We start from the raw sequence: 57,671 nt of genomic DNA on the forward strand, positions 1-57,671 counted from the left end.
ATCAAAACTCTTATTTTGGCGGTCTGGACGAGACTCGAACTCGCGACCCCATGCGTGACAGGCATGTATTCTAACCAACTGAACTACCAAACCAAAATGTATGATTTGTTTATTTAAAGAGTAACGAATCAAAACTCTTATTTTGGCGGTCTGGACGAGACTCGAACTCGCGACCCCATGCGTGACAGGCATGTATTCTAACCAACTGAACTACCAAACCAAAATGTGTGATTTGTTTATTTAAAGAGTAACAGATCAAAACTCTTATTTTGGCGGTCTGGACGAGACTCGAACTCGCGACCCCATGCGTGACAGGCATGTATTCTAACCAACTGAACTACCAAACCAAAATGTGTAATTTGTTTATTTAAAGAGTAACAGATCAAAACTCTTATTTTGGCGGTCTGGACGAGACTCGAACTCGCGACCCCATGCGTGACAGGCATGTATTCTAACCAACTGAACTACCAAACCAAAATGTATGATTTGTTTATTTAAAGAGTAACGAATCAAAACTCTTATTTTGGCGGTCTGGACGAGACTCGAACTCGCGACCCCATGCGTGACAGGCATGTATTCTAACCAACTGAACTACCAAACCAAAATGCTACAGAAATATTTATTTTAGTCGGCTCGTTAGCCTGACCTTTCCCTGAATGCGATGCAAAGATAATGCAACTTTTTTTACTTGCAATAGAGCAATCACTTTTTTTCTAATAAAAAATTAAAGAAAGCTACTAACCATGCTGTTTTGAGCATGTTACGAGGACTCAAATATTCTGTGTTTTTTTCAATTAATCCTTTAACTTAAAGAAACTGAAATTAACGCTACCATAGCTTCTCATATCATGGAATAATGGATGCTGAGAAAAATCGTTTCTTGATGAATGTTCCACAATAACAATACCATCCTCATTTAGAATGTTTTGTTTTAAAATAGCATCAGGAATTGTGTCAATTGTATCTAAATCGAATGGAGGATCTGCAAAAATGAGGTCGAACTTTTTGTTGCAACCTTTTAGATATTTAAAAATATCAGCTCTTAATGCATGAATTTGTGTAAATCCTAAATCGTTGATTGTTTTTTTTATGAAAGCGCAGTGTTTGAAATTTAATTCTACACAAACCACTTGTTCGGCACCCCTGGATGCAAACTCGTAACTGATACTCCCCGTGCCACCGAATAGATCGAGAACGTTTAAGTCTTCAAAATCGATTGTGTTGTTTAGAACATTAAAAAGGTTCTCTTTTGCAAAATCGGTTGTAGGACGAGCTTTAAAGCTCTTATCCGGAGATATCCTTCTACCTTTATGACTACCACTAATTATTCGCACAGACTTGTATTTAAAAGTTTGGTAAATTGATTGTATTCTGAATTCGAAACGATATGTTTTAAGAACATTTCGTTGGGGATATTATCAAGAACAATATCCTTAATATAGCGTTTTAGTATTTGATACGCTTTACTTGTTTCATCTATTTTCCCTGAAAGATGAAGTTGACTGTATTCTGTATTTAATTTCTGTTGTTTATAGATATTCAGAATAAAATAAACCATGTCAGTCTCATCCTTGAAGGAAAAACTATTGGCAAAGTGTTTTTGTCCGTTATCTGGAATAAAGGCATCGAAAAAATGATTGTAAATCTGAACGAATACCTTTGGATGTTTACCATCTATGCTTTGATTTAAAACTTTATGGTAGAAACTCAAAGTTTGATGCGATATTTCAGCTCCAGGAAACTGAGATTCTATAAAATCGGGCAGAGTCGAAGGTAAGGCATATACAATATAGGCATTCATTTCTTCGACCTCGTTCCAGTTTAAGATTTCAGCTTTTAAGAGAGGGTGGCATAATTGAAAGCTATCAATTGCCAGAACATCAGAAAAAAGCCATGAGGGAATAAGACAGGCTTTTTTTGTCAACCAAATAACCGAAACATGATTGTAGGTCAGGTTGAGATAGTCACAATTACGTATACCATCTTTTAATACATCAATAGAACTATTATCCGTTTCTGAATTTAGCTTTTTTGATTGGAAAAGTGCCAAACATTTATTTTCTGAGCTAAGGATAGAAAAAGAAAATCCATCCAGACAAAGCTGGATGGATAGTTTATATCTTGACGTATTATCCTTTTCAAATGTTGAGTCAACAAATAATAATTCGTCCATAATATCTTTTGAGGATTATTCCCAGTTTCCTGCTCCGTTATTAGCTTCTTCAAGAGAACCTACTTTAAGTCCAGGATATTTGTTAATACGAATACGGTTACCGTTTTCTTCTTTTAACTCATCTAAGTACTCATCACGAAGATCAGCGAAAATATCCATGTTTGAAACTTTAGCTTCGAAAACCTGAACTGTTACGTTAGAACCAGTAACAACAACACCAGCTGCCATCTTAAATTCGCTCTGCTCTTGTGTAAAAGGAACGTATCTTAAGTTTTCAATAGCATAATTATTGTTGAAGATTGTCTCTAGAGCTGAAACCATGATCGTATCACGAGTGATAAACCCTTTAACTACTGCTTCTCTTTCAGTCATACCTGCTTCAATTTGCTCATCAGTTAATGAACCAATTGACTTAATCATAGGCATTGAGTCAGTTTTGATAAATGAGATTAAAGTATCAAAGCTGCCAGTATATTTTTTATTTACTTCTTTGTAGGCATTTTGCGCTTTACGAATATCTTGTAATTGATTGATGATCTTTTCGTATCGCTCATTTTTAATTTCACCAAATTTAATTGGTTTCATAATACTTTGGTAAGCCAAATATCCAAACGCAACAATTGCAAAGGCAAGTAAAATTTGAAGGACTGGTTTTAATTTCATAGTTTATAATTTGTGTTAATTTAGTTATACGGTAGATGCAATAAAATAGACAATAATTAGAGTTTATTCTTATGCTCGTAACATACAAATAGTTTATTAGTTTGTGTAAGTTTGTTTGCAAATTTAAAAAAAAAATCTGTTTGGTTATTTTTATAGCCACTAATTTTATGTGGAAATGTTAAAAAAGCACATTAGTTTATGTATTTGTAAGGAATTAAAGTTCGAACCGACTGCTGATCAGGAGTTTGCTGTGACCGAATTGTCTGATTATTTGACTAGTAGTAAGAATGATCGTATTTTTTTATTGAAAGGATATGCCGGGACAGGAAAAACGACTCTTGTTAGTGCTTTGGTTTCTAGCCTTTCCGAAATGGAGATTAAGACTGTTCTTTTAGCGCCAACAGGTCGAGCCGCAAAGGTGCTGTCCCACTACTGCAAGCAAAGTGCCCACACGATTCATAAAAAGATATATCGTCAAAAATCTCTTACCGATGGCTTTGGAGTATTTGATTTGGATAGAAACCTTTCACGTGACACAATTTTTCTGGTTGATGAAGCATCAATGATTTCAAATTATTCAAATGAAGCTTCTGCTTTTGGGTCTGGTTGTTTATTGGATGATCTTGTTGATTATGTTTCTGCCGGAGTTAATTGTCGCTTGATTTTAATCGGAGATGTTGCTCAGTTACCCCCAATTGGTATTGATGTGAGCCCAGCTTTAGATCCCAAGGAGCTCGAATCTTGCTATAATCTTACGGTTAAAGAAGTTATTTTAACTCAAGTTGTTCGTCAGGCTGAAGAATCTGGTATATTAAAGAATGCAACGGAGTTGCGTCGAATGCTTGATGAGGGGGATAGTGGTTATCCTCAACTCGAGACTGAAAGATTTCCAGATATTGTTCGAATTACTGGAGGAGAGCTTATTGAAGAAATATCTTCGGCTCACGATAAGTACGGTTTAGAAGAAACGATGGTTCTTTGCCGTTCTAATAAACGAGCCAATCAATACAATCAAGGTATTCGTAATAGTATATTATATAGAGAGGACGAAATAACCGTTGGAGACTATTTAATGGTTGTGAAAAATAATTATTTCTGGACAGCAGATGTGAAAGAAATTGATTTTATTGCCAATGGTGATATTGTTGAAATCACCAGGATTGGCAAGCATGTTGAAATTTATGGATTAAGATATGTTGAAGTCAGTCTTCGTTTTCCTGATTACAAAGATCTAGAACTGGATACTATGATCATGCTTGATACACTTAATATTGAAGCAGCTTCTTTGGGGTATGAAGAAAATAAAAAACTTTTTTTTACCATTTCAGAGGATTATGCCGATATTCCTTCAAAGAAAAAGCGATATGAGAAAGTTAGAGATAATAAGTTTTTTAATGCATTGCAGGTGAAGTTTGCTTATGCCATTACATGTCATAAGGCACAAGGGGGGCAGTGGAGTGCCGTTTTTGTTGATCAGGGTTTTATTAACGAGGATATGCTTAATCGAGAATTTTACCGTTGGCTTTATACCGCACTGACGCGAGCAACAGAGAAGCTGTACTTGGTTAATTTTAAAAAGGATTTTTTTTCCAATGAAGAAGTTGATTTATAATTCAATTCCTACCATTAAGATATCATCTGTTTGTTCATTATTCTCCTTCCACTCATCTAGCCAGTTAAAGAAATCAGATTTCTGAAGATTGATAGATTTAGATTGAAGATTAAGTAGTTTATTATAGAATTCTTTTTTCTTCAGACGTTTTGTTTGGCTTCCTCCAAATTGATCCGTAATGCCATCTGAATAAATAAACAATCTATCGCCAGGAACTGTTGTTATTAATTTTGTTTGAAATTCAGAGTGCTCGCTTTCTTTTCCGATTGAAAATCTGTCGGCAGGAACTTCAAATAGAGAAAAATCCTCATTTGTCATTTTTGCTTCAAGTAGTTTCTGATCAACTCTTAATTGTTCAACACCTTTTCGAATTAAAATAAGAGGACGTCTGGCTCCAACATACTCAATTTTGTTTTCTTGTGAAATGATTGAAAGAAAAGCCCCATCCATTCCATCATATTGAGTAAATGTATCACTTGAAGTATTTAAAAGACGACTGAATTTCTGGCTGAGTTTAGAAAAGATTTGGCCAGCTTGAATGCTGCTTCCATTTTCAAAAATCGTATGAAGTTCCATTTGGCCCATCATGGTTAGCATAGCAGCAGGAACACCATGTCCAGTACAATCGAATACACCTATGTTTTTTTGTTGGAAATTCTGGTTTATCCAGTAAAAGTCTCCACTTACAACATGCTTTGGAAGATTGATAATGAAAGATTTTGGAAACATGCGTTTGAAATGTTCAGTATCAGGTAATATTGAACGTTGAATTCTTTGAGCATGAATCATCCCCTGATGAATATCAAAATAGGATTTATATTTTGATATTTCTTGCTTTTGCTGATTCATCTGGAAAGCAATCATTATTTTGGATTGCAATTCAGTAAAGTCAATGGGTTTTTTTACGTAATCAAGAGCACCTTTGGTAAGAGCAGCTTTGATGGTTTCCATCTCGGTTTTAGCTGTTACCATAATTACAGGTATTTCTTTTAAGCGTTCACTCTCCTGTAATTTTTCAAGTACATCCATTCCGTCCATAACTGGCATCATGACATCAAGTAGAATGACATCAGGAAGGTTGACTTCAAGCCATTTTAAAGCCTCTAGTCCACCATCTTTAGAAACAATGTTATAGTCTTTTCTAAAATATGCCTCAATTAATTTGTTATTAATTGGAGAGTCATCGATAGATAGTATGATACGTTTATTATCCATGCAAAAAAGATGTAGGGTAGTTTTTTTATAAACTACCCTAGTTTATTAGTTTAATTTTAAAGAAAGAATAATTCCTTCAATTTTCTTATCCGCTAGAGCCTCAGTTTTATAGAAGTTTTCTCTTTTATCTAGATCTTCACGAACTTCAAAATAAAATTTAATCTTTGGCTCAGTTCCTGATGGGCGAACCGAAATTTTTGAACCATCTTCTAAAAAGAATTGTAAAACATTTGCCGTTGTTTCAAAATCAAGTTCCGTTTCTTCACCACTTATTGGGTTAATCGCTTTTCGAATATTGTAATCTTTAACCAATACAATTGGAGAATTGTTGATGCTTTCTGGGCGATTGAAGCGGAAATCATGCATCATTTTCTCAATTTCCTGTGAGCCACTAAGTCCTTCTCTTACAATATAAATCATTTTTTCTCGAGAAAAGCCATATTCGACATATATTTCTTTTAATATGTCAAATAGGTTTTTCCCTTGATCTTTAGCCCATGCAGCAATTTCAGCCATTATGCTACACGAGGAAACGGCATCTTTATCGCGAGTAAAATCACCAGGCATGTAGCCAAATGACTCCTCTCCGCCACCTATATAGTTCTTGTCAGGATTTTTGCGGATAACATCAGCGATCCATTTGAAACCTGTATAAGCATCAAAACATTCAACGTTGTTTTTGATTGCAACATCTTTGAATAACTCAGTTGTTACAATTGTTTTTACTACATAATCGTTTCCTGTAAGTAAGCCTAATTCTCTTCTTCTTCTAATCAGGTAGTAAGTGAATATTAAGGCGGTTTGATTTCCATTGATAATTTCCCATTCACCTTTATCATTGGTAACAGCAATTCCCAAACGGTCACCATCAGGATCGCAAGCCATAACCAAATCAGCATCTACTTCCTTTGCTTTGTCAATAGCCATTTTTAAGGCCTCTGGTTCTTCAGGGTTTGCTGACCATACGGTTGGGAAGTTGCCATCCACAACATCTTGTTCAGGAATATTAATAATATTCTCGAAACCATAGTTCTTTAATGAATCAGGAACTAGTTTTACTGTAGTGCCATGTAAGGGTGTAAATACAATTTTTAAATCTTTATGATTCTGGATTGATTCAGGTGATAAACACAGGGTCTTAACTGTATCTAGATAGAGTCTATCCATTTCGGCACCCAATACTTCGATCAGATCAGGGTTTCCTTCAAATTTAATTTCATCAACCGTTACAACTTTCACTGCATCAATAATATTTTTGTCATGAGGAGTAACGATTTGAGATCCATCATCCCAATAAGCTTTATAGCCATTGTATTCTTTAGGATTGTGTGATGCGGTAATGATAACACCCGATTTACAGCCAAGTTGACGGATTGCAAAGGACATCTCTGGTGTTGGTCTTAGATCATCGAAGATGTAGGCTTTGATACCATTTGCTGAGAAAATATTAGCGACCGTGTCCGAGAAGAGTTTACTATTGTTTCTACAATCGTATCCGATACATATAGAGATTTCTTCACCGGCAAAACATTGGTTTAAATAATTTGCTAGACCTTGTGTTGCAGCTCCAACAGTATAAACATTCATGCGATTTGTACCTGGTCCCATTTTGCCTCGTAAACCACCTGTTCCAAATTCTAAATCTTTATAGAACGAATCGATCAAATCAGTTTGATCTTCTTTTTCCATTAATTCAGAAATTGATTTTTTTGTGTCTTTGTCGTAATTGCCATTAAGCCATTCGCTGGCTTTGGTGTTTACAATATCTAGTATATCTGATTGATTCATGTTCTTCTTTTAAATATAATTGACTTTCGAGTATTTGTTTATTCCCCCTCAAGAATTAAGTCTCAAAAATATCTCATTTTTTTGGATTAATCAAAGAGTTTCCTTGATTAATGGCATTCATTTCAAGATGTAATGTGTTTTCTGATCTAAATCCCCATTAGTTAGTGTCTTGTGTCTAAGTGAAAATAATCTAGAGGCGCCCATTATAGGGGGATTTAGTATTGAAATAGTAATGTTTCAAGATATTGATGTTTTTATATTGAATTTGATGAAAAATCCTATGTCTTTTGAATTGTGTTTTGGAATATAATGAGTACTTTTGCAGCGATTTATATAATATAATGTCTAATTTACTAGTAAACAAACTATTTAGTATGGTTGAAGAAAACAAAAATGCTGCTATTGAAGCAGAATTTGATTGGGATGCATTCGAAAATGAAGATGCAGGTTTTGCTGCTAATAGAGCAGATTTAGAAGCACAGTACGATAAAACTTTATCTACAGTTGCTGAAAAAGAGGTTATCGATGGTATCGTTATCTCTATGAATAAAAGAGAAGTTGTAATCAATATTGGTTACAAATCTGATGGTATCGTGAGTTTAAATGAATTCCGTTACAATCAAGAATTAACTGTAGGTGATTCAGTTGAGGTTTATGTTGAAAGTCAGGAAGATAAAAAAGGACAATTAGTTCTTTCACACAAAAAAGCACGTGCTCTACGTTCTTGGGATCGTGTTAACTCTGCACTTGAAAACGACGAAATTATTAAAGGTTATATCAAGTGTCGTACCAAAGGTGGTATGATCGTTGACGTATTTGGTATTGAAGCTTTCTTACCAGGTTCTCAAATTGATGTTAAACCTATCCGTGACTACGATATTTACGTAGGAAAAACTATGGAATTCAAAGTTGTGAAAATCAACCACGAATTTAAAAACGTTGTTGTATCTCACAAAGCTCTTATTGAGGCTGAGTTGGAGCAACAGAAGAAAGAAATTATCGCTAAGCTTGAAAAAGGTCAGGTTCTTGAAGGAACAGTTAAAAACATCACTTCTTATGGTGTATTTATCGACTTGGGCGGCGTAGATGGTTTGATCCATATCACTGACCTTTCATGGGGTAGAGTATCTCACCCAAGTGAAATCGTTGAGTTGGATCAGAAATTGAACGTTGTAATTCTTGATTTTGATGACGATAAAAAACGTATCGCTCTAGGTCTTAAGCAACTTACTCCTCATCCATGGGATGCTCTTGACGCTGAAATGAAAGTTGGCGACAGAGTTAATGGTAAAGTAGTTGTTATGGCTGACTATGGTGCATTCGTAGAGATCGCTCCAGGTGTTGAAGGTCTTATCCACGTTTCTGAAATGTCTTGGTCACAGCACTTGAGATCAGCACAAGATTTCATGAAAGTTGGTGATGAAGTACAAGCTCAGATTATCACTTTGGATCGTGAAGAGAGAAAAATGTCTCTTGGTCTTAAGCAATTGAAGCAAGATCCTTGGGAAGGTGTGGAAGCTAAGTACGCTGTAAATTCTAAGCATGCTGCTAAGGTTCGTAACTTCACAAATTTCGGTGTATTTGTTGAGATTGAAGAAGGTGTTGATGGTTTGATTCACATTTCTGATCTTTCTTGGACTAAGAAAGTGAAGCATCCAGCTGAATTCACTCAAATTGGTGCTGAAATTGAAGTTGTAGTTCTAGAAATAGACAAAGACAACAGAAGATTGAGTTTAGGTCACAAGCAATTGGAAGAGAATCCATGGGATGTATTCGAAACAATCTTTGCTACTGACTCAACTCACGAAGGTACAATTGTAGAGATTTTCGAAAAAGGTGCTGTTGTTGCTCTTCCTTACGGTGTTGAAGGATTTGCTACTCCACGTCACCTTGTAAAAGAAGATGGATCACAAGCTAAAGTTGAAGAGAAATTATCTTTCAAAGTGATTGAATTCTCTAAAGCTGCTAAGCGAATCATTCTTTCTCATTCAAGAACTTTTGAAGATGTTAAGCGTGCTGAAGTTTCTGAAAAGAAAAAAACTGAGTCTGCTAGCATGAAAAAAGGAGTGAAGAAGATGAAAGATTCATTAGAAAAAACTACCTTAGGTGATATTTCTGAATTAGCTGCTTTGAAATCTCAACTTGAAAAAGGAGAAAAGTAAGCTTTAAATAATACTTAAAGAGGTTAATATGGACTTTAAGATTGACAAAAAAGACGGATACACTTTAGTTCAGGTATTAAATAGTAGATTGGATACTCATATTGCTCCTGAATTAAAATCGAAATTAGTTTTGATTTTCTCAGAAGGAGAAAAGAATATTCTTTTGAATTTAGATGCTTGCACCTACTGTGATTCATCCGGCTTAAGTGCCATTCTTGTAGCCAATAGGTTATGTAAGAATGCCAACGGAACATTTGTTCTGTATGGCTTACAGCCTGCAGTTGAAAAACTGATTATTATTTCACAATTGGATACAGTGTTAAACGTTTCAGATAATTTGAGCGTTGCTGAGTCTTTTATGAATAATAGTGAGATTGAGAATTAATATTGATCGTAAGTGAAATTTGAATTAACAATCTTAGGGAGCAATTCTGCATTGCCAACCTCAAAAAGATTCCCAACCGCTCAAGTACTCAATGTACTTGAGCGGTTTTCTTTTATGCTCCTAGTCACAAAGGTCTGCGACTTAGCAGCTTTATTGTTTGCAAGTATTTATACTTTTAAGGCTACAAAAAACGATTTAGAAGAATCAGGAGCAAAGCCCCGTGTATGTCTGGTTAAGTATAAAACTTAGTAGGTTTAAAAAGGAAGAGTATGGTGTCTGTGACTCCTCTAAATAGTCTTCTTAATTCCTTTATTTAGGCATTGAAAGATTTATCAGAAGCGATGGAGTTGCGTTTAGTTAAGTAGTTTGAAATGGAGTCATAATGGATATAAAATGTCCTCGCGATGGTGGTGAAAGTTTTAAGCCTACTTTTCCGTAGAGTATTTTCCTATTGTTCCAACTTCTTTTTGATGTTTAGCTCGATAAATATCAAAACGTGATGTTGAATAAGCGAAAGCTTCTTCTAGCTAAGGCCAAATAGAATTTCAGCCTTTATATATCATTTGAATTCAGGAATAAATAATTTAATGTTTTTTTTTATCTAGAATTTATGTTATCATTATTATAGCTTTAATTGAAAGCATGACTCATAATATTTGTGTCTTTAAAATTATCAATCATATGAATTATAGTCGTGTCTGGATTGGCTCCACATCAATTTGGTAGTTTATTGCTGGACTCTCTTTCGATCAGTCTTACTGGAAGAACGATGGTTTCCTGACGATTGCCTGTCTTATTCTGGATAATATCCAAAAGTAATTCTGTGGCTTTTAAACCCACATCGAAACCTGATTGTTCTATGGTGGTAAGAGAAGGGCTTAGGTATTCTGAAAAGGGTTCGTTACTGAATCCTACTACAGCTAAATCTTGGGGAATCCTGATTCCTTTATCTTTTGCATATAGTATAATGCTTAAGGCTGTTGTATCATTGGCAGCGAAAATTGCATCCGGAGGATTAGAGGATTCAAGTAGTTTTTTAGCGCAAGCAAGACCATCTTCTCTGTTGAGTGGACTTTCGATAATTTGGTCTTTATCAATCTGGATGTTGTGCTTGCGCATTGCTTTAAGGTATCCCTGAAGTCGGTTGATGTATAGATTTAGATGTTGCGGGCCACTGATGTGTGCAATACGTTTGCATCCCTTTGATATCAGATGTTCAGCTGCTAAGAAACCACCTTTAAAGTCATCAACCACCACCTTGCTGGTTTCCAATTCATCACAAACTCTATCAAAAAAGACTAAAGGAATATTTTTGTTTGTAAAAGTTTTGTAATGGTCGTAATTGTCAGTGTTTAAGGCGACAGATGAAATGACTCCATCTACTCGCGATGCAAAAAGAGTTTGAACACAATCAGACTCCCTTTCCTTCTGGTCGTTAGATTGACAGATGATCACATTAAAACCCTTTTCTCGAGCAAATTCCTCGATACCCGTAATTGCAGAAGAGAAGAAGTAGCGACTTATACGTGGAATGATAACACCTATAGTATTTGTGCAACTAGTGCGCAAATTTGAGGCCAGCGCATTGGGTTGATAGCCTAGTGTTTTTGCCATATCACGCACAGCTTTCTTAGTTTTGTCACTAATACGTGAATTGTTATTGAGTGCACGAGATACTGTAGAACCTGAAATTCCTAGTGCTTTGGCAATGTCATGTATGGTAATGTTACTCTCTTTCTTCATTATATACGCTTGGTTGAATTTCCAGTACAAAGATGCTAATAATTTTTAGATATGATGATGAAATTGAATAAAAAGCCAATCGATTGCGCAATGTTTAAATCATTCTGAAATAAATATAAGTTTTTGATATAGCTAGGAAACCTGATTTTATTGGAGCTTTGATTGTATAAGGGCATCTTGGGGATATAAAAATAAAAATAAAAAGCAGACAATCGATTGCACAATTCAATTGCATTTTATTTCTTTGTGTCGATCAAGAAGTGAAAATGAATCATTCTTGTAAACTACAGATTATTCAAATTATTCAAATTATTAAAAATAGATAGCTATGAGCCTAAAGTACGAAGAGAGATATGCTACTCATCCATCAGATGCAAAGAATTACGATACGAATCGTTTAAGAGATGAGTATCTGGTGCAGAATATCATGGAAGAAGGAAGTGTTAATTTGACTTATTCACAATACGATAGATTGATTGTAGGGGGTGTGGTACCGACCAATAAGGCTTTAACACTGAAAACAATTGATCCATTAAAAGCTGAATATTTTCTTGAGCGAAGAGAGCTTGGTATCGTTAATGTTGGAGGAAAAGGAAGCGTAAGTGTTGATGGTGAAGTGTATGAGCTAGAATACAAAGAAGCTTTATATGTAGGAAAAGGAAAAAAAGAAATTGTGTTTAATAGTTCAGATGATGCTGCCCCAGCACATTTTTATTTGAATTCAGCACCTGCACATGAGGTATTCCCAACGGTAAAAATTAGCCGTGAAGATGCTATTATCATTGAATTAGGTGAAGCTAAGAATTCGAATCGTAGAACGCTTAATAAACTTATTGTATCTGATACAATTAAAACGAATCAGTTACAAATGGGTATGACAGAATTACATTCAGGTAGTGTTTGGAATACAATGCCAGCACATACACATAGTAGAAGAATGGAAGCTTACTTCTATTTTGAAGTGCCAAGCGATCAGGCTATCTGCCATTTTATGGGAGATCCCAAAGAAACCCGTCATATTTGGATGGCAAATGAAGAAGCTGTTTTCTCTCCAACTTGGTCGATTCATTCGGCAGCAGGAACAAGCAACTATACGTTTATTTGGGGGATGGGTGGTGAGAATTTGGATTATGGGGATATGGATATTTGCCAAACCAATGACTTGCGTTAAGCAATTATTTTTGTGATATAAATAAATTGTAAGTTTTTAAAAGATATAGATATGATTCTTGATTCGTTTAAGTTAGATGGAAAAGTTGCTTTGGTAACAGGTGCAACTCACGGTATTGGAATGGCAATTGCTTCTGCATTAGCTGAAGCCGGTGCACAGATAGTAGTGAATGACATTTCGAAAGAAAACCTTGATAGAGGAATTGCAGATTACGCAAAGAAAGGAATCGATTGTAAAGGCTATATTTTTGACGTCACTGACGAAGCTGGTGTAATTGCTGGAGTTGAGCAGATAGAGAAAGAAGTTGGTCCTATTGGTATTTTGGTGAACAATGCAGGTATCATCAAGCGTGTTCCTATGCAAGACATGGAAGTGAAAGATTATCGTCAGGTAATTGATATCGACTTAGTAGGTCCTTTCATTATGGGAAAATATGTTGGTCGTAAAATGATCGAGCGTCGTGAAGGTAAAATCATTAATATCTGTTCTATGATGAGTGAATTGGGCCGTAACGATGTTTGTGCATACGCATCAGCAAAAGGTGGTTTGAAAATGTTGACAAAGAATATGGCTACAGAGTGGGCTAAGTTTGGTATTCAAACAAATGGTATCGGACCAGGTTATTTTGCAACTTCTCAAACGGAAGCAATCCGTGTTGATGGGCACCCATTCAATGAATTTATTATTAATAGAACTCCAGCAGCTCGTTGGGGTAATCCAGAAGACTTAGCTGGTACAGCTGTGTTTTTGGCATCAAAGGCATCAGATTTTGTTAATGGACATGTGGTTTATGTTGATGGTGGTATTCTAGCTACTATTGGCAAGCCATCAAATGAAGACTAAAAGTTTGTGATTAAAAGGGACGCGCTTATAGCCTTGGGGGGCGTCTCTTTTCTTAATTTACATTGGATTTCAGGGTTTTGTAATCTTGATTATCCTAAATATAGGATGACTTTTTATCTTGATTTATAAAAAAGTAAAAGCATGAAACAATATTATTTAGTTATAGTTGTACTTGTAACCCTTCTACAGGCATGCAGTTCGATTCCAGCTTTAGAGTTGAAGAATGAAATGAACCTTGCTCGAAAAGATGCTCCTGTTGTTTTAAATAGAGTGCTTGTTGCAAAAGCAGTAGGACAGATACCTAGTGATAAGATTCCCGTTGTTATTGATGATGCTGGGAATTATATCCCAAGCCAAGTTGATGATTTAGATGGAGATGGACAATGGGATGAATTGGTGTTCGTATGCGATATGAGTGCGAATGAATTAAAGAGTGTTAATTTGAATTTTCTTGCTCCCGATAAGGTTCCAGCTTTTACGGATAGAACAAATGTTCGTTTAGGAGTAGGATCAATCGATGAAGGTTTTAAAGGAACCGATCAAGCGGTTTCACCTGAAGGCTATACTGGAGTTCCCGTTATATTCCAGGCTGAAAGTGTAAGCTGGGAGAATGATATTATGGCTTTCCGGAATTATTTTGATTGTCGAAATGCTAAAGATTTATTTGGGAAGCTATCGCCAGAGATGGTAATGAATAAAATAGGAACAAAGGAAGTGGGAAGTTATCACCATTTATCTGATTGGGGAATGGATGTTTTACACGTAGGTCCTTCATTAGGAGCTGGCGGTTTAGCTTTATTTCATCAAGATTCATTATACCGTTTAGGGAATGTTAAGTCTTTTGAATTTCAATTGGTATCTCGTGGGCCTGTACGTTCAATCTTTGAATTGAATTTTGACGGTTGGGATGTCGATGGAAAGAAGCTTAAGGCTCAGGAGAAAATCACAGTTTGGGCTGGTAAATATTGGTTCCAAAGTGATGTTACAGTTACTGGTTTAGATAATGAAGCAGAATTAGCCATTGGTATCGTAACCAGTTACCTGAAGGATAGTAAACCTTTCAAAATTGTTGCTAATCGTGAATATACTGCTGTTGCAACCCATGATATACAATCAATGAATAAAGACTATTTGGGAATGGGAATTCTACTTTCTACAGATAGTAAACTGAGAACCGGTGATGCACCTTTGTTGAGTGAAAAAAGAATGAAAGGTTCTCGTTACAATATGCCAGTTGGTGAAACGCATTTTGTGACACAAAAAATCAAAAATAATCAGTCTGCAAGACATTATTTTTTTGCTGCATGGGAAGTTGAAAATAAAGACTGGAGTAAGCAAATAAACTTTGAGAATTTAATGAAATCGCAATCGGAGGAGTTGAGTTCACCCGTAAGAGTAATCGTAAAATAACAACTATTTCAATAAATATAAAGAAAGATAAGCTATGGGTAATAAAGTAGTTACTTTTGGGGAAATTATGTTGCGATTGGCAACACCAGGATATGAAAGATTTTCGCAGGCATCAGAATTTAAAGCCACTTTCGGTGGTGGTGAAGCAAATGTTGCCGTATCATTGGCAAACTATGGTATTGAATCGAATTTTGTGACTCGACTGCCTGAAAATGATATCGCTCGTGCTTGCGAAATGGATCTTAAGAAATATGGCGTAAATACGGATCATATCATATATGGTGGAGATAGATTGGGTATCTATTTTCTGGAAACGGGAGCTGTAAGCCGTGGTTCTAAGGTTGTGTACGATCGTGCTCATTCTGCTATTTCGGAGATTGAATTGGAAATGATTGATTGGGATAAGGTTTTTGAAGGGGTTAATTGGTTTCACTGGACAGGTATTACACCTGCAATTTCTCAGGGAGCCTCTGATGTTTGTTTGGAAGCTATTAAGGCGGCTAATGAAAGAGGTATTACGGTTTCATGTGATTTGAATTACCGCAAGAATTTATGGCAGTATGGTAAGTCGGCAGCAGAAGTTATGCCTGAGTTAGTTGCTGGAACTGACATTATTTTGGGAAATGAAGAAGATGCTGAGAAAGTCCTAGGTGTTAAGCCCGAAGGTGTTGATGTGACTGGTGGTCATGTTGATGCGGATGCTTATCTTTCCGTTTCGAAACAAATTATGGCGCAGTATCCTCGTTGTAAGAAAGTAATTACAACATTAAGAGGTTCTATCAATGCTAATCACAATTCATGGTCAGGTGTTTTATATGATGGGAAAGAGTTGTTTAAGGCAAATAATACCTATCAAATTACAGATATTGTTGACCGTGTTGGTGGTGGTGATTCGTTTATGGGTGGTTTAATTTATGGTCTGTTAACTTGGCCAGAAAAAGACCAACAAGCTTTGAATTTTGCTGTTGCTGCATCTTGTTTGAAACATACCATTTATGGCGATTATAATCAAGTTACAGTAGAAGAGGTTGTTAAATTAATGAATGGTGACGCTTCAGGACGTGTAGCACGATAAATGAATTATAAATGAGGAATTATAAGTTGTGATTTTGTAAAGTAAGCCTGGTTATGACAGGTATTAAGCGTTTATAATTCAGAACTCGTAATTCATAATTGAAAAACTGATGGCAAGATTTTCTAGAATAGAAGTTGCTTTGAAAATGAAAGAGACAGGTATGATACCCGTTTTTTTTCATAAAGATATTGAGATTTGTAAAGAGGTTGTTAAAGCTTGTTACGAAGGTGGAGCTCGTTTGTTTGAGTTTGTAAATCGTGGCGATTATGCGCATCAAATTTTTGATGAATTAAATAAGTGGGCAACCCAAGAATGTCCTGAGATGATTTTGGGCGTTGGATCTGTTATTGATGTGGGAACAACATCTTTATACATCCAATTGGGAACTAATTTTGTGGTTTCTCCAATTTTAAATGCCGAAATGGCTAAGATATGTAACCGACGTAAAGTTGCTTGGTCCCCAGGATGTGGTTCACTTACTGAAATATCATATGCTGAAGAGTTAGGTGCTGAGGTTGTAAAAATATTCCCGGGAGCTCAAGTAGGTGGTCCTGAGTTTGTGAAGGCTGTAAAAGGTCCATTCCCATGGTCATCAATTATGCCAACTGGTGGTGTTAAACCCGATGAGGAGAATTTAAAGTCTTGGTTTGATGCAGGTGTTCATTGTGTAGGAATGGGGTCACAATTGATGGTTAAAAAGTCGGATGGTTCATTTAATTATCCTGCAATTAAAACATCATGTGAAAAAGCTTTAGGAATTATTAAGAAACTAAGATCATAAGAAGCCAGTCTTCTTTTAAAGATTTATATGGAAAAATAATTATGGAAAAACCACAAGGAAATTATCGCTATAGAATATTGGCGATGCTCTTTTTTGCTACGACGATTAACTATATGGATCGTAGTATTATGGGAGTGTTAGGACCAACATTGATGGATCGATTTGATTGGACCAATGCTGATTATGGTTATATTAATATGGCTTTTAAAGCAGCCTATGCCATCGGTATGATTAGTATGGGTGGTTTAATTGATCGTTTTGGGACTAGAATTGGTTATACACTTTCAATAGCTGTATGGAGTATTTTTGGATTATTACATGCTGCTGTTCGTCCAGCATTTGCTTTAGTTGGATTTATCAGTGCTCGTTTTGGATTAGGTATAGGAGAGGCCGGTAATTTTCCAGCAGCTGTTAAAACAGTTGCTGAATGGTTTCCTAAGAAAGATCGCGCCTTTGCAACAGGTATTTTTAATGCAGGATCTAATGTAGGTGCTGTCCTTGCACCAGCTATTATTCCATTAGTGGTTGCTGCAAATGGTGATAATTGGCAATTTGCCTTTATGGTAACAGCTGCTTTTAGTGCTATTTGGGTGGCTCTTTGGCTTAAGATTTACAAGCGTCCAGAAGAACATCCTAAGGTTTCTAAGGAAGAGTTAGCTTATATTCTTCATGATTGTAAGCCATCTGAAGCAGATGCTAAAAAGGAATTTGAGAAATTATCATGGTCACGTGTATTGCCTTTGCGTCAAACCTGGGCTTTCGCGATTGGTAAAATTACAGATGCTGTTTGGTTCTTTTTTATGTTTTGGTCTGGTATTTTCTTCAAACAAAAGTTTGGTTTGGATAGTATCAAAGAACTTGGTGGTGCATTAGTTGTTATTTATATCGTCGCTGACTTTGGTAGTATTGGTGGTGGTTATTTATCTAAAATATTTATAAATAGAGGTTGGACACTTAATGGGGCACGTAAAATATCATTGTTGATTTGTGCGCTTTGTATTGCTCCCGTTTCTTTTGCAGCTTTGACTGATAATGTGTGGATCGCTGTGAGTTTAATCGCTTTGGCTTCTGGCGGACATCAGGCTTGGTCTGCTAATCTATTTACCCTTGTTTCAGATGTGATGCCTAAAAAGGCGATTGCTTCTGTTGTAGGTATCGGAGGTATGGTTGGTGCTATTTCGGGTATGGTTGTCGATTTTGCTTTAGGGCAAGGTTTAGATGCTACGGGTAACTCATTTTACTTTTGGATGTTTCTTGTAGCAGGTTTACTATACTTGATTATATTATTGATTATACATTTAATGTTACCAAAATTGGAACCTTTGAATGAAAACCTTGAATTGGTTAAGTGATTGTAATAGAGAAAATAAGTTTCTTGTAATTGTATTTCATTTTGGTTTTGAAATACAATAGGTTTGGTGTAGGCAAGGTTCCATTATAAATGGAGCTTTGTCTTTTTTTTTATATAAATTTCAACTTAGATTTCGTTTATTTGTAAGTTGCTTAGAATTAATTTATTATCAACAAGATAACTTTTAGATAAGTTTTGCGTTGAGAGTCTGAGGGTTAATCGTATTATTTGTTTTTCGATGAAGAAAATTCTGGTTTTATTTATTTTTCTTATGGAGGTGCTTGTTTGCCAGGCACAAGATATTTATTTCGATCATTTAGATCTTAAAAATGGCCTTTCGCAAATTTCAGTCACAGCACTCGAGCAGGATAGTTTAGGAACTATGTGGATTGGAACTCGTGATGGTCTAAACCGTTATAATGGTTATGAGATTGATGTCTTTCGTCATAATAGGCAGGATACCAGTAGTCTTCTAGGGAACAATATTCGGGACTTGAAAACTGATGCTAATAATAAATTATGGATATTGACTGCGGAAGGTATATCAAATATCAATTTACAGAATGAAGAACTGATTAATTTCCCTAATCAAAATATAAGTTGTTTTCATATTAGCAATAAGAATATTTGGGTAGGAACGAATTTAGGACTCTTCTTTTTAGATGAGGAGAGTCGCAGGTATAAAGCTGCGACCGAAATTTTTCCTCATAGAGTAAAGGTGAATGAGATTTTTGAGGATTCAGAAGGAAATCTTCTTATTGGTACTAGTGATAGAGGTCTTTTCCTTTATAATGCACATTCTAATCAGTTGGATTCGATATTGGATGCAGAAGTCTCTTGCATCCATAAAAGTATGGATGGTCTTTTCTGGCTTGGTACAACCGAAAATGGTGTGTATTGTCTTCAAAAAGATGAGGTTGTAGCTCATTATAGTCAAGATTCAGGCTTAGCTCATAATGTGATTAGAGATATTACAGAGGATAATAATGGGCGAATTTGGATAGGTACGTTTTTGGGACTGAGTATGCTTGATCCTGAAAAGAAAATATTTACCAATTATTTTCAGTCTGATAAAAAGCCTTATGGCTTAAGTCACAATTCCATTTATACCTTATTCTGCGATCAAGAAGGCAGTATCTGGATTGGTAGTTATTTTGGAGGTGTAAATATTTACAACTCTCAAACGAATATTTTCCGATATTTTGTTGCTGAAACTGACCAAAATAAATCAATCAATTATAGAGTTGTTGGTTCTATGATTGAAGATGATGATAAGAATCTTTGGATTGCGACCGAAGGTGGGGGGGTGAATTTTTATGATAGAAAGAATAATAAATTTAAGTATATAACAAAGGGTGAGGGAGACTACAAACTTTCACACAATAATGCAAAAAGTTTGTATCTGGATAAACAAAATCAACTTTGGATAGGGACCCACTTGGGAGGTTTGGATGTTTTGAATACAAAAACGGGACGAATAAGAAAATATATAAAGAATGAAGATGATGTGCATTCCATTCCAAGTAATATTATTTCTGCTATAATTCCTTTTGAAAACAATTTACTATTGGGTACCAATGATGGGGTGGTTTTGTTCAATCCCAATAAAGAAGAATTTACTCCATTTTTTGAGAATAGTGAACTCCGGAAAAAAATAGGCAAAAAGATTTTGGCTTTATTATTGGACAAGAATCAGTGTTTATGGATTGGATCGGAAACTAAAGGTTTAAGCGTTTACGATTTTAAGTCTGGAGAGCTGAAGAACTTTAGGAATAATGTTCACGACTTAAAAAGCATAGGGAGTAATTTTGTATATCAAATTTATCAGGATCATATGCGGAGAATTTGGGTTGCGACTTCAGGAGGAGGTCTTAATCGTTACCACCCAGAAAACGATAGTTTCAGCTCATATACTAGTAGTGATTACGATTTGTCATCTGATTTTATTTATGGAATTGCGGAATCGAGATATGGTTTTCTCTGGATTGCTACAAGTAAAGGCATTAGCCGTTTTGATGTTGAAGAAGAAACTTTTCGAGCTTATGATTATCAGAATGGATTTCCATTGAGTGAAATTAATGAAAGGGGTTTGTATATCACAAGCGATGGAGAAGTATTTGTTGGTGGCATTCATGGTATGGTTTCCTTTTATGAGAAAGAGCTGCAAAATCAGTCAATTAAGCACCCACTTTATTTTACTGAACTTCGCGTAAATAATAGTGAAGTGCATCCCAATGATGAAAGTGGTATTTTGTCTCAAACACTTCCTTTTACCAAATCGATACGCTTAAACTCTAATCACAGTGTTGTTTCTTTCGATTTTACATCCTTTAATTATTTGAAAACAAATAAAACCATGTATTCATATAAACTTGAAGGTTTTGATTCAGATTGGGTGGATGCTGGTTATAGAAGAAGTGTTAATTACACGAACCTAAAATCTGGAACATATATATTCACTGTAAAAGAAAAGTTACGTCAGGGTGAAGACGGTGCTGAAACCAGTATGAAGATTATAATTGATCCACCATATTACAATACGTGGTGGGCTTATCTGATTTATATTTCTATTGTAAGTGGTATTTTATTATACATCAACAGAGTCTTGATTTCTAAGGCATTATTAGAAGATAATCTAAAAAAAGAGCAAAGAGACAAAGAACAAATAAGTGAGATGAATCGTTCTAAATTGCAATTTTTCACCAATATATCTCACGAGTTTCGTACACCACTAACATTAATTTTGGGTCAATTAGAGAGTTTGCTTGAAGAATCTTCAAATATTGCCCCAAAAGTTTATAATAAAATGTTGGTAGCATATAAAAATTCTTACCGATTAAAAAAACTGATTGATGAGCTTCTCGAATTTAGAAAACAAGAGTTAGGTCATATGAAATTAAAGGTTAATGAGCATGACTTTGTTGATTTCTCCAATATGATTTTTGATTCATTTAAAGAATACGCCGAAAGGCGTCATATAAATTACAAGTTGGTCTGCTATCAAGATAAGATCCCTCTTTGGTTCGATGCCAGACAGTTAGAAAAAGTATTCTTTAATTTGTTATCAAATGCTTTCAAATTTACTCCTGATGGAGGTTCTATTTATGTCTTAATTAATCAGGAAAATAAAGAATTGATTATTAAAGTGATTGATTCTGGACAGGGAATGCCTAAGGTATATCTTGAGAAAATTTTCGACCGTTTTTATCAGGTTGATAATATTAGCGAACATAAACAACAGCAGTTGGGATCCGGAATTGGATTAGCTTTAACTAAGGGTATTGTTGATATGCATGGCGGTTGTATTCGTGTAGAAAGTGAGCTTGGAGAAGGGGCATGTTTTGAGGTCAGTTTATTACTGGGTAAAGATCATTTTGAAGAAGAACAAGTGGTTTGGGACAAACAACAGGTTCTTGAAAGTAGTTTACAGACGCCGCTTTTAATCGATAAAATTGACGAATCTGAAAAAGAAGCGATTTATGACTTGCTTCCAAAATCGGCTAGTTTACTAATTGTTGAAGATAATGCCGAAGTTAGAGATATGCTTTGCGCTTCATTTATGGATGAGTATCATATTATTGAAGTAGAGGATGGGCAGATGGGATTAGAGGCAGCTCAGCAATATCAACCAGATTTGATTATAAGTGACGTTATGATGCCTGTAATGACAGGTACTGATATGTGTCAGAAACTAAAATCTGATTTAACAACTTGTCATATTCCGATTATTTTACTTACTGCCAAGGAAGCCATTGAATACAGGCTTGAAGGATTAGAAATTGGGGCCGATGATTATATAACTAAACCCTTTAATATTAAATTGCTTCAAGCGAGATGCCGTAATCTGATAAAGTCCAGAAAGCAATTACAGGAAAGGTTTCAATTGAATCCTGGCTTGGGGATAAAAAGCATTACAACAAATTCGCTCGATGCTGAACTCCTTGAAAAAGCAATTGATATTGTGGAAAGACATCTCGATAACTCCAAGTTTGATGTGAATACATTTGCACAGGAAATGTGCCTGGGACGAACTAATTTGTATGCCAAAATTAAAGGGATTACGGGACAAACACCCAATGAGTTTATTCTAAGCAGCCGATTGAAAAAAGCAGCATTATTGCTTCAAACAGAAATCGGAGTTAGTGTGTCCAATGTTGCTTATTCTGTTGGATTTACAACCCCAAGGTATTTCAGTAAATGTTTTAGTGATCATTTTAAAATCTCTCCTTCTAAATATGCCAAAGGAGAAAGATAAAATTAGATATAAATGCTGGATAATTCCAGCATTTATTGTTTCAGATTCTTCTTATCTCTAACAGACGTATAAGCCCTTATTTAATAGTCCCAATTCACACGGAATATCTCTCTGTTACATCAGAATTTTCTCCTTAAAATCAATACAAATACTACTTATTATCAATGGGTTTGACATAAAAATTTTGACTTGAAGAACACTTTAATATTTTTACACCCAAATTCGTACAATAACATGATGTAATCGTACGAACAAATAGTCTTAGGTGCTAGAATTGTGTCGTTTGAAGAATATTGGATGTTTTTTGTATAAAAGTATCATGTCGACACCTTATTGCTTAGATACATTTACGCAGTCGTTTTCGTAAACGACTTCGATATCTAAAAAAATCTAATACTAATATGATTAAAACCCTAATCTAATGAATCATTCAAACGATTGTAAAAGTAAATGGCGCTTTAAGACCCAGTGGATGGCTATAGCCTTTGCTTGCCTCTCTATTTTCACTTTTTCTTGTGATGAAGAAGAGGCTAATAAAGAGGAGCTGACTCCTGAAGGTCTTCGTTATGCTTTGGTAAGTGAAGTTTATGAAGGAAAAGCAATGGAAACATCTCGTCCTGTTGTTTATTCTACAAGTAATCCGAAATTCGAAATTACTAGTGGTACAGCCGAAGAAGGCGGTACGTATATAGAAGGAGAGTTTCAAGTTATTGACACAACAGGGATTATCACATTAAAGCTCGATAATCAGCTTGTTGCTGGAAAATACTTTCTGGATATAAAAGTAAGTAATGATGCAGGAGAGACTATATTCCCTAAAGCATTTGAACTGGTTGTTTTACCATCAGCAATTGAAAGATTACAGTACAGTCCGTTAAATCAGGTTATTGTGCGTGGTGTTGAAGGACAAAAAACGACTATCCCTGAATTTAAAGGAACTAATCCAGTTACTTTTGCTTTATCTAAAAATTCAGATTTCGTAATTGATACTAAAACTGGTGAAATTTCATTGGCTATAGATTCTCAAATTGATGCAGGAGAATATAGATTATCTGTAGTAGCAACAAATGTGACTGGAGAGCAAACTTTTGAAGAGGTTGTGAGGATAGATGTTCAAACCTTACCCTATGATCTTGTATATTCCACTAACGCATATTTAGGCGTGCAGCAAACACAGGCTAAGCAATCGGTAGAACCCGCGATTAATGGAACAGGACCTGTAACATATTCATTAAAGAATAATTTTAACGCTTTTACGATTGATCCATTAACTGGTGTTGTGTCACTTCCTGAAGCTCATACTTTGGCTATTGATACTTATAACTTAACTGTTGTTGCTACTAATGAACACGGAAGTGTTGATTTTGTCGATGCGCTTTCATTCGAAATTATCGCTATTCAGGCAATTATTGCAACAGATTTGACTTATGTTAATGTAAGTTACAGTGTAAATCAGGCTTTTGCATTTACATCTGATATTCCTACTGTTTCTGGTTCAACTCCAACATATTCACTTCTTGAAAGCTTCGGAGAATTTGGCATTGACCCAGTAACTGGTGTTATTTCATTAACTGAAGGAAATACACTCGCCATCGGGAATTATCCTATGACTGTAGTTGCAAGTAATCTTGCAGGTGATGCGATATTCACAGATGTAATTAGTGTTACAGTAAAAGCAGCCGTTGTGGAATTAATCTTTGAAGATGGATGGGATGAACTGACGCCTGCAGTAGGGGAAACCCGTTTGGGTAATATGATTGAATACAGCGCAAAGGAAGCTCCTAAACAAGCCACGAATAACAAATGGACCCGTGGTTGGGGAAACTGGTCGGTTATTGACCAAGATGGTGTGACTGTGCGTGGAGCAGTTATGATTCCTGAAAAAACGGAGAATGATGATTGGTTGATTGCTAAAGATGTTGATTTGTCCAAGCATGTTGATTCATATCTTAACCTTGATGGATATTCCCGCTATGGATCATCAAATAATAATACGCTAAAGTTACTGGTTTCTGAGAATTATTCGGGAGATGTTAGTACTGCCGTTTGGGAGGAAGTGAGTTTCGAGACTTTCTTTAATTACACAAAGGCTCAAAGCAGAGTAATTGACTTAAGCAAGTTTGATGGCAAAGTAGTTACAATAGCGCTTCGTCACGAAAGTTTCCTTATTGAATCTGATGCAGGTAGTTTGACTAACCTAACACGTACAAGTTATATTTTGAATTTCCAGGTGATGGGAACCCAAAAATAAGCAAGATGAATATTTTAAAAAAACAATATACTAAAAGGATGGTGCCAGTAGTTTTACTGGTATCATTCCTAAGCTTTGGCTCTCTTTCTATTTTTGCAAAGGATAAAAGCAAAGGAAAGACTGTCTTGTTTGAAGATGGTTGGCAAGAGCTAAAACCAGTGGAGGGTAAAAATCAAACCGGAAACTTTACTGCAATTAGTCTACAAGGTGAACCTGAGCAGTCTGACAATAAAAAGTGGACAAGTTCATGGGGAAATTGGACAGTGAATGGAATTGAAGGAGAAATTAAGCGCGGTGTTACAATGGTTCCCAATAAGTTGGAAAATGACGATTGGTTGATTTCTGAGCTGATTGATCTAAATGATTGTAAAAAGCCTGTACTAAATATAGAAGCTTATTCGAAATATGGAACAGATACAGGAAATGACTTAAAACTTCTAATTTCTACCAATTACAATGGAGATTTAGAGTCAGCTGATTGGGATGAGCTTTATTGGGAGTCAATCCATAAACACAATCAAGCTGTGCCTCAAGCTATCGATCTTAAGAAATACCTTGGCGCAAAAGTAGTCATTGCATTTCGATCGATTCATAAAGGTAAGTCTCTGAGTAATTTGACACGAACAACATTCCTCTCTAAAGTATCAGTTATTGCAATGAAAAAATAGTGTTGTCTGTATAAGATGAACCTAACCCTATAGAAATGAATTTCATGAAAAATATAAATAAACTTAGAAAATTAACACACGGAGTACTCTTGCTTGTGTTTATGTTTTCGTCGAGTCTAATTTTTGCCCAAGGCAAAACAATTAGTGGCGTTGTAAATGACGCTTCAGGTATTAGCTTACCTGGTGTAAGTATTCTTGAAAAAGGAACAACTAACGGTACGTCAACAGATATTGATGGTAAATTTAGTTTACAGGTTGGTGTAAAAGCTCAGTTGGTTGTTTCTTTTATTGGTTTTAAATCACAAGTGATAAGTGTTGGCAGTCAAACAAACCTAATCATTGCACTTGAAGAAGATACGCAACAACTGGATCAGGTAGTAGTAGTAGGTTACGGTAAAAAGAATATTAAGGATGTTACCGGTGCCATTGTTTCAGTAAAATCTGACGAATTAGCCAAATCTCCAGTAGCAAATTTCGATCAGGCTTTAGCTGGACGTATGGCTGGTGTACAAGTTATGGCGTCTGATGGAACACCTGGTTCTGGAATGCAAATTGTAATTCGTGGGGGTAACTCGGTAACAGGTGATAATTCACCCTTATATGTTGTTGATGGCATACCTATGGAAAGTTTCGATCCAGGTACTATTAATACAAGTGATATTGAAAGTTTTGATGTGTTAAAGGATGCATCCGCAACAGCAATTTACGGATCTCGTGGAGCAAATGGTGTAGTAATTATTAACACTAAAGGTGGTAAAGAAGGTCCTACACGTATTAATGTAAGAAGTTCTATGGGAATTCAATGGGTTCCTAATCGTGTCGATGTGATGGGAGCCTACGATTTTGTTAAAATGCAAGAAGAAATTGCAACTGGACAAGGTGGTACTTACTTGGAAACATTTAACGAGCATTGGGTTGATCCTGAATTGTATCGTAACACAAAATCTACTAATTGGCAGGATAAAATTTTCCGTGAAGCCATCATTCATAACCATAATGTGAATATGAGTGGAGGTAATGATAAAACAAAACATTATGCTTCTATTGATTTCTTAAACCAGGAAGGTACCATGATTCATACGGGCTATCAAAAGTATAATGGAAGTCTGAAGTTAAATCATAAACTGACTGATAAAATTAAGATTGGTTTTAATGTGAACTACTCTCATATTAAGCAGGAGGGGGAACAAGTTTCAGGAAACAATCGTGTAAGTATCATTAAGGATGCTATTTCTTTCCGACCTGTGAATCCTGTTAATGATGATGGTATGGAAGGTGGAATAGATCCGGATGATAGAAATAATCTGCGTTTTAATCCTGTAAAAACGCTTTCTAATACTGATCGTGTTAAAGAATTGGATGTATTTAGAGCAAATTTAACAGGTGACTTCGAATTAGCTAAAGGATTAAGTCTTCGTATGAATGGTGGCTATGTAACTGACCAGCGTCGTGAGTCCTTGTTTCAAGGGAAAGATACCTACGAAGGAACTTATGGTATTAAAGGAATAAATGGTCGATTGACAGACCGTCGTTATTACATTCTGTCTTCTTCAAATGTCTTAAATTATAAGAAAACGTTTTCAGGTGGGCATAAGTTTGATGCTTTGCTTGGTCATGAAATGTCTTCAAGAACTTATGACTCTTTTGTATCAGCAAATACTTTAATGCCTATCGAGACTTTGGGTGTTGATGGTTTGGAGTTGGGTACTGCTCCTCTTCTACCAACGTCTTATAAGGGGAAAAGTACAATGATTTCTTATTTTTCTCGTTTAGATTATTCTTTCAGAGAAAAGTATTTGTTTGGTGCTACTATGCGTGCCGACGGATCTTCAAGATTTTTAGGCAATAATAAATGGGGATATTTTCCTTCGGTATCTTTCGCATGGCGAATGATTGAAGAGTCATTTATTCAAGATATGAATGTTTTCTCAAACTTAAAGCTAAGAGCTGGTTGGGGTGAGACTGGAAATAATAAAGTTGGTGATTATAGTGCTTTTTCCCAGATGGGTGTAGGTGAGTATAGCGGTTACGAATTTGGTGGCGTTTATCAGAAAGGTGTTGAGCATCAGAATGTAGCAGATAAGGATTTGAAATGGGAAACGACTATTCAGTATAATTTAGGATTAGATGCTGCTTTCTTCGATAACCGTTTGAGTTTAACCTTAGATGTGTATAAGAAGAATACAAAAGATCTTTTGATTAAAGCTGACCTTTCGCCAAGTACTGGCTTTAGAAATGCCTGGAGAAATATTGGTGAAGTTGAGAATAAAGGACTTGAATTTGGTTTTAACTCGCGTAATGTCGAGAATGATAATTTTAAGTGGTCTACTTCATTCAATATCTCGTTTAATAGAAATAAATGTATCGCCTTAAATGATGGTCAGACGGACTTACCTTGGAATGCAGATTATTATTTCAAATATAATGAATATGAGTACCTAACAAGAGTAGGACAGTCAGTAGGACAAATTTACGGTGTCATATCCGATGGTTTATATCAGGTTGAAGACTTTAATTATGTAAATGGAACAGGTTATGTATTGAAAACTGGTGTTCCAAACAATGGAAACAAACAAGTGATTCCTGGTTCAGTTAAGCATAAAGACTTAAATGGCGATGGGACGATAAATGAAAAAGATCGTACCGTAATTGGTAATCCTTTACCAAAACATTTTGGAGGTATCACCAATAATTTCAGTTATAAAGGATTCGATTTATCTGTTTTCTTTCAGTGGTCTTACGGTAATGATGTTTTAAATGCCAATCGTATCGATTTTGAAAATCCTGAGTTGAGAAGCAACTTTAATTACTATGCTTCAGTTTCTGATCGTTATACCCCAAATAATCCAACCAATGATATTCACATTATTCGTGGAGAGAATAATGTCTTAGGAGGCCCAGCGGCAGGAAATATGGTATCGTCAAGTATTGTTGAGGATGGTTCATTTATAAGATTAAAGACGATTAGTTTAGCTTATAATTTTACTAAAAATTTATTGAAAAAGACGATGTTTAAAAAGGCTCGTGTGTATGTGGCTGGTCAGAATTTATTAACATTTACAAATTATAGTGGGTTTGATCCAGAGGTTTCTGTAGGAAAATATGGCGCCTTAACTCCAGGATTGGATTACTCAGCTTACCCTATGAGCTCAACTGTAACATTTGGTGTTGAGTTAGGTTTTTAATTAATGCTATTTGTATATCAATATATAGTATAAAAAACAAGGAGCAAGGTTCAAACCTGAGTCTTACTCCCTAAAAAAGAATAAAATGAAGATAAATATAAGCTGGATGCTTAGCCTTTCAATATTGTTTTTAGGACTAACATCATGTCACGACGAATTAGATCAGGAGCCATACTCCTCAATCAGTCCCGAAACTTTTTATAAAAACGAGGCTGAAGCTCGATTGGCACTTGCTGCTGTTTATAGCGATATTGCAAGTGATGCTTTGTATGGCAGCCTTTTATCTATGAACTTTACTAATGGAACTGATGAGGCTGTTTATAACAGAACCAATGTGAATTGGTCTGTTGCTCTTTATATGAATAATTCAAGTACAGTAAATATTGAGAATGCTTGGATGACTTTGTATAAGGGAATTAATTCTGCTAATTATTTTTTAGCAAGAGTTAAAGATTCTGAAATTGAGGAAGGTATTAAAGCAAAATTATTGGCTGAAGCTCATTTCTTGAGAGCTTTTTATTATTTCGATTTAGTTCGACTATGGGGTGATGTGCCTTTGCGTAAACAGCCTATAACAGAAGGAAGTGCGGCTAATAATATAGCAAAAACGCCAGCATCAGAAGTTTATGAATTTATTATCGAAGATCTAACATTTGCTTATAAGAACTTAGCTAATCCAACAGGTGGTACAGCTCAGTATGGCCATGCATCAAGAACTGCAGCTCATGCTTTATTGGCTCGTGTTTATATGACAATGGCAGGTAAACCACTTGAACATCAAGATGCTTATCAATTAGCTATTAATCATTGTGATTCTGTTATCAATACTGGATATCACCAATTATTACCAAGTTACAAGCAGGTGTTTTTAAATGAGATTGAAGATAAAAATGATGATACTGAAGTCATCTTTGAAATTCAGTTTGGAAACTTACGTCCTCAGGGACTTAGGGAAGATGGTCGAATTGGAAATTTAAATGGAGTTGCCATTGCACTTCCTAAAGCCGATGCAAATGGTAATCTTAACCCATACGCTTATGCTTTTCATTACCCTACAATTACAATGATTGAAAAGTTTGATTCGTCAATTGATAATCGTTACGAATGGAACATTGCCAATTGGAAGGTCGATAACAAAGGAAAAGTGATTATTCTTAAGGACACAAACAAAACCAATTGGTATCCAGGTAAATTCCGTCGTGTTGATAAGGTAGACAATGGCGATGGAACTTTTGGATATAAAATTCTTGAAACCGGAGATATCGATAAGAACTTTACAGGAATTAATTACCCGTACCTGCGTTATTCTGATATTTTGTTGATGAAAGCTGAAGCTTTAAATGAATTGGCTAAGACTGGAGAAGCGATTCTTTATCTTAATATGGTACGTAATCGTGCTGGCTTGGGAGATATCGCTGCCTCATTGGTAGCTACTCAAGATGATTTCTTTAATGAATTGATGGACGAGAGAATGAGAGAGTTTTGTTTCGAAGGTATTCGTAAGCATGATTTGATTCGTTGGGGAAGACTTTTAACTAATATGAAAATTCTTGAACAGGATATGATCAATTATGGAATTGAACGTTCGTCATGGGCTTATCGTCAATGTGATAATGTTGAAGAGAAGCATAATTTACTTCCAATACCATTGAAAGAGGTCACCATTAATCAATTGTTAGATCAGTCAGAACTTTGGAGTGGTTTGGATTAGTTGATATACTATTTCTGAACTCCAATTTACCTTTATAAATCTAAGTGCATTCCTCTCAATTTGTGAGGGGGATGAACTTTTGATTGTCAAATTATGAGAAGAATGTTACAAATTCTAAATAGATCCCTGAGCTTGCTGGCTGTTGGAATGCTACTGATAACAGTGCTTTCCTGTAAAAACACAGTCAAATCGTCTCAGACTGCTCAATCTGTTCTTGAAAAAAGAGAGAATTCAATCTTTCAGGAAAAGCTACAAATCAATATTGAAAACGAATTGAACCTTTGTGAGGATCAATTAAAAAAGTCAGTGGCTTTAAATACCGATTACAATACACATCCTCGTTTAATCGAATCTGGCGATAAGCATTGGAAAATGCCAAAGAATGACGTTTTGGTTTGGACTGTTGGTTTTTATCCTGGTATTCTTTGGCAGATGTATGAAACCACTCAGGATGAATATTGGAAAGAGGAAGCTTTGAAAAGAACCTTGCCTCTAGAGCCCTATAAAGATAACTGTGAGCACCACGATGTGGGATTCATGATGTATTGCTCATATGGACAAGCCTATCGTTTAACTGGGAATAAAGAATATCGTGATATTTTGATTCAATCTGCAAAGTCATTAATATCAAGATATAATCCTAAAGTGGGAACCATAAAGTCATGGTCGAATGAATTACATCCTCAGTGGAAGCAGCACATCACGATTATTGATAATATGTTGAATCTTGAATTGTTGTTTTGGGCTTCGAAAGAGACTGGAGATCCCGTTTATAGAGATATTGCTATTAAGCATGCAGAAACGACTATGAAACATCATTTTAGAAATGATTTTTCATGTTATCATGTGGTAGAATACGACCAGAATACGGGTGTAGTTCGAAACCGAAACACCTCGCAAGGTTTTGCTGACGAGAGTGTTTGGGCAAGGGGGCAAGCTTGGGCTGTATATGGTTACACTATGGTATATCGTGAAACAGGTGATCCCAAATTTTTGAATTTTGTAAAGAAAGTTTCAGAACGTTATATTGCAGGTCTTCCAGCGGATTATATTCCTTACTGGGATTTTAACTTAACTGGTAAAGAGGGAGAGCCTCGTGATGCTTCGGCGGCCGCTGTTGCTGCTTCAGGTTTGGTCGAACTGAGTGCTTTGGTAAAAACAGCCGAACTGAAAAAGCGTTATTGTGCTGCTGCTGATGGAATTATAAATTCATTGGCTTCGTCAGCCTATTCGGCTAAAGGCGTGAATGATGCATTTTTACTTCACAGTACAGGCGCTAAGCCACAAGGACATGAAATTGATGTAGCTTTAGTTTATGCTGACTATTATTATCTTGAGGCTTTATTAAGACGTAAAACGCTAAAGTAAAAATATAATCTGCCTTATGGGTAGTTTAGTTTTCAATAATATTGAGGCTCCTTAAGGTTTGGAAAACTTTAAGGAGCTTTTTTCTTTAGAATGAGAACAGCTAGTAGTCAATTTATTGATTTTACTGCCTTTCTATCGAAAAGGAATTGTTATTTTTAAGCAGTTTTTAAGTTTGAATTTTTTTAATCAAAGCTTCTATAGACAATTACTGTTGAATTACCAAAATGAAGATTATTAAATATATATCCCTTGTTTTCTTATTTTTTGCCTTTTCAGGATCTGGCTTTTCTAATAATGGAACGCTACGATTCCATAAATTGAACACGGTAGATGGTTTGAATTCTAATGTGGTTTATGCATTATTTCAAGACTCTCATGGATTTATATGGATGGGCACCAAAGAAGGAATTAACCGATATGATGGTTATAGCATCCGTTCTTTCTCGTTACCTTTTGAGTCTTATAAAAATATTGCACATCAAAGAATCAATTCTATTTGTGAAGATCAGTTGGGCTATATTTGGCTAGGGACACCCAATGGTATCATCCAAATGGATGCCTTTTCCGGGAAAATGATCCATTATTCTTTGCCATATGAAACCAAAGCTTCTCAATCTCAATATGTCAATTCGATTGTTATATCTAATCAAAATGAAATTTGGGTAGGGACAAGAAATGGCTTGTACCTTTTTAATCAGGAAAATAAAGAATTTAATCAATACGAACATTTCCCTTTTAGTAGCAAATCAATTAATTACTCAAAAGGGGAGCGGGTAATTAATGACCTTTGTTTTGATTCTCAGCAAAATTTATGGATTGCAACGGCGGGTAATGGTTTGACAGTTTTGGATATATCTCTTAAAAAAAAGCGAGTTTTTAAACGATTAAAGGGGCAGAATATAAGTTCGATCAGTTCTAATTATATTGAATCTATTTATAAAGATAGTAGAGGAACTATGTGGTTGGCAACGTCAAACGGCTTAGGTTATTACAATCCTGAAGAAGAAAGTTTCTCGACTTATTGTCATTCTGATAAGATTTCTTATTCTATATTGGATAATAGCGTAACGACGATTGCTGAAGATTTGGATGGACAACTTTGGATTGGAAGCAAAAAAGGACTTGATCGCTTTGATAGAATAAGTGGTGAGTTTTATCATTACCAAAATCATCCTTTGCGTCCCGAAAGTATCTCTAGCAATACAATTTTGTCTTTATTGGCTGATCGATCAGGGAATTTTTGGGTTGGAAGTATGCAGGGGATCAATTATTTTTATACTAAAAATTTACTGTTTGATCTTTATCAGAATATCCCCGATAATAAGAATTCTTTGGTAGATAATACTCTAAGAACTCTTGTTGCTCATCCATCAGGGAAAATTTGGATTGGGAGTCTTAAAGACGGGATTAATAGTTTTGATCCGAAAACACAGAATTTTTTATCCTATCGGATGGAATATGGAACCGAACGATGGAAGAGACACAATGCTATTCGTACTGCATATGTTGATAGGGAGAATAAACTTTTTTTTGGTACCGATGGGGGAGTCCTGCTTTATAATCGTGTGAAAAATTGTTTTGAAAACTTCGATGCACAAGGGAAAATAATTTTCAAGAAGGGTGTTTTTGAAATTATGCAAGACAGCCATGGTTATTATTGGTTTGCTGAAATTGATAAAGGACTTTGGAGATGGCATCCGTCTAAGGGTGAAACTCAGCTTTACAAAAAAGACTCTGTCAGTGGACTGATTAGTACTAATCTAAAAGTGATGCACCAAACTTCTGATGGAGATATTTGGGTTGGAACCCATATGAAAGGCTTATGCAAATTGCCATATGGACAAACTAAATTTATAAGTTATAAGCATTCTGAAAAATCTAGAAGCTTAAGTAATAATAGTGTGTATGCGATTTTCGAAGATTCTAAAAAGAACTTGTGGATAGGGACTGGCAGTGGCTTAAATAAATACAATAAGCTTAATGAGTCATTTGATATTATAGGAGTCAAAGAAGGTCTTGCAGGTAAAGTGGTTCTTAGCATTCAGGAAGATAGCTTAGGACGATTGTGGCTAGGGACTAATAAGGGCTTATCTTGTTTTGATGTAGAAAAACAGCAAGTCGCTAATTTTTATCAGGAAGATGGTTTGCAAGGGAATATCTTTGAATATAAGGTGGCTTGTAAACACTTTGGTGGACAATTGTATTTTGGAGGCAATAATGGACTGAATGCCTTTAATCCTATGGATTTTAAAATGAACACTTATCTACCCAATTTGCAGTTTATTCAAGTCTCTTCTTCTAGAGGGATCGTAAATATAAGTCGTGATTTGTCAGTTTATGATAATGATATTGAGAAGATTAGGATTGATGATTCGGAACGAAATGTTAGTGTTGAACTGACTTCGGATTCTTATGTAGAAGCATATAAAAATACGTATGTATATAGAATATTACCACAAGATTCAACTTGGAAGCCTTTAGACTTATCAAAGCATAAAATAGAACTACCTGCACTAGAGGTTGGAGATCATTCTTTAGCGGTCAAGGTTTCGAATAATCATATGAAGTGGAGTCCTAAAGTTAAAGTTCTACAGATTGAGGTGAGTCGAGATTGGAGTAAAAATAGTGGACTATTGTATGGGCTTCTCATTTCATCCGTTTTGATACTGATTGTTTGGCTAAGGAAGTCACGATTTAGAATGATCCAAACGAAAAAGTACAATACACAACAGCAAGATAAAAAAACGATAAAGAACATTTCTCGTGTGAAAGTTTCAGCTAAAGATGTATCAGAATGGGCTGAGTCCACAAAACAGCTTATGGATTTTATGAGAGAGACATTGCTTTATAGAGATAAGCGCCTTACAAAAGGACAGTTAGCTGTTCAGATTGGATGGACTGAAGTCTATTTATCCAGCACTCTTCGTGAAGGTTTAGAGAGCAATTTCAACGATTTTATAAACTCATTTAGAGTTGAAGATGTCAAGGAGAGGTTAAAAGACCCGCGAAGTAGAGACTTCACTTTGATTGCAATAGCAGAGGAATGTGGCTTTAATTCTAAAACCTCATTTTATAGAACTTTTAAAAAGTTTACTGATTTGACACCTAGTGAGTATCTAGAACAAATAGATCCAGAAGCTTAAATTAAAACCTTTCCCAGTTTGCCTATAAATATTGAAAGCATAAGTTTCAAATAGTGAGTTTGGAACTTATGTTTTGTATTATCGGAGTGTGATTCGTGATTTACTCCTTCAATTCAAAAATATGGTAGTTGTCATAAAAACCTCTGGCTGGAACCATTAGACGTATTGCTGTTTGTCCTGCACCCAGAGGGGCGTCGTTCTCGATATCTTTATATTGAAAGACCAGTTTATCATCAATTCTGAACTCTATTTGATCCTTCCACTTGATCACTTTCATATGATGCTTGCCAATTAGGTCTTTAATGCTGTAGTCTTCTCCCTTTATCACCAAACGACGTCCCGGGCATTTTCGCAAGTTAGCCGTACCACGTTTGGGTGCCAAAAATGAAATGCGGTAATTGTAAATATCGCCTTTGGTGTACTGGGCCGCTAGTCCACAACGTGGTTTTAACGCAGGATCGAAAACATCTTCACCTTTTGTTCCTGTGGCTGAAAACATGATCATGTGTAAAGGATAGGGAATGGGGCTTTGAAAATCAAATTCTATCACGTAGTTTTCAGGTGTAATTGTATTGTTCCAGAACACGAGGTGACCACCACGAAATGTTTTACCTTTTTTATAGATTGGATACAATTCTGGTTCGGCTTTCCTAGCCAAATCATCCACATAATATTGATACCATTTTTTAGTTCCTTCTTCAAATACCAGTTTACCTTTTTTCATTCTGTGATTTACCTTCTTGTGGTAGTGCGAATAAAGTTCCAAACGACCTTTTTTAATTCTGGCTATGCCAGGTCCTTCCATCACCCAATCATCCAATGATGTCTTGTTTTCGAAATCGCATTGGTAAACCAATTGTTTCTGTTTGCCTATTTCGAGGGATTCCTGAGTCCATGCGGTGAATGTCATTAGGCATATATACATAAGCAGTAGGTGTTTTTTCATGCTTTTATGTCAAAGGTGATCTGAAAAAAGGAGTTGATATATGAATAACCAGCTCCTTTTAGTTCATTTATTTAAAATGGCAGTCGAAAATTATCTTTAGTTTCCTTCATCCATTCATTAAGATATTTCCGGTGTCTTCTTAGCTGTTTCTGATATCCCGACTTGTAGGCAAGGTTGTGCATTTCACCCTTATCATTGACCATATCAAACAATTGTTCTTGGAGATCACCTTTGTCATACACCATATATTTAAAGTTTTCGGTCCTGACACATCGTCCTTTTATATCAAATGTTTTTTTTGACTGACAAAATTCAGTTTCAATCACCGTATATTTCCTCCAAGAGTTATCTTCTCTGCCTAAAGCCAAATCCATAAAGGATGCCCCTTTCATATAGACAGGAACTGCAATACCAGCAATATCACACATACTTGGAATCAAGTCAATTCCAGAAGAAACAACTTCTTTATTATTCACTGATCCTCCTTGGGTATGACCTTTCCAACTCACCATTAATGGGACACGTGCTGATTCTTCGTAAAGCACTTGCTTTTGATTCCATCTATGTGCACCATGTCCATCTCCATGATCTGAAGTAAAGATGATAATGGTATTTTCTTCCTGTCCTGATTCTTTCAAAGCATCCAATACCTTCTGGATTCGTGCATCAACAATCTCTATTAATCGGAAGTAAGCCCATCGGTATTGTCGCCACTTATCTTTATTCCATTGAGACGTTGGATAAGTTGATGGGGTATAGGTTTGCATTAGACGAAGTATGTCTGGCTCTAATTCCGGGATTTCAAAGTTTTCAGGTAGATCTGGGCAATCCTTTGGAGCAGGAGGATCTCCAAGGTGATCGTTTAGCATTTCGTCACCACGTGCCCATTGGCAAATATCATGGGGATTCACGAAAGAACTCACAAGCATAAAGGGCTTCTCTCTCTCTTTCATCATAAAGTCACGACAGGCACCATCTACAAGGGCATCAATTCTATTGTCCTTGGCGTATTTGATGTATTCGAATCCATGTGTATTGATATCTTCAGGCAAGGCAGGTAAGTGCCATTTTCCAACGTACCCAGTATCATATCCAGCCTCAGCCATAATCTTACCCATATAAGGATATTGCTTGGTGTCCCACTGGGCTTTCATGTTATTGATGGGTACATTAATTTCGTGTGGATACATACCCGTAAACATCGACGAACGCGAAGGGACGCACAATGGAGTAGGGCAATAGCCCTTTTCGAATTTCATCCCATTCGATGCGATATAATCCATTGCCGGTGTTTTTAAATCTTTATTACCGGTATTGCTCATCGCGTCAGCAAACTGCTGATCAGTCATGATGAATAATATATTTGGGCGCGTGCCTATTAATTCTGGTTTTAGGCTAAAGATGCTTTCCTGTCCCCAAAGCAATTTCGATGCAGCTATCCCCGTTAGGGTTAGACTGCTGTTTTTTAGGAATTTTCTTCTGTCCATATTATTTCTAATATTAGAATGAGAAAAGAAAAGGGGATATTATCGAGTCCCTACTCTTGAGCTCACAGTTATTTTAGACTCCTGCCATAGGATAGGAGTTAAGTTGAGTTTCCGACTTTAATTATAAATAGCTAATAAAAGGGTCATTGGTTCTGATTAGAATTTCACGAAGCTTTTCTGTCAAGTCTTGCTCCAATTCTGAATTCGCACCATAAATATTCTTTGTTTGATAAGGATCATTCTTATCATCGTATAAGAAATTATGCTTTTTACCCTTGTTATCATAGGCTATTACGTATGTATGCGTATGTGTTTTAACCCCACGACGTTTTTCTGTATCATCTTCAGGTTTTGCAAAGAAGTATAGAGCAGCTTCAGGACGGTCAACTTTTTCATCTCTGAAAATACCTGAATAGTCTTTACCTTCTACTTCTTCAGGAATTTGCTTATTTAATCCCATCAAACCTAAAAGGGTTGGCATTACATCTGGCACACTTAAAAGAAGATCATCGCTTCCTGCTTTGATTTTTTCTGGCCAACGGATAATGAAAGGAATGTCGAAAGCCTCACTGAACCATACGTTTTTGTGCATCATCCCCTGGCTTCCTAACATCTCACCATGGTCTGATGTGAAAATTACAATTGTGTTTTTGTCCAGACCTTGTTCTTTTAAAGTCTGTAGTACTTTTCCGATTTGCAGATCAACCCCTTCGCACATGGCAAAGTAATCGGTAGATTGATCAATACGATCGTCTACCCACATGTCGCCAAAACCATGCTGACCCATTTCTGTGTTGTTACTAAACTGAACATTAGCTCGATTTAGGACATCTTTCTCCGTTTTGCCTTCGAAACGCTCTTTGTATTTTTCAGGAACTAGATTGAAAGGGTGGTGAGGTGGATTGATACCCCAGAATAATGCGAATGGTTTCTCATCATCACGGAATTTATCGCCTACATTCTCTAAATATTTTTGTACAACTTCAGCTTCATGTTCAGGCGACCACTGCTCGAAGTATTTAGCTTCATCTTCCTTGGCCTCGTTAATCCAGTAGTGTGGTGTTAGGTGGTTGTCATCGGCTCCGTAAGAATACCAAAAATCGAATCCATGACGGTATTTGCCTGGCTTGCAAAAAGAGTCCCATACTTTGCCCTTGCCATCTTCAGGAGGTTCTGGTCCATCCAAATGCCATTTGCCTACATAGCCTGCATTGTAATTGTTTTGTGAAAGCACATCAGAGAAACAGACATCATCAGGATTTAGAAAGTTGCCATGTGGTGTTCTGCCTGAGTGGCAGTTTGAGAGGACTCCGTTTGATAGAGGGTATTTTCCTGTAAGCAACATACCACGGTAAGGACTACAGAGAGGATGATTACTCACTGCATGGGTAAAAACCACTCCCTCTTTTGATAGTGCATCGATATTTGGTGTGTTCACTGGATCTTGTTTCATAAAACCCATGGCCTGTTTACGGTACTGGTCTGGAAAAATATACAGTAGATTCGGGCGTTTCCCATTTTTCATACAAGACGTAAGAAAACCCTGTGGAATCAAAGTCATTCCAGCAGTAACAGCTGCTGAGCTTTTTAAGAAATTTCTTCGGGATATATTATTTTTAGTCATTTACGGTCGTTTATAATTCCGCGATTTATCGGAGTGTTAGTTGTCGGCTTTGAGCTCCTTAGAATTCATAGCCGACAAACAATAATAAGTTATTAATTACTGTGCTATTAATTCCACTTCTCTACTTAGTCCGTGTTGACATTTGAATTCGAGTATGGTTTCATTTTCATTATTGCTGATCAGCTTGCAATACGCATTGGCCTCTAGGGTCCACTCGCCCTTTAAGCTCACCCAAATAGTAGATTCTTTACTTTCGTTAGCTGTCCAGTCTCTCGAATACACACTTCGTTCTTTACGCTTGCCATTTTCCATCACGACGTCTGCTTCTCCTTCATAAAGGTGAAGATCAGGATCGCAAAGACTCATTATTTTCGAATGCTCTTTATCTTTTATCATGACTAATGCAGGTGCACTTACCGAATTAAGTCCCGATAATTTAACATCAGCATTTGCTTCAAACAGTGCGAAAGCGCTCGTTTTAGTGGCATGATCTCTTACAATATGAGCCTTACTATCTTTTTGTAAAACGGTATAAGCCGCTTTTTTCTTTTTGCTCATTTGCTTAGCAAACTGTACCAGTTCATTGTGATTGCTCTGAACAAGGATCGCATACTCATAGTCTGCTCCATGAGGCGCTTTACCGTGCTTGATAACTGCCGCCGCAAAGTTACCTTGGTTTGGCGTTTCCTTTTTCTGATCCTTTGAATGCTGTAATTGTTTGCCCACTTCAACAGTATAGGCTGCTGGAATGTAGAAACTGTTACCTACATTATCAGTAAGCAGAGTCGCTTTTTTGCCTTGGCTTGCTTTATAAAAAGGGAATTGAATAATTTCATCCTTGTTGAAACTAATACTTTCTGATGCCTCATTCAAGTAATTTTGAAAAAGAGTCGTTTCAGTTTCGTAATCAGAATTTGTATTTTCAATATCGCTACCTAAACAGATGATTCTGTTGTCGAAAAAGAAAACAGATTTGCTTGCACGATGTGAACCATTGTATTTGTCGTGTTCATGCAATTTCATAGCCCAGGCTCCATTTTTTCCTTCAAGGGATATGGCTCCTGCAAAGGCCTCATCTGAAATCAGCATTTCTTCGTACCCTGTTACCAGATCAACATTCAAAATATTCGCTCTAAGTTTTTCGATAGGCAGATGAATGGCGGTTGTTCCAGCAAAACGCCCCCAATCCCATCCGTTTACATTAAATCCTGAAGTGAACACGCTTGGTTTCTCAACTCCTGAAATGATTTGAAGCTGCCCATGTTTCATATAACGACCGTAGTAGTTCGCTCCAATATAATGTTCGGCAGCCCAAAGGTAACGACTGTGTCCTTGTGCTGTAGCTGACCAGTTAGCTCTTCGGTGGATGCCCAAAGCAGCATAATTCATAGTCCAGTTTCCATTGGGATCAGTTTCTGCTTTATAGCCTTGTTTTTGTAATTTATTTACAGCTCCGGTTGTTTTCTTGCCTTCCATTAATCTTAGGTAAGCTGCTGCCATTTCTGCATCAACATTGTCTTTTCCATCAGGCGTTCCCGATAGAGCCATAAACATGTAATGTTGAGCAGATAGTTTTCCTTTTCCATTAGGGTGACGGCCTGACATAGAAGTTGGCCAGGTTTCCTTATTGCAAAATAGGCGTGTTTTTAATAAGGATTCCTTTAGGATTTGATGTCCTTCTTCTGAAATATGAAAAGGTGTTCTGCTGAAAAAGTACAGCATTTTTGTAGCTCCATCATAACCACCATTGGCATAGGCAGGGTAGTTGTTTGCATGATGAAAGACACTTCCATCTACTTTGAAACTGTCTTTAACTCCAGGAGCATAGGCTAATCCATTGTCAAGCCATTTAACGTAGGCTTTTAAATATCTGGCTTTTTCAGGTGAATCTTCCAACATCAGAATACTTGCTAAACGTCCCATAACAGAGGTGTTAAAAGCATCAATACTCATGCCTTTTTCATGAATAGGTGCAAAAACTTCTTTTACTCCTGAGTACCATTCCATGGCTTTTTGAGCTTGATCAGCTCGCTTTGTTCGGATTAATGATTCACGCATTAGAAAGTAAGCCGCGTAGTAAGTTCTCATGCTGTAACCTAGATGATGTAAGGTTCCGTTTGCACTTCCTTCGGCCCATCCTTGATCGATCAAATGATCGGACATATTGAAAAATAGCTCCTCTAATTCCGTTTTGTAATCAGCATTATCAGTTTGATTGTATGCTGAAGCAATTTCGTGCATCAGTTTTGTGTAAGCTGCTAATCCTTTGCCCTTTTTATCGAAGTAGTCCTTGAAATTTTTAGTGTAAGGCTTGTATATTTCTGAGAAACGACAAAACCACATCACTTTTCCAGAGACCTGGTCATCCTGACGTGCAATTTCATACTTGTTGTAAGCATTTTTTAATTTGATAAGTAGGTTCTCATTAACCTTTTGCTTTTTAATAACCTCTTTGCTGTATCTTTTATTGATGGTTTGAATACCCTTTATTTGTTTTTGACTTAAAGCTTCCAGTTTTTCACTTGGTTTGTTTAAGCTCGATTTGTAAAGAATAAGCCAGTGGTTTTTTGTATTAGCATTCACGAAAGGAACCTGATAATCTGGAGTGTTCCATCTGCTGTCAGCAGGAGTACACAGCATAATATGGTCGAAGAAAAGTGTTCCAGTATTCGTTACTGGAGATAGAATTTTCATTTTATTCATTGTTGTCTCAGGCTGTCCCTGCATATCGCGTTCAAAAGCGACCCAGGCTGCTCTCCAACCTTTAAAATTGATTCCAAATTCGAATTCACAGTTTACTTGATTATCCGTTAAGAATTGAAATTTGATTTTCTCGTCCTTTGGTGTTTCATTATATACCCAAACGCAAAATGTAGGGATTGATTTGTCTTCGGCATTGGGATCAAAGGGCTTGAAATTGATATTTTGGTCAATGATCAATTCCGAATTTTGGTCATAGTTCCATTGCAGACTTTGCTTGCCATGTTTGTAATGCGCCGTACTTGTTGATATGCTTGATGGGGAAGGAGTAGACCAATTTTGATTGATTGAATCTTCAAAGGAAATAATGGCTGGATTGATAAAATCCTGAGCCGATACTTTATTGAAGAACACTATCAAAAAGATCAGTATTGATTTGAAAGGCTGTTGCATTTTCATGTTGGGTTGTTTTAAATCGATTGCAATAAAATAATTATTGTTGAAACTTTAGGATCTTTATTATTCACAAAGGTGCCAGATTATAAATATGGGAGTGCTAAGCGCTTATATTGCTGACAGGTTTATAATATTGCCTTTATAAACCTGCCAGACTTGTTTCACTATTGCTCCAGTTTTCTCTTACGCACAAGAGCTTCTAAAAAGTAGTAGTCGGCATAGTTCAATGGGACATCAATTTCAGCACCATGTGGTATACTTCCTGCAGAATGCATCAAAAGGAAATTGTTATTTTCTCCCAACTTAGCTCGATAAGCATCCGATGATAAATTTTCTACAATCTGGTCAGCAAGAGCTTTGTATTTTTCTGATTTTTCAGGACAATAGGTACTCATTTCATATAGAGCTGAAGCTATAACTGCAGCCGCTGATGCATCACGTGGTGTATTAGGAATTTTAGGGCAATCAAAATCCCAGTATGGGACCAAATCTTTAGGCATTCTTGTATGCTCGAAAAGATATGCTGCAATATCTTCAGCTTTATTCATGAATTTTGCATCTTTAGTTTCGCGGTAGCAAAGTGTATACCCATACATAGCCCAGCCCTGACCTCTCGACCAGGCCGACTCATCAGCATAACCTTGAGCAGTCACTTTATTTCGAACCTGGCCTGTAATGGTATCATAGTCGATAACGTGATAGCAAGAGTGATCTGGTCGGAAATGATGAGCCAATGTTGTTTCGGCATGCTTAATAGCTATATCTCTGAAATTGTTATCACCACTAAGTTTACTCGCTTCGAAAAGCAATTCCAGATTCATCATATTATCGATAATAACCGGGCATTGCCAGCCACGTTTCGCTTGCCAGCCACGTTGAATATTCCACGATTGGATGGCTCCAATGTTTGGTCGAAAGCGAGTACTTAATGATTTGGCTGCTTGAATAATAACTTTCTTGTATATAGGGTTTTTTGTCAGTTTGTATCCATTACCATAGCTACAATATACCATAAAGCCAACATCATGATGCCAAGTTAAGTATTGGACTGTATCCAGTGTTTCAGTTATTTTCTTAGCTTCAGTTTTCCATTTGTTATCACCTGTTAGCTCATAAAGATACCAAAGCGATCCCGGGAAGAATCCACTAGTCCATAATTCTGGAGTGTTGTATCTGGTACTTCCATCTTTTTCAATTGTTCTGGGATTAAGGATTACGCCTTTGGCATTCATCATATCAATTTCGCGCCCTATTTGTTGACTTGCGAATTCGATATTAGCTTCAATACTGCCTTTTGAACTTGTTTTAGGATTTCTGCATGAGAATAAGCTAATCATACATGCCGAAACAAGTGTTAATTTAAAAAAATGATTCATTTTTGATATTGATTATTTAAAGTTTTAAAGTTGATTCAATTGATTTTCCTCTGTTGATTCCACTAGGAAAGTTGATTATGCAAGTTTTTGATTTATCTTTTTTAGTGAGCTTTATCTCAGTTTTATCTTGCTTGTGCAATGGATCTGATACAGTCATTTTCCAGTTGTTATCAACTTTCTTTAAGTGAATAATTGAAGGTTGAGCTACTGATAGCTTTAAGTTATTAGCCAACTCAATTTCTCCAGATTTATAGAAAACGATCATAAAAGACTCTGTATCATATCGAACAGCTTGAGCCATCTCATTGTTTTGAATGATAATTGGCAGTTTTTTTAAGCTGTTTTGTAAAGTTTTGAGATCAATACCCGGAATAACCATATAAGCATAATCTGCATCAACGAGTTCTGATCCATGAGAAAGAGATATTTGAAATATTGAAGTGCTTTCAATTTGGTTTTTCTTGCTGGAGTATCGACCATCAAGATCAGACCAGTTACCATTTCTTTTATCAGCAAATAGCTTTACAATACCTGTTTTATTACCTGGAAAGATGATATAGCCTGTATTTTCATGATAAACCCAGGAAAGCTGCTTAACTTTTTTAAATTCAAGATTTTTATACTTTTCAGTTTTGATTTTTCCTTTTTTCCCATTGATATGGAAATGAATATCACCTTTTCGTTCGGTTTGATTTATTGTTGTCCAAACATCGAAAGTATCAGCTTGATTCTTATTAATTCCATTACCAAGAGCCAGCATCTTATTGTCAAAAGTGAAATAGGCTTTGTTTGCCTTTAGGTTCACATATTCACTTTTACGATTGTATTTAAAAGCTGCAATACCTTGCTTGCCTGTGGATAAACCGCCAGTGTATTGATTGAGGCTCTTACTTTCACGTCCCCAAGGACTAAGTGGAAGTTTCCCTGTTTTCTGAATAGCAGTAATGCCAGGCCAAGCTCTCCAGTTCCATCCGATTCTGGCTTTGTCGTATTCTTTCCCAGAACTATAAATAATGGTAGATCCATCGCCACTTAAAAAGTTGTTTTTACCATGTGCTCTTTCACTCTCAGAAGTTTCGCAGCCTGTAGTGCGGTTCGAAAGCATTTTGATGGCAAAATATGCATTATTAGTACTGTGGATTAATAGATCAGTATTCCAGAAATATTTCGTAGAGTCTATGTGTGCAAGTTGCTTGTCTTGATGTCTTTTTAGAAGATCTTTTAATGCTGCTCTTTTAGAACTATCTATCTGTCCTTCTTCCATAAGTTTTAATACATCCTTTCGAATAGCACCATTATCAAGAGGAGTTTGTTTAAGAGCGTTATGTCGACCTGCAATATTCAGAGCACCATGATTTTTGTAGAAATACCATTGGATGCCATCTAAATAATAGTCAGCAAGAGTGTTCCACTCTTCCTGTGTTAGCTCCCAATTGCTCTTGTTTGTAACTTTAGCATAAGTTAAAACGTGGTTGATCCAATGAACTCCATAGCCAATCCAGTAGTTCTGTGCTCCACCTGCATTGTGTTGTATCCATGAGCCATCAGGAGTGAATCCAGTTGGTAAATCATTTGTTGTGTTCAGAACTCGGGGAAATTGTTCCTTCACGATTTGATGTACCCAGTCCATTTCTTTGGGATCTCCCGAACAGGAGGCGATAGCCGTCATCGCCCATAAGCGGTATCCCATATTCCCTCCGCGGTTATGGCCTTCAGCTTTGTCGAATTTTTCGGAACTTTTACCGTTATACCAACACCAATGACTAAATTCTCTTATACTTTCAATAAGTTTATCGATTTGTTTTTCCTTAGCAGCAGATAACAGTCGATCATTCATCATATCCTCATATATAACAAGCTCAATAGCAGCCACAGCCCTGAGTGTTTCAAATGGAATGGATGGGAATTGGTATTTTGGACGATTATCCAGCCAATACTGCAAGGCTTTGTAAATAGCCATTCTTAGTTCTACTTTATTGGAATGGGCATCTTTATGGTAATCAATTGCCCACTGCATTATTCTACCAGTAATTTGCTTTTTATCTGGTTTTTGGTCAGAAAAACTACCATTCTCCAAAAGAAGAGAAAGCGCTTCTTCAGTACTCATCTTTTCCCAGCGAGTGGAAAGGTTTTTTCCTTCAAGATTTTTTCTGATTTCATTGAGTTTACTACTATTTGACGTCTGTGAAAAGACGCTTGTCGAAATCAGAAGGCTCCAAACGAATAAGCTGCATATTTTAATGCTTTGTTTTATGTCCATATCAGATATTTTGATGTGATTTATTATCGTTTCTATACTTAGTCTTTATTTAAAATTAAGAATTGCAAGTCGTAGGTATTAGTCTTTAGTTAATTATGGGACGTTTTTCTTGTTGGTAAGTTTAATGGTTCAGTATATCAATTGTTTATGTTTTCTGTTTTAAGGTGTCAAATTCTTTATTTACACGAATTAGGATTGGGTTTGATAGGTTGATTTTGTACGGATAATTCAGGTATGACTTTTGGGAAGACCTAGAGTACTGCAGACTTGTTTCTTTCGTTTTACGTCTGTAATTGCATATTCTAGATTTAGAATGATGATTTTAGAGTGTTTTCAGTGTCTATTGGGGGTGATGTTTAAAATCGTTCGGATGATATTGTAAGTGTGTCTAATGCTCAGTTTATTAGGCGTTTATGTTTTGCTTGGTTGTGAGGAGGTTCCGAAATGTTTTTTTGGGACAGTAAGAGTTTGTTGAGCAATACTCTTTCAGGTATCTTGAAATCGTTTTCGAAGAGGAGTACTTTGAAAATGATAAGATGATTATAAATAAAACAAACAGAATGAAATATTTTTTATCGCTTATTAGTTTGGTGGTTTTGCTACAATCTTGTTTTCAAAACAAAAAGTATGAAGCTGATTTCATTAAGAAGACATTACTATATCAAGACGATTTTAGTTCGAATAATTCAGATGATTGGATTACCGAATTGCAAGCCGAATCAGGGAATAGGGTCGGTGTAAATAAGGGTGCTTTAGAGATTGATGTGCCTAAGGGAGTAACCGTTTGGTTTAAACATAAACTATGCGGTGATATCTTGATTGAATATCAAGCAACAGTTATAGATAGTGGTGGGACTAATGATAGAGTGAGTGATTTAAATTGTTTCTGGATGGCTAGTGATCCACGAAATGCAGATGATTTGTTTGATTCGCCAAGAAAAGCCTCAGGTAAGTTTCAGGATTACGATACTTTACGTTTGTATTATGTAGGCATGGGAGGACACAACAATACTAAGACAAGATTTCGGAGGTATAATGGAAAAGGAGAGAAGCCCCTTCTTCCTGAACATGATTTAGAAGGTAAAACAGAGCTAATTTCCCCAAATAAATCCTGTCAAATTCAATTGGTAGCTATGGGGAGCCAAGTGCAGTTCTTCAGAGATGGGGAATTGGTTTATGATTTTATTGATGAATCACCTTATACCCAAGGTTGGTTTGGAATAAGAACAATTGAGAATCATATGAAAATTGATGATTTTAAGGTTTATCGTATTGAAAAAAAACAGATTAAATAGAATGGTTTACAAAGAATATGATTATTAAAGAACAAGCAATAGTATATGAAGATATGATAAAGAAAAATATGCAAAAGCGGTTAGGTGATATCATCTTACTAGTTATTTTATTGATGCTATTCACTGAGAAAGTGATTAGTGTTACGATTTAAATTAATGCAAAAGCGATCAGAATTGTATAATAGAGAGTAAAAACTGAAACTATGATTACAATTGAATTAAAATATAAAATAAATTAGAAAAAGAAGCCCAGGTGTGCTGGAGCTTCTACTTAATTTTATTATCCTAATATTAAATTATAATGCGTCAAATTTCACTTATTTTTTTCTTGAAACTTTGTTTATTTAGCTTGGGAGTTCAAGCGCAATATATTGGTTTGGAAACAGAAGTTCCTAATACTTGGAGTACAAATAATGGTGCGAATTTAAGTATGAGCACTGAACATTATAAATTAGGAAGTGAGTCGCTAAAATGGGACTGGACACAAGGATCTAGCCTGACTGTCATGAATCCACCTAATATGCAAACTGCCTTGAATACATATAAAGGTGGTTTAATGTTATGGATTTACAATGAGACACCTCTGGATAAAAAAATATCTTTTCAGTTTGGAAAAGGAGATTCCATGGAGTATGAATTTGATTATGGTATCAACTTTAAGGGGTGGAGAGCTTGTTGGATACGATTCGATGAGGATATGAGTGGTCCAAAATCGCGAAAAGATCTGGATTATATGAAGGTGAAAGCTCCTACAGATGTGGTTTCAGGAAGTCTTTTTTTTGATCGTATGATGTTTCCATCCGAACGTATTCACGACCGTGTTACGCCAGATAAACAACTGCCTTTGATTAATCCTGAAATGAATGATAATCATTGGGCTGCGCTTTGGCATTGGTTTGATACCTACAATCATGATATATTACTAGAGTCTACAGTAAGTTTTGAAGAACAAAAAGCTTTTGATTCAATAGAAGCTGATATGATAAAAGCATATCAGGGGAGTTCTCCTTCAAGTAGTAAAATCGCATCGACTAAAAGTGCATTTCAGTCATTTCAAATTCATCGAATTGGAGAGCATATAACAGGTCGCCCTTATGTGAGTGATGATGAATATGTGAATAGTTTGAATGATGTTAAGATGATTCAGATTGGGCCTGTATTGGAAGATTTGGCTCAAATTTGGCATCATCATAAGGATGCGGAGGCTAGACAAATGTTTTATGATTTGTTGGACTATGTGATAGATCAGGGCTTGGATGTGGGAAGTGGCATGGGAACCAATCACCATTACGGTTATAATTTCCGTGAGTTCCCTCCTGCTATTTTCTTGATGAAAGGTGTATTGAAAGAAGATGGAAAGTTAGACGAGGCCGTAGCTATGATTAAATACTGGACAGGTGTGCAGGAGTACAGAGTTGTGCCAGAAGTTGGAACTCTACAGGGTTTAATGGACAGTTGGAACACTACTGTAATTCCTCGTCTTATAGCAATAATGACTATGGATGATACACCTGAAAAAGCCAGAGAATTGAAGGCTATTAAACGTTGGATGGACATCTCTTTGAAAGTTGTACCTGGTAGCATGGGAGGAATTAAAGAAGATGGTACAGGATTTCATCATGGAGGATTGTATCCGGCATACAGCAAAGGTGGCTATACAGGAATTGGAAGCTTTCTAAGATTTGTAAATGGAACTTGTTTTGCCCTTTCGGATGAAGCCAGAATCAATTTTGGAAAAGCCTTACTGACTATGCGAAATTACTCTAATCATTTGGACTGGGGGTTTGGAATTTGTGGGCGTCATCCTCTTTCTGGATCTATAAGCAGTGGAACGATAAATGCTTTTGCTTATTTAGCTAAATCTGGTAATCCGTATACAAAAGCTGAAGTATGGAACGAAATGGCAGCTTCGTATATGCGACTTGAATCATCTAATACGACATTCAAACAAGAGTTTTCTTCTTTGGGGCTTACAGCTGAAGCTGTACCTGAAGGAAATTACACTTACAATTATGGCGCATTGGGTATTCATCGTAGAGATAAGTGGATGGTGAGTGTTAAGGGGTACAATAAGCATGTTTGGGGATCGGAGATATATACTAAGGATAACAGATATGGTCGATATCAGAGCTATGGAACAGTTCAAGTGATTGGATCAGGAGATAAGGTTAATGCTGTGGAAAGTGGATTTGTTGAAAATGGTTGGGATTGGAACAGATATCCAGGAGCGACCAGTATCCATTTACCTTTAGATTTATTGGAGAGTCCTTTATCTGGAACTTTAATGGAAAAATCAGAAGAAGGTTTTGCGGGGGCTTCAAATCTTAATGGAGAGAATGGGATTTTTGGTATGAAGCTCAGAGAGAAAAGCAGAACGAACTTTACTTATGATCATCAGGCTAATAAATCAGTATTCTGTTTCGAAAATCGAATTATTTGTTTGGGTTCAGATATATCAAATTCAAATTCTCAATATAAGACAGAAACAAGTTTGTTTCAAGTAAACTTACAAAAGCAATCTGATGCGACTTATGTAGATGGAGGAAATGCTGTAACGGGTTTCCCTGTGCAGCAGAGTCTAGACTCAGAAAAAAGTCATTGGTTACTTGACCCTGTAGGTAATGCTTTTTGGATAAAAGAAGGTGCTGAAGTGAATCTTTCTCGTTCAACACAAGATTCTCGTCATAATAAAACAAAAGCCAACACGCAAGGTGATTTTGCTGCAGCCTGGATTAATCATGGAACTTCTCCTTCGAATTCGACTTATGAATATGTGGTCTTGCCAAATTCAACGGCACAGTCTATTCAGGATTTCTCTGATAGAATGAAGAGTCAGGAAACTGCAGCTTATAAAGTATTAAAGCATGATGAAAATGCTCATATTGTGTGGGATCGTGAAACCAATACTACTGGCTACGTGTTTTTTGAACAGAACACAAATTCAACTGATGAGTTTGTTAAACAAGTAACAGCTCCAAGTTTGGTAATGATTAAATCATCGACAGATAAGAGCGAACTGAATTTAAGTTTGTGTGATCCTGATCTTCATTTTCCTGAAGTTGCTTATACCTCTGCAAAGCCAAGTCAAGAATCTGTAATTGTTCTGACATTAAAAGGAAATTGGGAAATTGTTGGTCAAGATTCTGAGGGTGAAATTATTTCAACAGCTAATCAGCAAACACAGATTCAGTTCAAATTGAAAGATGGTATTCCTAGGCATTTAAAATTGAAAAAGAAAGATGAAGTATCGGATAATGTTCCTCCAATTATTTATCAAATAAATGTAGATGATATTAGAGATAACTCAGCATCAATCGAAATAGGAAGTAATGAGAGTGGCGTTTTATTTTGGTATCTAAACTCAGTAAGTAGTGCAATGCCCTTTGCCGCTGATGTTATAAATGGATCTGGAGCAATTGTATGTGGGCAAGTGGATTGTACTGAAAATGAACTATGGACAGGAGACCTGAATAATCTACAAAGAGGAGAGACTTACATTTTGTATGCTGTTGCAAAAGATTTATCAGATAATATCTCTGATGTATACTCGTCTGCTGGCTTTAGTACTTTAGTGACAGGCTTACCTGATATAAATGATAATGTTTATATACATGGTAGCGACGGAAAGGTTATTTTAAGATCGACAAAAATACCACCTGCTGATACTAGAGTTCAAGTATACGACCTAATGGGTCGAATTGTGGCTTCATCTCCTTATAAAGATTCAACAGAATTATATTTGGATGTTCCAAATAAAACAGGGGTATATATTGTCAGATTACAAATGAATGGGCAAAGTGCTTCGAAAAAACTGGTAATTAGAGAATGAGTCAATACAATTTTGATTTGCAAAAAGAAAGCATCTGTTGAATATTCAGCAGATGCTTTTTTTATAGTTATAAATATGGCTGATCTTTGCTTTCCTTGTTGTCTGAATAATTGTTTGGTGAAAAGTCATTTAAACTAGAATAGGAGGATACAAGTAAGTCTTGACAAACATTTGTATTTAATTGTCCCCAAAATAATAATCGGCAATTGTTTGGGATGAATAGCTTGCTCGATGTTTTGAATTGTATAATAATGGAGAAAATGTGAATGATATTAGACATTCTACTTTGCGCTTATTCAGATATTTGAGTTTTTCATACTAATACTAATTCAAAATTCTGAATACAGTGAATATATCTAAATCTATCCATGCAATTTGGCCTGTCATGCTAGGGGCTTGCTCAACAGGAACACCCAATCAGGAAGTACATGTAAATGATACAAAGAAGCCAAATGTTATTGTTGTTATTACCGATGATCAGGGTTATGGGCAATTGAATTTTGATTCGAATTCGTATAATCAGGAGCAACTTAATAATACAACTGTGACCAAAAGGTACAGGACTTCGGTTGAGGAGGCTTATAAGGCAGCTCAAACGGCTATGCCCAATACAGCGAAGTTAGCCAACGAAGGTGTTAAATTCACCAATGCTTTTGTTGCCTCTACAACTTGTGCTCCTTCTCGTGCGGCATTACTTACTGGAAAATACACACAACGTTTTGGTATTTATAACAACTACGATGCAGAAGCTGGCGTAAAACCAGAAGAGAAATTCTTATCAGAAACATTTCAGGAGAATGGTTATAAAACGGCTATGATTGGAAAGTGGCACTTAGGGGAGCTAACCATTGATTCTCTTGTAGATAAAACCAGAGACTATCATCGGGATTGCATTTATGGTTGTGTGAAAGACCAACATCCATTAAATAAAGGATTCGATTTTTATTTCGGATTTAATTATCACGGCAGTAACTATTATAATGCTACCAGTCTGTTTAGAGATTACGATCATGTAAAATCACAGGGCTATATTACCGATGAATTTACTGATGAGGCTTTGACTTATATTGAGAAAAATAAGGAGAATTCATTTTTTATGTATTTATCGTATAATGCACCTCATATTCCTTTAGAAGAAAGAGCTCCGAGAAAATATCAGCGCTTTAATACGGGCAATCCTGAAGTTGATAATTATTACGCCACACTAGCCGCAGTTGATGATGGTATAGGTAAGATTGTAAGTAAACTTGCAGAATTAAAGTTGGATGATAACACCATAATACTATTTGTTAGTGATAATGGTGCAGTGGTCGATTCTCCTTTACCATTGAATGGCGCTTTTAAAGGGAATAAAGGCCTGATGTTTCAAGGTGGCGTTCATGTGCCTATGTTTGCCTGGTATCCGTCAAAATATAAAAAAGGACTTGTTGTTACGGATAATGTTTCAGCTATGGACTTGTTGCCTACTGCTATGATAGAGGCAGGTATTGATTTACCAGCGAACCTTGATGGCATTGATTTGGGAGCAATCGTAAAAGGTAAAAAAAGTTTATCAAATGATAGACAATTATTTTGGGCTGGAACACAAGCTTATCACTGGAGTGATATTAATTTAGGTTTTTGGAATGACTATACAGCTTTTGTACAGGGAAGTAAGGTCAAAGATCAATTCCCTATGAGTAAGTATAAAGAGAATGTTTCTGATCCTGCAGGAACCGTTTTAGAAGGCGACTATATGATGCATTATTATCCTGTAGGGGATTTTTACGAATTATATAATATTAAACAGGATCCTGGAGAGTCTAAGAATTTAGCCTTAGATTTCCCCGCTAAAGTGAAAAGTATGAAATCTGCTTTTGATAAATGGATTTTAACTATGGAAAAACCTATCGAGTGGAAAAAGGAAACTTGGATGAAATTATTACCGGTATCATAAAAAATTGTAGACTATTCAGGAAAGAGAAATTTGTTCTTTTGAGCTTGGAAAAAGATGCCACTTGGAACTTCTTTTAATAATTGTCATCGTAACTTTGAAGCATATCTGATATTCAAAGCGGTCTTGTTCCGTGTAGAGGTGAAGTCAAATAATTGGACAAGCCAGCAAATGCAGATGCAAGAATAGGTAGAAGCTCAACAAAGTTGGGTAACTTATAATACATTCAACTATTTTATAATATAAGAGGGCGTTAGCACCTTGTGCTTTCGCAAATTCCAAGATAGAAGCTTCTCGTTTTCTGACAGCTTTCGGAATATCGGCATTGGCTGTTATATTTTCTAAACTTCCGCTCCTTGAACGTGAGATAAGTGTCTTCTTGGGAAGTGTATCTGAATTTCAATGGCTTGTGCTTGTGTGGGCTAGTTGCATGTTTTTTTTATTCTACCATTATCACAATATATCTTTGGAATTGATAAATTTGCAGGTATATGTGATGTTTTAGACTTATGGAATATTGCATGTTTTATTGGAAATGTTCCTTTCCTGGCTTTTTTCGTGTCTAAAATTCGTTTTACAGTGGCTATGGATGGTATTTTATTGTAATCTTTTTGCAAGCTATAAACGATGTTTAACTATTATTGAAAGTGAAATTTGAATTAACAATCTTAGGGAGCAATTCTGCATTGCCAACCTCAAAAAGATTTCCAACCGCTCAGATTCTCAATGTACTTGAGCGTTTTTTTTTAATTGATTGTGGTGAAGGCACACAAATTCAGTTAAAGAAGTTTCGGGTACCCATGTCTCGAATCAATCATGTCTTTATATCACATCTCCATGGCGATCATTTCTTTGGGCTTATTGGCTTAATTTCAACTTTTTCTTTGCAAGGAAGAACAAATGATCTGCACATATTTGCACATAGTAAGTTAGAAAAGATTATTCGCTTTCAGCTCGATATTTTAGAATCCAAATTAAGTTATAAGTTAGTATTCCATAATATCTTTGGAAAAGAGGTTCAAACTCTTTTTGAGGATGATGCACTTACAGTACAATCTTTTCCTTTAAGGCATGGAGTAATGCCTTGTGCAGGTTTCTTATTTAAGGAAAAAGAGCGTCCTCGCCATCTCAAAAAGGATATGTTGGATTTTTATAAGATTCCAATAAAAGCCAGACATGGCATTAAGACGGGAGATGATTATTTATCTGAAGAGGGCGAGTTGATTCCGAATTCTAAGTTGACTCTTGCAGCTTCTTCACCACGTAGCTATGCATTTTGTACTGATACGGCATATTTTCCCAGAGTCGTACCTAATATTAAGCAAGTCGATTTACTTTATCATGAGGCTACTTTTTTGAAAGATGACGAGAAACGAGCCAAATCAACTTATCATTCAACGGCTGAGCAAGCTGCTAAAATTGCTGATGAAGCACAGGTTGGCAAGCTCCTAATTGGTCACTTTTCAGCACGATTCCATGATCTATCAGCTCATTTGAACGAAGCGAAAGAAGTCTTTCCCAATACAGAACTTGCTGAAGATGGTTGTGTCTTTGAAATCCCCTTGAAATCGACCCGGTAGCTAATTTTGTACTTTAGGTTTTATTAAATAGACATGATATCCAACAAGTTTATAATAGGTTTGTTGAAAAGCATTTATTGAATTATTCTGTCCTATTCCTTTTTTATTACCTTTAGCTTCTTGGTAAAATCTAAAACTAACTTTATTAATAATTGATTCTGGATTCTTAAATGCACCTGTGTGTATTAATTGAATTTAGATTCACAGACTTAAGGACAACATGAAACGAGCCTATATCTAAGTCTTCCAAATCAAATGGAATGACCAAGGTGGCGACTTCCATGTGGCAATTAAAAATCAAATTTCAGACACATGAAAAGAATTTTATTATCAGCTGTAGCAGTTGCACTTTGTGCATCGGGGTTTGCTCAGCAGAAAAAAGACAAATCAACTTTTAAAGAGTATGAGCCAGGTTATTACCAGAACTCTATACTTAAGGATATCAGAAACGTTGATGCTAAACTGGAAAATAAGGAAGTTGATAAGCGTTTCTTTATGGATCAGTCGTCATACGATCTTCCGAAAGATATCAGCTTGTATACTAACAATACACATTGGGCTTTGCCAACTATTTCTCAGGGAAATACAGGTACATGTTGGTGTTTTTCAACCACCTCATTTTATGAGTCAGAAGTTTATCGTCTTCATAAAAAGAAAGTTGATATTTCGGAGCTATATACGGTTTATTGGGAATATGTAGAGAAGGCACGTCGCTTTGTGCAAGAAAGAGGGGATTCAGAATTTGGACAGGGTTCAGAAGGTAATGCTGTAGCTCGTATGTGGAAAATGTATGGTGTAATCCCTCAGGCAGAATACACAGGATTAAAAGATGGTCGCAAGTTTCATACGCATGAGAAAATGTATAATGAGATGTTGGCTTATTTGAAATTTTTGAAGAAAAGTGGTGCTTGGAACGAAGATGAGGCTATTGCAACAATCAAGTCGATAATGAACCATTATATTGGTGTGCCTCCAACTAAGTTTACTGTTGAAGGCACTGAGTATACACCTCAAACTTATTTGAAAGATTACTTGAAATTGAATCCAGATGATTATATCGAATTACTTTCATATAAACAAGAGCCATACTGGGAACAAGTAGAATATAAGGTGACTGACAACTGGTGGCATTCAAAAGAGTACTATAATGTACCTCTTGATGTTTATATGGAAGCAATTAAGTCAGCAGTACGTGATGGTTATACCATGAGTATTGGTGGTGATGTTTCTGAAGCTGGTTTCCTACGTACAACAAACTGTGCTATGGTTCCTTCGTTCGATATTCCATCGGAATATATTACTGAAGATGCGCGTCAATTCCGTTTTTCTAATGGAACAACAACGGATGATCATGGTATGCACTTAATTGGTTACTATGTTGATAAATCAGGTAAAGACTGGTACTTAATTAAAGACTCAAGTTCTGGTTCTCGTAATATCGATGAGAATTCAGCTGAATTCGGTTATTATTTCTTCCACGAAGATTATGTGAAACTTAAGATGATGGGTGTTACAGTTCATAAAGATGCTGTAAAGAAATTATTGAAGAAGTTTAAGTAAGCTTATTATTAAAGAACTTAACAAGCCCATTTGTATGATGCAAATGGGCTTTTTGTATGGTATAGGCTCTTAAATTATTTTAGAATATACATTAAATCAAAAATTGTTATAACAATCGGAAATAATAATTATTTAATGATGATGAATTGTATATCTTTGTACGCCAAATAGAGAAGCTAAACAACCTCATATATTTTTAAAGATTATGCAAGAAAAGATTTTAATTCTTGACTTTGGCTCGCAGTACACTCAGCTTATCGCTAGACGTGTTCGCGAATTAAATGTTTATTGCGAAATTCATCCTTTTAACAATCCTCCACAATTGGATGATAGTATTAAAGGTGTGATTCTTTCGGGAAGTCCATTCTCGGTTCGCGAAGAAAATGCTCCAATTCCAAACTTATCAGAGATTAAAGGCAAGTTACCACTTCTAGGTGTTTGTTATGGTGCTCAGCATTTAGCTCACTGTTTTGGTGGGGAAGTTATGGCATCAAATAAAAGAGAATATGGTCGTGCAAACTTAACATCAGTTGATAATACCAACGAATTGTTGAATGGGATGAGTTTGAATTCGCAAGTATGGATGTCACATGGTGATACCATTGAGCGTATGCCTGAAAACTATAAAGTAATTGCGAGTACATCTGATGTTGAAAATGCTGCTTTTGCAATTGAAGGCGAAACATCTTACGGTATCCAATTCCACCCTGAGGTTTATCACAGTACCGAAGGCGCAATACTACTAAAGAATTTTATTGTTGGGATTTGTGGCTGTCAGCAAGATTGGACTCCAGATGCATTTGTTGAAACAACGGTCGCTGAGTTAAAAGAGAAGCTGGGTGATGATAAAGTAATTTTAGGTTTATCAGGAGGTGTTGATTCGACAGTAGCTGCTTTGTTATTACATAAAGCAATTGGTGAAAACTTACATTGTATTTTTGTTGATAACGGTTTGTTACGTAAGAATGAGTTTACTGATGTATTGAAGAAATACGAAACTTTAGGCTTAAATGTAACTGGCGTTGATGCGGGCGATAAGTTTATTTCAGCTATGGCTGGTGTAACTGATCCTGAAGGAAAACGTAAGATTATTGGTAATGCCTTTGTTGAAGTTTTCGACGAAGAATCACATAAAATTGAGAACGCTAAATGGTTAGCTCAAGGAACTATTTATCCAGATGTTATTGAATCTGTTTCAGTAACAGGAGGTCCTTCGCAAACTATTAAGTCTCACCACAATGTAGGCGGATTACCTGACTATATGAAACTGAAAGTGGTTGAGCCATTGAAGTTGTTATTTAAAGATGAGGTTCGTCGTGTTGGTCGTAGTATGGGACTTGAAGAGAAATTTATCGCTCGCCATCCTTTCCCAGGGCCAGGATTGGGGATTCGTATCTTGGGTGATATTACTCATGAGAAAGTACGAATTCTACAAGAGGTCGATCATATCTATATTTCAGGTTTGATTGAAGATGGATTGTATGACGAAGTTTGGCAAGCGGGAGCTATGCTATTGCCAGTTCAGTCAGTAGGAGTGATGGGGGATGAGAGAACTTACGAAAGAGTTGTTGCTCTTCGTGCTGTTAGTTCTACCGATGGTATGACTGCCGACTGGTCACACTTACCATATGAATTCCTAGCAAAGATTTCAAATAAAATCATCAATGGTGTT

Annotated in this window: 34 protein-coding genes and 5 tRNA genes (1 of these 39 running past the window's edge); 22 read left to right on the forward strand and 17 right to left on the reverse strand. The window is 36.1% G+C overall.

What is annotated here, in order from left to right:
* Positions 1 to 16 precede the first annotated feature (16 nt).
* The 8 genes from DWB61_RS11910 to DWB61_RS11945 all read right to left on the reverse strand — a co-directional run bounded on the left by DWB61_RS11910 (position 17) and on the right by DWB61_RS11945 (position 2,836).
* A tRNA-Asp gene (locus tag DWB61_RS11910) sits at positions 17 to 93 on the reverse strand.
* A gap of 50 nt (positions 94 to 143) precedes the next feature.
* Positions 144 to 220: transfer RNA gene (locus tag DWB61_RS11915), tRNA-Asp, on the reverse strand.
* 50 nt (positions 221 to 270) lie between these two features.
* A tRNA-Asp gene (locus DWB61_RS11920) sits at positions 271 to 347 on the reverse strand.
* Between the two features lie 50 nt (positions 348 to 397).
* A tRNA-Asp gene (locus DWB61_RS11925) sits at positions 398 to 474 on the reverse strand.
* Positions 475 to 524: 50 nt separating this feature from the next.
* A tRNA-Asp gene (locus DWB61_RS11930) sits at positions 525 to 601 on the reverse strand.
* A 193-nt stretch (positions 602 to 794) separates the two neighbouring features.
* Positions 795 to 1,334, reverse strand: a complete 540-nt coding sequence (locus DWB61_RS11935) for an RsmD family RNA methyltransferase (RefSeq protein WP_158614401.1) — start codon at positions 1,332 to 1,334, stop codon at positions 795 to 797.
* A complete protein-coding gene (locus tag DWB61_RS11940; protein WP_125031136.1) occupies positions 1,325 to 2,173 on the reverse strand; it encodes a DUF3822 family protein in 849 nt (282 codons plus the stop codon). The genes DWB61_RS11935 and DWB61_RS11940 overlap by 10 nt, the downstream gene beginning before the upstream one ends.
* 15 nt (positions 2,174 to 2,188) lie before the next feature.
* Positions 2,189 to 2,836 (reverse strand): hypothetical protein, encoded by a 648-nt coding sequence (locus DWB61_RS11945; RefSeq protein ID WP_125031137.1) that lies wholly within the window; start codon positions 2,834 to 2,836, stop codon positions 2,189 to 2,191.
* A gap of 175 nt (positions 2,837 to 3,011) precedes the next feature.
* Here DWB61_RS11945 and DWB61_RS11950 point away from each other — a divergent pair, with 175 nt between their 5' ends.
* Positions 3,012 to 4,448, forward strand: a complete 1,437-nt coding sequence (locus tag DWB61_RS11950; protein WP_125031138.1) for an ATP-dependent DNA helicase — start codon at positions 3,012 to 3,014, stop codon at positions 4,446 to 4,448.
* Here the strand turns inward: DWB61_RS11950 and DWB61_RS11955 are convergent.
* Together DWB61_RS11955 and DWB61_RS11960 are read right to left on the reverse strand one after the other, a co-directional pair.
* Positions 4,443 to 5,663, reverse strand: coding sequence for a response regulator (locus tag DWB61_RS11955; RefSeq protein ID WP_125031139.1), 1,221 nt, complete (start codon positions 5,661 to 5,663; stop codon positions 4,443 to 4,445). The two genes, DWB61_RS11950 and DWB61_RS11955, sit on opposite strands and share 6 nt — an antisense overlap.
* A gap of 45 nt (positions 5,664 to 5,708) precedes the next feature.
* Positions 5,709 to 7,451, reverse strand: a complete 1,743-nt coding sequence (locus tag DWB61_RS11960; RefSeq protein ID WP_125031140.1) for a phospho-sugar mutase — start codon at positions 7,449 to 7,451, stop codon at positions 5,709 to 5,711.
* A gap of 341 nt (positions 7,452 to 7,792) precedes the next feature.
* Here DWB61_RS11960 and rpsA point away from each other — a divergent pair, with 341 nt between their 5' ends.
* Both rpsA and DWB61_RS11970 read left to right on the forward strand, forming a co-directional pair.
* Positions 7,793 to 9,613, forward strand: a complete 1,821-nt coding sequence (rpsA, locus tag DWB61_RS11965; protein WP_225423386.1) for a 30S ribosomal protein S1 — start codon at positions 7,793 to 7,795, stop codon at positions 9,611 to 9,613.
* A 28-nt stretch (positions 9,614 to 9,641) separates the two neighbouring features.
* On the forward strand, positions 9,642 to 9,998 hold the full coding sequence (locus DWB61_RS11970; RefSeq protein ID WP_125031141.1) for an STAS domain-containing protein: 357 nt from the start codon (positions 9,642 to 9,644) through the stop codon (positions 9,996 to 9,998).
* Positions 9,999 to 10,712: 714 nt separating this feature from the next.
* On the opposite strand, the gene DWB61_RS11980 is transcribed toward DWB61_RS11970, so the two are convergent.
* Positions 10,713 to 11,741 (reverse strand): LacI family DNA-binding transcriptional regulator, encoded by a 1,029-nt coding sequence (locus DWB61_RS11980; protein WP_125031142.1) that lies wholly within the window; start codon positions 11,739 to 11,741, stop codon positions 10,713 to 10,715.
* A 328-nt stretch (positions 11,742 to 12,069) separates the two neighbouring features.
* Between DWB61_RS11980 and kduI the strand changes: the two genes are divergently transcribed.
* The 13 genes from kduI to DWB61_RS12045 all read left to right on the forward strand — a co-directional run bounded on the left by kduI (position 12,070) and on the right by DWB61_RS12045 (position 34,953).
* Positions 12,070 to 12,912, forward strand: a complete 843-nt coding sequence (gene kduI, locus DWB61_RS11985; RefSeq protein WP_125031143.1) for a 5-dehydro-4-deoxy-D-glucuronate isomerase — start codon at positions 12,070 to 12,072, stop codon at positions 12,910 to 12,912.
* Between the two features lie 51 nt (positions 12,913 to 12,963).
* Entirely contained in the window at positions 12,964 to 13,755 is a 792-nt protein-coding gene (locus tag DWB61_RS11990) for a gluconate 5-dehydrogenase (RefSeq protein WP_156190247.1), read from the forward strand.
* A gap of 141 nt (positions 13,756 to 13,896) precedes the next feature.
* On the forward strand, positions 13,897 to 15,165 hold the full coding sequence (locus tag DWB61_RS11995; RefSeq protein WP_125031144.1) for a DUF4861 domain-containing protein: 1,269 nt from the start codon (positions 13,897 to 13,899) through the stop codon (positions 15,163 to 15,165).
* A 34-nt stretch (positions 15,166 to 15,199) separates the two neighbouring features.
* Positions 15,200 to 16,240 (forward strand): sugar kinase, encoded by a 1,041-nt coding sequence (locus tag DWB61_RS12000; RefSeq protein ID WP_125031145.1) that lies wholly within the window; start codon positions 15,200 to 15,202, stop codon positions 16,238 to 16,240.
* 109 nt (positions 16,241 to 16,349) lie between these two features.
* The gene (locus tag DWB61_RS12005; protein WP_125031146.1) at positions 16,350 to 17,021 is read left to right on the forward strand and encodes a bifunctional 4-hydroxy-2-oxoglutarate aldolase/2-dehydro-3-deoxy-phosphogluconate aldolase; all 672 of its coding nucleotides are present in this window, start codon (positions 16,350 to 16,352) and stop codon (positions 17,019 to 17,021) included.
* A gap of 41 nt (positions 17,022 to 17,062) precedes the next feature.
* A complete protein-coding gene (locus DWB61_RS12010) occupies positions 17,063 to 18,373 on the forward strand; it encodes an MFS transporter (protein ID WP_125031147.1) in 1,311 nt (436 codons plus the stop codon).
* A 237-nt stretch (positions 18,374 to 18,610) separates the two neighbouring features.
* Positions 18,611 to 22,627, forward strand: a complete 4,017-nt coding sequence (locus tag DWB61_RS12015; protein WP_125031148.1) for a hybrid sensor histidine kinase/response regulator transcription factor — start codon at positions 18,611 to 18,613, stop codon at positions 22,625 to 22,627.
* Between the two features lie 421 nt (positions 22,628 to 23,048).
* Entirely contained in the window at positions 23,049 to 24,878 is a 1,830-nt protein-coding gene (locus DWB61_RS12020) for a surface glycan-binding family protein (RefSeq protein ID WP_125031149.1), read from the forward strand.
* A gap of 5 nt (positions 24,879 to 24,883) precedes the next feature.
* Positions 24,884 to 25,546, forward strand: a complete 663-nt coding sequence (locus DWB61_RS12025) for a DUF5017 domain-containing protein (RefSeq protein WP_125031150.1) — start codon at positions 24,884 to 24,886, stop codon at positions 25,544 to 25,546.
* A 44-nt stretch (positions 25,547 to 25,590) separates the two neighbouring features.
* Positions 25,591 to 28,731 carry a SusC/RagA family TonB-linked outer membrane protein gene (locus tag DWB61_RS12030; protein ID WP_158614402.1) on the forward strand — a complete coding sequence of 1,047 codons (3,141 nt, stop codon included), beginning with the start codon at positions 25,591 to 25,593 and terminating at the stop codon, positions 28,729 to 28,731.
* Positions 28,732 to 28,816: 85 nt separating this feature from the next.
* Positions 28,817 to 30,442 carry a RagB/SusD family nutrient uptake outer membrane protein gene (locus DWB61_RS12035; protein ID WP_125031152.1) on the forward strand — a complete coding sequence of 542 codons (1,626 nt, stop codon included), beginning with the start codon at positions 28,817 to 28,819 and terminating at the stop codon, positions 30,440 to 30,442.
* A 102-nt stretch (positions 30,443 to 30,544) separates the two neighbouring features.
* On the forward strand, positions 30,545 to 31,810 hold the full coding sequence (locus tag DWB61_RS12040; protein ID WP_125031153.1) for a glycoside hydrolase family 88 protein: 1,266 nt from the start codon (positions 30,545 to 30,547) through the stop codon (positions 31,808 to 31,810).
* Positions 31,811 to 32,034: 224 nt separating this feature from the next.
* The gene (locus DWB61_RS12045) at positions 32,035 to 34,953 is read left to right on the forward strand and encodes a ligand-binding sensor domain-containing protein (protein ID WP_125031154.1); all 2,919 of its coding nucleotides are present in this window, start codon (positions 32,035 to 32,037) and stop codon (positions 34,951 to 34,953) included.
* A 100-nt stretch (positions 34,954 to 35,053) separates the two neighbouring features.
* Here the strand turns inward: DWB61_RS12045 and DWB61_RS12050 are convergent, their stop codons facing one another.
* From DWB61_RS12050 to DWB61_RS12075, 6 genes are all read right to left on the reverse strand, one after another.
* A complete protein-coding gene (locus DWB61_RS12050; protein WP_125031155.1) occupies positions 35,054 to 35,899 on the reverse strand; it encodes a DUF1961 family protein in 846 nt (281 codons plus the stop codon).
* A gap of 71 nt (positions 35,900 to 35,970) precedes the next feature.
* Positions 35,971 to 37,386, reverse strand: a complete 1,416-nt coding sequence (locus DWB61_RS12055; protein WP_125031156.1) for a sulfatase family protein — start codon at positions 37,384 to 37,386, stop codon at positions 35,971 to 35,973.
* Positions 37,387 to 37,507: 121 nt separating this feature from the next.
* Complete coding sequence (locus DWB61_RS12060) at positions 37,508 to 39,010, reverse strand: sulfatase-like hydrolase/transferase (RefSeq protein WP_125031157.1); 1,503 nt, start codon at positions 39,008 to 39,010, stop codon at positions 37,508 to 37,510.
* Between the two features lie 96 nt (positions 39,011 to 39,106).
* Positions 39,107 to 42,169, reverse strand: a complete 3,063-nt coding sequence (locus DWB61_RS12065) for a chondroitinase family polysaccharide lyase (protein ID WP_125031158.1) — start codon at positions 42,167 to 42,169, stop codon at positions 39,107 to 39,109.
* Between the two features lie 161 nt (positions 42,170 to 42,330).
* Complete coding sequence (locus tag DWB61_RS12070) at positions 42,331 to 43,542, reverse strand: glycoside hydrolase family 88 protein (protein ID WP_197091192.1); 1,212 nt, start codon at positions 43,540 to 43,542, stop codon at positions 42,331 to 42,333.
* Between the two features lie 16 nt (positions 43,543 to 43,558).
* The gene (locus tag DWB61_RS12075) at positions 43,559 to 45,802 is read right to left on the reverse strand and encodes a polysaccharide lyase family 8 super-sandwich domain-containing protein (RefSeq protein ID WP_125031159.1); all 2,244 of its coding nucleotides are present in this window, start codon (positions 45,800 to 45,802) and stop codon (positions 43,559 to 43,561) included.
* A gap of 560 nt (positions 45,803 to 46,362) precedes the next feature.
* Here DWB61_RS12075 and DWB61_RS12080 point away from each other — a divergent pair.
* From DWB61_RS12080 to guaA, 6 genes are all read left to right on the forward strand, one after another.
* Positions 46,363 to 47,097, forward strand: coding sequence for a DUF6250 domain-containing protein (locus DWB61_RS12080; protein WP_125031160.1), 735 nt, complete (start codon positions 46,363 to 46,365; stop codon positions 47,095 to 47,097).
* A 301-nt stretch (positions 47,098 to 47,398) separates the two neighbouring features.
* On the forward strand, positions 47,399 to 50,926 hold the full coding sequence (locus tag DWB61_RS12085) for a chondroitinase family polysaccharide lyase (RefSeq protein ID WP_125031161.1): 3,528 nt from the start codon (positions 47,399 to 47,401) through the stop codon (positions 50,924 to 50,926).
* A gap of 346 nt (positions 50,927 to 51,272) precedes the next feature.
* Positions 51,273 to 52,862 carry a sulfatase-like hydrolase/transferase gene (locus DWB61_RS12090; RefSeq protein ID WP_125031162.1) on the forward strand — a complete coding sequence of 530 codons (1,590 nt, stop codon included), beginning with the start codon at positions 51,273 to 51,275 and terminating at the stop codon, positions 52,860 to 52,862.
* A gap of 644 nt (positions 52,863 to 53,506) precedes the next feature.
* Positions 53,507 to 54,439, forward strand: coding sequence for a ribonuclease Z (locus DWB61_RS12095; RefSeq protein ID WP_125031163.1), 933 nt, complete (start codon positions 53,507 to 53,509; stop codon positions 54,437 to 54,439).
* A 312-nt stretch (positions 54,440 to 54,751) separates the two neighbouring features.
* Positions 54,752 to 55,999, forward strand: a complete 1,248-nt coding sequence (locus DWB61_RS12100; RefSeq protein ID WP_156190249.1) for a C1 family peptidase — start codon at positions 54,752 to 54,754, stop codon at positions 55,997 to 55,999.
* 205 nt (positions 56,000 to 56,204) lie between these two features.
* Positions 56,205 to 57,671, forward strand: the 5' portion of a protein-coding gene (gene guaA / locus DWB61_RS12105; RefSeq protein WP_125031164.1) for a glutamine-hydrolyzing GMP synthase. The gene runs 66 nt beyond the window's last position; the window shows 1,467 of its 1,533 coding nt (coding positions 1-1,467); its start codon is at positions 56,205 to 56,207; the stop codon falls past the right edge of the window.

Origin of the sequence: Ancylomarina euxina, from assembly GCF_003863355.1 — a bacterium.
Taxonomy (GTDB): Bacteria; Bacteroidota; Bacteroidia; order Bacteroidales; family Marinifilaceae; genus Ancylomarina; species Ancylomarina euxinus.

What these genes read in the sequence shown, in the direction of transcription:
- DWB61_RS12085 (WP_125031161.1), top strand. Translation starts at nt 47,399, where the DNA reads ATGCGTCAAATTTCACTTATTTTTTTCTTGAAACTTTGTTTATTTAGC.
- DWB61_RS12030 (WP_158614402.1), top strand. Translation starts at nt 25,591, where the DNA reads ATGAAAAATATAAATAAACTTAGAAAATTAACACACGGAGTACTCTTG.
- DWB61_RS12010 (WP_125031147.1), top strand. Translation starts at nt 17,063, where the DNA reads ATGGAAAAACCACAAGGAAATTATCGCTATAGAATATTGGCGATGCTC.
- DWB61_RS12035 (WP_125031152.1), top strand. Translation starts at nt 28,817, where the DNA reads ATGAAGATAAATATAAGCTGGATGCTTAGCCTTTCAATATTGTTTTTA.
- kduI (WP_125031143.1), top strand. Translation starts at nt 12,070, where the DNA reads ATGAGCCTAAAGTACGAAGAGAGATATGCTACTCATCCATCAGATGCA.
- DWB61_RS11995 (WP_125031144.1), top strand. Translation starts at nt 13,897, where the DNA reads ATGAAACAATATTATTTAGTTATAGTTGTACTTGTAACCCTTCTACAG.
- DWB61_RS11940 (WP_125031136.1), bottom strand. Translation starts at nt 2,173, where the DNA reads ATGGACGAATTATTATTTGTTGACTCAACATTTGAAAAGGATAATACG.
- rpsA (WP_225423386.1), top strand. Translation starts at nt 7,793, where the DNA reads ATGTCTAATTTACTAGTAAACAAACTATTTAGTATGGTTGAAGAAAAC.
- DWB61_RS11945 (WP_125031137.1), bottom strand. Translation starts at nt 2,836, where the DNA reads ATGAAATTAAAACCAGTCCTTCAAATTTTACTTGCCTTTGCAATTGTT.
- DWB61_RS12065 (WP_125031158.1), bottom strand. Translation starts at nt 42,169, where the DNA reads ATGAAAATGCAACAGCCTTTCAAATCAATACTGATCTTTTTGATAGTG.
- DWB61_RS12015 (WP_125031148.1), top strand. Translation starts at nt 18,611, where the DNA reads ATGAAGAAAATTCTGGTTTTATTTATTTTTCTTATGGAGGTGCTTGTT.
- DWB61_RS12040 (WP_125031153.1), top strand. Translation starts at nt 30,545, where the DNA reads ATGTTACAAATTCTAAATAGATCCCTGAGCTTGCTGGCTGTTGGAATG.
- DWB61_RS11980 (WP_125031142.1), bottom strand. Translation starts at nt 11,741, where the DNA reads ATGAAGAAAGAGAGTAACATTACCATACATGACATTGCCAAAGCACTA.
- DWB61_RS12080 (WP_125031160.1), top strand. Translation starts at nt 46,363, where the DNA reads ATGAAATATTTTTTATCGCTTATTAGTTTGGTGGTTTTGCTACAATCT.
- DWB61_RS12020 (WP_125031149.1), top strand. Translation starts at nt 23,049, where the DNA reads ATGAATCATTCAAACGATTGTAAAAGTAAATGGCGCTTTAAGACCCAG.
- DWB61_RS12050 (WP_125031155.1), bottom strand. Translation starts at nt 35,899, where the DNA reads ATGAAAAAACACCTACTGCTTATGTATATATGCCTAATGACATTCACC.
- DWB61_RS11960 (WP_125031140.1), bottom strand. Translation starts at nt 7,451, where the DNA reads ATGAATCAATCAGATATACTAGATATTGTAAACACCAAAGCCAGCGAA.
- DWB61_RS12045 (WP_125031154.1), top strand. Translation starts at nt 32,035, where the DNA reads ATGAAGATTATTAAATATATATCCCTTGTTTTCTTATTTTTTGCCTTT.
- DWB61_RS11950 (WP_125031138.1), top strand. Translation starts at nt 3,012, where the DNA reads ATGTTAAAAAAGCACATTAGTTTATGTATTTGTAAGGAATTAAAGTTC.
- DWB61_RS12075 (WP_125031159.1), bottom strand. Translation starts at nt 45,802, where the DNA reads ATGGACATAAAACAAAGCATTAAAATATGCAGCTTATTCGTTTGGAGC.
- DWB61_RS12025 (WP_125031150.1), top strand. Translation starts at nt 24,884, where the DNA reads ATGAATATTTTAAAAAAACAATATACTAAAAGGATGGTGCCAGTAGTT.
- DWB61_RS12005 (WP_125031146.1), top strand. Translation starts at nt 16,350, where the DNA reads ATGGCAAGATTTTCTAGAATAGAAGTTGCTTTGAAAATGAAAGAGACA.
- DWB61_RS11990 (WP_156190247.1), top strand. Translation starts at nt 12,964, where the DNA reads ATGATTCTTGATTCGTTTAAGTTAGATGGAAAAGTTGCTTTGGTAACA.
- DWB61_RS12070 (WP_197091192.1), bottom strand. Translation starts at nt 43,542, where the DNA reads ATGAATCATTTTTTTAAATTAACACTTGTTTCGGCATGTATGATTAGC.
- DWB61_RS11970 (WP_125031141.1), top strand. Translation starts at nt 9,642, where the DNA reads ATGGACTTTAAGATTGACAAAAAAGACGGATACACTTTAGTTCAGGTA.
- DWB61_RS12100 (WP_156190249.1), top strand. Translation starts at nt 54,752, where the DNA reads ATGAAAAGAATTTTATTATCAGCTGTAGCAGTTGCACTTTGTGCATCG.
- DWB61_RS12060 (WP_125031157.1), bottom strand. Translation starts at nt 39,010, where the DNA reads ATGACTAAAAATAATATATCCCGAAGAAATTTCTTAAAAAGCTCAGCA.
- DWB61_RS12055 (WP_125031156.1), bottom strand. Translation starts at nt 37,386, where the DNA reads ATGGACAGAAGAAAATTCCTAAAAAACAGCAGTCTAACCCTAACGGGG.
- DWB61_RS11955 (WP_125031139.1), bottom strand. Translation starts at nt 5,663, where the DNA reads ATGGATAATAAACGTATCATACTATCTATCGATGACTCTCCAATTAAT.
- DWB61_RS12000 (WP_125031145.1), top strand. Translation starts at nt 15,200, where the DNA reads ATGGGTAATAAAGTAGTTACTTTTGGGGAAATTATGTTGCGATTGGCA.